This is a genomic window from Actinomyces sp. oral taxon 180 str. F0310 (genome assembly GCF_000185285.1).
Lineage (GTDB): Bacteria > Actinomycetota > Actinomycetes > Actinomycetales > Actinomycetaceae > Pauljensenia.
Genome location: NZ_GL622194.1, coordinates 1404119 through 1461789, shown reverse-complemented (window position 1 = coordinate 1461789; position 57671 = coordinate 1404119). Strand labels below are relative to the sequence as shown.

The following is a 57671-nucleotide window of genomic DNA, read 5'->3' as shown; positions in this document are numbered from 1 at the left end:
GTGAATTGCGCCCTCGTCCAAGCCCACCTGACCCTCGATCAGAAGGAGAAGGCGTATGAGTGCGCCCGACGAGCTATCGAAGCCTCGCCCAATCACGCGATGGCGCTGTACTGGCTGGCGCACCTAGAGCCGGATTCTCGTCGCGCGCTCGACCATGCAACACGCCTCGTCGAGAGCAGTCCAGAGGTGGGGACTAGCCATGCCACAAAGGCCAACGCTCTTGCGCGTAACCACCGGTGGGAGGAGGCGCTGCACGCGGCGCGTGAAGCCGAGAATCTCGACCCCGAAGACTCCTATGTGCTCAACACCCTCGGCAGGGTGCTCGCCAGGGATGACGAGAAAGCGGCGCTCGAAGTCTTCCAACGCGTCCTCGCGCTCGAGCCGGAGAATGTGGCTGCTCGAGAATCCATCGCTTCCCTCGAAGCGGACGACCACGCCGACGCCAGCAGCCGCCTGTACCGCGACCTCCTCGAGCAGAACCCCGCCGCCAACGTCTACGAAAATCAGCTGCACTGGCTGGTGTTCAAACCGCTGTTCTCCCTGTGCTTGGGCGTGTCCGTCTCCTACCTGCTCGGCTGGTCCATTGTCGGTTTCATCTACGCGCTCGGCAGTCGTCAGGTAGCCCTCATCGTTGGGCTGGCGTGGAGCGCACTGTTTCCCCTGCGCGCCATGGGCTCCGCAGTGCGCCAGCACATCTCGCGGGTCGCCGCCGGTCAGGGCAAGACGCGCCGCGACGTCGTGGGCCTAGCGTTCAAGCGTCGCCCCGTCGGCGCGATGACCGCGACGATCTCGATCGCGATCATTGCGCTCACCCCCACAGCATTCGGAGCCGTGAGGTACTTCGTTCCCGCCTCCTCCTGGTGGACGGCCCTGGGTGCGCCCATCCTCATCATGCTGTGCGGATGGATCGGCGCCTTCGTCGCCTGGATCACGGCGACGAAGCTCGGTCGTTAAGGGGGCGCGCGGCGTCGCGCGAACCTACCCTCGAGGCAGCCCGCACGCGCCCTGTGACCGCGACGCCAGCGTCGCCGCGTCCAAGACGGCCGCGAGTCCCCCGAGGGCCAGCCCCTGCCTCGTGTGGGCGAAACGCACCCCGCTCGCGCGGCGGCGTTCCCCGCGACGGAACAACCACCGCTCGAGCGCAAGCGTGACAAGCGCGGATCCCGCTACCGCGCCCCCGAGGACCGCCAGCTCGCAGGGTGCGGCCTCCGTCACCCCCTCAAGGGGATCCTCGTCGGCAGCCTCCGCGCCTTTCGAGCAGTCAACCTCGTCGTCGTAGGGTGCCAGTTCCGGCTCATCGGGCAGCATCGACACGAGCGACCAGCCGATCACCCCCAGGAGCCCGGTCTTGATGAGCCCGCGCAGCGGGCGCGAACGCACGTAATCGGGCAGTGCGTACCACGCGACGGTGGCGCCAACCCCCGCCGCCAAGCCGGCGATCCGGGTTGGGTCCGCGGCGCAGGGACAGGAGCAGGAGGAGAGGGGAGCCATGGAGCGTCCTTTCAATCGGGTGATCGGTCGGCCTCAGTCGGCCAGCAGGTCAAGCAGGTGGGACACGACCGAGCCGCCGGAGTAGGCGGAACCATCGTGCTGGTACTCGTTGGTGATGTAGTGGCGCGCGCCGATTAACTCGCCCGTTTCCAGGGATAGCTCGCGCGGCACGAACATGTCGTCGTAGTACACGGCTGCAGCCACGGGCACCGTGTTGGTGGCCAGGACTTCGGGCAGGTACACGGGAGGGGCCTGCCTCGTGGAGGCAAGGATATCGGCGACGCCCGCCAGGGGAGCCAGGGCCGGATCCTCCTCGAAGACGTGACGCATGAAGTGCTCGCCCGTGAGGTAGAACGGTTCCTTCGTATCGAGCGGATCCGCGCCCTTGGCGAAGCCGGGCACCTCCTCCGCCAGGCGGTCCGCCGCCCACCCCGTTGCCGTTCCCGCCAGCTCGGGGGTGGCGCACGCGTAGATGTATTCCTGGAACACCCCGTAGATCGGCGCGACGCTGACCTGCGCGGCGACGGCCTGAAGGAACTGCGAGGACAGGCGCCGCGCCCCGCCGACGCTGACCCACGGACCCTCCAGCAGGTAGTGCAGTTGGTCCGTGTTCGCCTGCCCGCCCAGCATCATGCCGATCATGCGCAGGCGAGTGGGGGAGAGGCGCTCGCCCGTCGGCAGCACCTCTTCCGTGTCCGCCAGGTGTGCGCACAGCTCCCGCACCGTCTTCTCGTCGCCCGGATGGCGGCGGAAATAGGCGCGGTTGCGGGCGGCCGTGCGCTCGTAGGTGAGCCGGTAGATGTCGTCCACATGGACGAGGCCGGGCAGGCCACCCGTGATCAGGCTGGCCTTGAGGCCCCGGGGCGCCAGGGACAGGTAGGAGGTCGTGATGAATCCGCCGAAGGACTGGCCCAGCGTCGTCCATGGCTCGTCCCCGCACAGCTCCTTGCGCAGCGCCTCGGCGTCGTAGACGATCTGGTCCTGGCGGAAGTGCCGCAGGTAGTCGGCCTTCTCCTCGTCCGTCGCCAGGTGGGAGAGTGCCTGGGCGTCCATGCGCGTGGACTGGCCCGTGCCTCGCTGGTCCAGCAGGACCACCCTGTAGTCCTGGAGAAGACGGTTCATCCAGCCGCCCCCGAAGGAGCCGAAGCGGGGACTTGGATAGCCCGGACCTCCCTGCAGGAACACCGCGTAGGGGGAATCCTCGTGCCCCTTGCGCACGACTTCGCGCGCAAACAGCTCAATCGTCGGGTTGTCATCCCCGCGGGGGCGCAGGTGGTCCAGCGGGACCTCCAGGCGGTGCTCGTAGACCGTGTGTCCGTGATGCAAGTACGACTCTGTGTGCATGGACACAATCCTATCGCGTTCGCGTCGCGGACGCGGCGGCCCGCCTCTCTGCCGTCTCTCCGCCACGATCCCCCGCTCTGTTTCCGATGCGTGACACCGTGTCGCCAGACTGCGACACATTTGCGACCGGATGGTCAAACATTGCGGTTAGACTTCTTACGTCGGCGCCCCTGGCGCTGGGATAAGTACGACGGAACACGACCGGAGGATGATTGACATGAAGGCACAACGGAGCGGGAAGACACGCAGGATCCTCGCTGTCATGACTGCGCTGCCCCTGGCGCTCGCCCTGAGCGGCTGCCACCTGAGCGTGTGGAAACGAGAGAGCGGAGGCGGATCGAACCCCACCCCGTCGGCCTCCCAATCCAGCGACGCGGCGGCCCCCCAGTCGAACTCCTCGTCGCAGGCAAACGGCAACCCCAGGGCGCGCTCCTCCCAGGTTCTGAGCACCTGGGAGGGAAAGACCGATATCGGGGAGAGCTTCCGGGTCGACATCAACTCGGTGGTCGTCAAGGAGGACGTGACGACGCTGACCATGACCTTCACGAATACGGGGTCGAAGATCGGGATATGGTGGATGCGTGCCTTCGGTGGTGACCAAGCGCTGTCCGATGGCGTGAAACTCATCGACTATTCCCGTCACCTCGTCTACTCGCCGGGGAAGGCCGAGGACGGAACCTGCATCTGCAGCGACTACCAGGGTTCCGGGCTCGATACCGGTGAAAGTCGCACGGTGTACACCACCTTCAAGGGCCTTCCTGCGGACCTGACCAAGGTCGATGTGGAGATCCAGGGCGTCGGCACGCCCTTCGAAAACGTGCCCGTGACGAGGGAGTGAGCGCCATGATCGCGGTCAAGAGAATCGGATCGGCTGGCGTCGCGGTCCTCGCGCTCGTCGTCGGTGTCGGCATGAGCCCCGCCTACGCGGAGAACCCGCCGGGAGTCGACTACTCCGGCCCCCAGAGCAATCCGCAGGTCGTCTACCCCGAGCCCGTTGAAGTCCTCTACTCCGTCGGAACCACCGACGGCGCAGTCTCGACGAAGCAGAAGAAGGACACGACGATCACCACGCTCTCGGGGGACGTGAACTTCGAGGTCGACTCCGACCAGCTCACGGCCAGGGCCAGGGAGATCCTCGATTCCCTGGCGTCGGAGTGGTCCAAGACCAAGCCCTCCAAGGTCTCGGTGACGGGACACACGGACTCGGTCGCCGACGACGCCCACAACCTCGACCTGTCCAAGCGTCGGGCGAAGGCCGTGGGCGACTACCTGGCGAGCAAGGTCCCCGGCCTCTCGATCACGACCGATGGGAAGGGTGAGGCCGAGCCCATCGCCGACAACGAGACGGACGAGGGCCGCGCTCAGAACCGGCGCGTCGAGATTCGCGCGCAGAAGTGACGCTGCCGCAGGCGGGCAGGCCCCCCGAGCGGCCCTGCCCGCCGCGGCTCAACGCCAACCCTGACGCCAAGCCCCCTGCCCCCACCAGCCCCGTCACTGGTGGGGGCAGGCGTTCATTTCGGCGGCTGGGGGATCCTCGGCGGAGCGGAAGAAGCCTCCTCGGGCAACGGAAGGGTGAGGACGACGCTGGTTCCCACTCCCTCACGCGAGGTGAGGCGCACGTGCCCGCCGTGCCGCTCAATGACCAGGCGCACAAGAGGCAGGCCCAGCCCCGACCCGGAGCGCCCGACCGCGTTCGACCCGCGTGCCAGCTCCGCCCACACGCTCTGGCGTTCGGCCTCGGGAACCCCGATCCCCGTGTCGGCTACCTCGATGCTCACCCCGTCCTCCGACTGGCTGCCACGCACCTCGATGCTGTCGCCCTCGCCGGAGTACTTCACCGCGTTGAACACGACGTTCTGGATCGCGGAATACAGAAGATCCGCGTCCCCAACAACGTGCGGCAGAGGCCACGGGGCGGTGGGGAAGACCAGGGTGAAGCTGCGCGCCTCGCCCACGCTGGAGCGCGCGGCCTCCACGGCGTCGCGCGCCGCCTCCTCCAGGTCCACCAGCTCGCGCTCCATGGGCGCCGACGACAGGTCGGCCAGTTTGCGCAGATCCGTCACGAGCACTCCCATGCGCCTGGCCTGGGCCGCCACGAGGACCGAGGCCTCGTCGTTGGCGGGCGCCGTGGCCGCGAGGATCGCCGTCAGGGGATTCTTCAACTCGTGGTCCAGGCGCGCCAGAAACTGCCGGTGCTCAAGATCCCGGCGCGCCTGCGCCTCCGCCGCACCGGCCAGGCGCTCCCGCGACAACGCGGACGAGAAAAGCTCGAGCGCCACGGCTGTAGCCGACACGAGAAACCCGGCCGCAACGAAGAGGACGGGCAGGGACACCGCGACGCGGAGTTCCAGATCCGGACCCGCCAGCCACCACGCCAGGGCGCAGACGCTCGCGACCGCAAGGGGTGCCAGGGAGAGCACCAATCGACGGCTCATCGCGTTACCTTCCCGATGAAGCGGTACCCCCCGGAGGGGACGGTCTCGATAAACACCGGGTCGGAGGGGTCCTCCCCCAGGGCCGCGCGGATCTCCCGGATGCGGTGGTCCACCGCGCGCGTGGAGGAGGCGAAGTCGATGCCCCACAGCACCGACAGGAGGCGCTCGCGGGTGTGAAGCTCACCCGGGTGCGTCATCAGGTAGTCGAGGAGCCCCATCGCCTTCGGGGTCAGCTCAAGCTCCCTGTCGGCCAGGAAGGCGCGGCGGGCGAGGCGATCAAGCACGAGGCTTCCGCTGGTGAGGCGCTCGGCGGCCGACAGGGGGCGCGCCGAGTGCATGGAGCGGCGCAGCACGGCGCGGATGCGCGAGACCAGCTCCTGAGGATCGAAGGGCTTGGACAGGTAGTCGTCGGCGCCCTCGTCCAGCGCGGCCGAACGCTCGAAGGAGGTGTCGATCTGCGTGAGCAGGATGACGGGGGTCCACGTGCCGCCCGCACGGATGCGGCGCACCATCTCGCGTCCGTCCATGTGGGGCATCATAATGTCGGAGACGACGATGTCGGGTTCGAGTCGGCCGTGGGCGGCCAACCCCTCCTCCCCGTCCCGGGCCGTGTGGACCGTGAAGCCGCAGCGGCGCAGGAAGGGCGCGAGGCCATCGATGATGGCCGCCTCGTCGTCGACCAGCAGAACGGATGCCGTGGTGCCCGTCGCGGGGCCGACTGGGAGCGGGTTCCCGCTGCTCGTCGTCACGTTCTTCTCCTCGGTGTCCGGCTCCGATGGGTGGGCGCCGGTGGGAACGGGCGCCGTTAGTCAGGGTAGGCGACGCGTCGGGTGCTTGTCCATGGCCTCCCCGGGTCCTAGCCCCCGCCGATGCCACCCGATCGCGCGCGAGCGGTGCCTCCCGTCCCCGAGTCTCACTGCCAGTTCAGCAGTGCCACGTAACACACCGTCCCGATGCCGACGCTCCACAGGAGCCTGCGGCCGCTCAGCAGGTGGACGGCCACCGTCACGCCCGCGGCCACGAGCGCGGCCCACGAGCGTTCCCCGGCCGCTTGGGCGTTGTCGACGAGCGTCGACACAACCAGGATGAGCATGATTCCCGGCGGCATCCACGCCGCCATGTCGGACACGAAACGCGAGTCGCGCAGGGGCTCCAGGATCTTGAAAGGAAGGGCCCGCAGCGTGAAGTCAATGACGAAGACGATCACCAGGATGGCCAGCAGGTAGGCCAGCGTCGGGGTCACCGGGCGATCCCCCGATCCGTCGCGGTTCCAAGGACGCGCGCGGCCCTCGGGCGAGGCAGGGGGAGGAGGCCGCGCCTGCGCAGGAGGTGGCGCCCCGACAGGAAGGCGACGAAGAGGAGGAGGGCAACGAGCAGGCGATGGGCCGGGGCGAGCGCCATCGCAACCGCAAACGCGATCCCGGCCAACGCCACTGACGGAAGCTCCCGTGCGGAGCGGGAAGCGTCCAGCGTCAGCGTGATAAACAGGGCGGTGAGCGCGAAGTCCAGGCCGTGAATCTGAGTGGGAATCAACGAGCCCGCGAACACTCCCACCAGGCCCGAGACGAGCCAGGTGACGTGAAACAGGGCTTGCATCGCCAACAGTCGAGGTTTTGTCCACCCGTTGGGGCGTGCGGCGGTGAGTGCGTAGGCCTCGTCAACGAGGGCGTACATCGACAAGAGGCGGGCCGCCCGGCCCTCGATGACGTGCAGCGGGAAGGAGAACGCAAAGAAGATCAGGCGGAAGTTCACCAGCAGCATCGTCACGGCGATCACCGCGAGCGGGGTGTTGTGCGAGGCCAGGGTCACGACCAGCAGCTCCGCCGATCCCGAATAGGCGGCCAGCGAGAGGGCGGGAGCCATCCACCACGGCATCCCGAGCTGGACGACCAGCAGGCCGTACGCGAGGCCCAGGGGAATGTAACCGGCGGCCACGGGCGCCGTGATGCGCAGCCCGGCGACTATCTCGGCGCGGGTAGGGCTCGCCGGCACGAAGACGTTGACGGTGCGCGGCAGCTGAGGCATGGGAGCAATTGTCATCGGTGACGCCGCGTCGTGCGAGCGGGCGGGGCATCTCGTGACGACTTCCACGTTTTCTAGGTCCTTCGTCCCAACGGCGAGAGGGTGCATCCCTCTGACGCTCGACTGTCACACAGTTTCAAAAACTGTCACACAGTTTCAAAACGAGAAGCACCCGTCGCGCGAGCACGCCCGAGATGGAACCATCGACGACATCGCCGAGGACGCGCGCCCCGGCGATATCCATTGACAACGCACGTTAGGAGCCATCATGAGCGCCACCCACGCACGCAAGAAGCCATTCCTCCGACTCGCCACGGCAGCCCTCGCCACGGTCGCAGCCCTCGGCATGGCAGCCTGCTCCGGTGGCGCAGGCTCCGACTCCGCGACCAGCGCGCAGGTCGGTGACCGCAGCCCCGAACAGATCAAGGAAGCTGGCGAAATCGTCATCGGCATCTTCTCCGACAAGGCCCCCTTCGGCTACATCGACGCCGACGGCAAGCCCGCCGGATACGACGTCGTCTACGGCGACCGCATCGCCGCCGACCTCGGAGTCACCGCCAAGTACGTCCCCGTCGACGCCGCCGCCCGCACCGAGGTCCTCGCCTCGAACAAGGTCGACATCACCCTCGCGAACTTCACCGTCACCCCCGAACGCGCCGAGAAGGTCGACTTCGCCAACCCCTACTTCAAGGTCTCCCTCGGCGTCGTCTCCCCTTCCTCGGCTGAGATCACCGACGTCGGCCAGCTGGCCGGCAAGACCCTCATCGTCACCAAGGGAACCACCGCCGAAGCCTACTTCGAGGCCAACCACCCCGAGGTGAAACTCCAGAAGTACGACCAGTACTCCGACGCCTACCAGGCCCTCGAGGACGGCCGCGGAGACGCCTTCTCCACCGACAACACCGAGGTCATCGCCTGGGCCATCGCGCACCCCGGCTTCAGCGTCGGTATCAAGAGCCTAGGCGAGACCAGCTACATTGCCGCCGCCGTCAAGAAGGGCAACGCACCCCTCCTCGACTGGCTGAACAACCAGCTGACCGAGCTCGGCGAGGAGAACTTCTTCCACAAGGACTACGAGCAGACCCTCGCCCCCGTCTACGGTGACGCCGCGACCCCCGACGACCTCGTCGTCGAAGGCGGCGTCGACACCGCGTCCTCCACCAACTAACCCGGCGCGAGGCCCGCCCCCGGAAACCCGACCGCCGCGCGCGATCGGCCCGGCGGGCCACCGCCTCGTCCCATTCCTCACCCATGAACCTCGACATCCTGGCGCGATACGCGCCCCTGTACGTCGACGCCGCCATCCTCACTCTGCGGATCGCGGCCATCGGCATCGTCGGCTCGCTCGCGGTCGGCCTCCTCGTGGCCGCGATCCGGCAGTACCGGATCCCGCTCGCCGCCCAGATCGGTGCCGCCTACGTCGAACTGTCGCGCAACACGCCCCTGCTCGTGCAGCTCTTCTTCATCTACTTCGGCCTGCCGCGCGTGGGCATCAAGTGGAGCGGCGAAACCTGCGCGATCGTCGGCCTCATCTTCCTGGGCGGCGCCTACATGGCCGAGGCCCTGCGCTCCGGCCTCGACTCGATCGCCACCATCCAGTGGGAGTCGGCGTCCGCGCTCGGCCTCACGCCCGCCCAGACGCTGCGCCACGTCGCCCTCCCGCAGGCCATCGCGACCTCCGTGCCGCCGCTCGCCGCCAACGTCATCTTCCTCATCAAGGAAACCTCCGTCGTCTCCGTCGTCGCGCTGCCCGATCTCGTGTACGTCGCGAAAGACCTGATCGGCATGTCCTACAACACCTCCGAAGCGCTGGCCCTCCTGATCATCGCCTACCTGGTGATCCTCCTGCCCGTGTCCATCGCGGCCCGACTCATCGAAAAGGCGGTGCGCCGTGGCGGATTTGGGAATTAACGTCATTGTCGAAGGCCGCAACCTCGTGCGTATTCTCGAGGGCCTGGGCGTCACCGTCGGCATCTCCGCGCTCTCCGTCGTCCTGTCGCTGATCCTGGGCGTCTTCGTCGGCCTCGGCATGCGCTCGCGCTGGCGCCCCCTGCGCTGGCTCATGCAGCTCTACCTCGAGTTCGTGCGCATCATGCCCCAGCTTGTGCTGCTCTTCGTCGCCTACTTCGGGCTCACGCGCGTCGCGGGAATCAACCTGGACGGTATTACCGCGTCCGTCCTCGTGTTCACCCTGTGGGGAGGCGCCGAAATGGGCGACCTCGTGCGAGGCGCGCTCATCGCGATCCCGCGCCACCAGTACGAATCCGCCTACGCTCTGGGACTCACCCCGAGGCAGACCATGCGCCGGGTCATCCTGCCGCAAACCCTGCGCAGGCTTGCACCCCCGGCCGTCAACCTCATCACCCGCATGATCAAGACGACCTCCCTCGTCGTCCTCATCGGCGTCGTTGAGGTCCTCAAAGTCGGACAGCAGATCATCGACTCTAACCGTTTCACCTACCCCACGGCCTCGCTGTGGATCTACGGCCTTATTTTTGTGCTGTACTTCCTCATCTGCTGGCCCATATCGCTCCTCTCACGCCACATGGAGAAAACATGGCAGAACTGACATCCGGCACCTCCGACCAGGGCGGCACGCCTCGCGAGGGCAGCGCGCACGATCCCGCCACGGCCTCATCCCCTCAGGGCGTTGACACAGCGCAGCTGCGCCTCGTCGACCTCGACAAGACGTACCCCGGCGGACACCACGCCCTGCGCGGCGTCTCCCTCGACGTTGCCGACGGTGAAGTCGTCGTCATCATCGGCCCCTCCGGGTGCGGCAAGTCGACGCTCCTGCGCACGATCAACGGCCTCGAGCCCATCAACTCCGGGAGGATCATCCTTGACGGGACCGACTTGGCCGCGCCCGGCGTCTCCTGGCCCGAGGTGCGTCGGCGCATCGGCATGGTCTTCCAGTCCTACGAGCTCTTCCCGCACCTGAGTGTCATGGGGAACCTGACGCTCGCCCCCGGCCTCGTCGCGGGAGAAACGCGCGGTGATGCGAGCGCGCGGGCGCTGAAACTGCTTGAGCGCGTCGGCCTGGCCGACCGCGCCGACGACTACCCGCGTCAGCTTTCCGGCGGCCAGCGCCAGCGTGTCGCCATCGTGCGCGCCCTCATGATGAACCCCGAGATCCTCCTCCTCGACGAAGTCACCGCCTCCCTCGACCCGGAGATGGTGCGCGAGGTCCTTGACGTCGTCCTGGAACTGGCGCGCACCGGCATGACCATGCTTATCGTCACCCACGAGATGGGCTTTGCCCGCGCGATTGCGGACCGCATCGTTTTCATGGACGAGGGGCGCATTGTCGAGGTCGACCCGCCGCGCAAGTTTTTTGCGGACCCGTCCTCGGACCGCGCGCGCAAGTTTCTCGACATCTTCAGCTTCGAGGGCGCCAAGCTGTAGGGTATTCCCCGTTTGTTGGCACCTGGGGGCGGCGGCCCGCCCGCGAGATCGTCGCACGCGTGTCTTCGGCTCGGAGTGATCGATCTCGAAGCCCGGCCAGGCCTTGCCACCGCCCCCAGGTACCGCAGCCTGGACCAGCGGTCCACGCGGTGCCCTCCAAGCAGCAGGGGCTTGGTGTGCTGCTGGGGTGTTCGGCTAGGTTCCGCTGCCGCTCACCGGCACCATGACCAGGCCGCGTGGCGGTCTTGTGGTGGGCGTGGTTGCGCGTTCTGGATAGGAAGTTGAGTTCCGGAAAGGAACGGCGCCTCCGGATAGCTTATTGTCCTATCCGGGACGCAATGACCTATCCAGTTTGTCGTTTCCTATCCAGATCGTGCGTGTCTGCTCCGAGGCCTCATGCGTCGAGGCTCAGACGAACCCTGCAGGTCGTCTTCCCGGAATGGTCCGGGTTCTGGCTTATTCCTAAGCGGTGTTACACCCATCTCCACTCGTGCGTGCGTCAGTCCGTCCAGGTTCTGGCTTGTTTCTAAGCGGTGTTACACCACTTAGCGGGGTATTACACCACTTCCCAGGGGGTGTAGCGCTCCCTACCTGGTGTAATGCTGCCTAAATGGTGCAGTGTCGCGTATGCGTCGTTGGGGCTCGCGGATAGGAAACGGCTTCGCGGATAGGCTATGAGCATGTGGATACCTTAATAGCCTATCCGCGTGCTGATAACCTATCCGCGTGCGCGCAAGCTATCCGCGCAGGGACCCAGGCCCGGGTGGGCCCTGTGTGAGCCGGCGCCTCACCCGCAGGGCTCGCAAGCTTCCGAATATCGGTCCGTTGTCACCCCACACCAGTGCAGTTCAGGCGATTAACGTTGGCTGGTGGTGCGCCATGACCAGGCGCGTCTCATCAGAAGTAGCTGGTGCCCACACGCTTGACTCCAGCGAAGCGCTGCCCTCCATGGAGGGGTTCTTGGCGCGGTGGTGGCGTCTGACGTGCCTGCAGTTTCCGCGTTTATACTTGTGTCTCTCGGTGCTACACCCGATCCGTAGGCATTACACCCCTTCTGAACGGGTGCGTTGCCCCCTAACGGGTGCGTTGCCCCCTAACGGGTGCGTTGCCCCGCAAGGGGTGCGTTGCCCCCCAACGGGTGTCGCGTGTTCCGCACCGTCATGGAGGCCTGTCCGAGTTCGGCTGACTTCTCGACTTTCCGTTTGAGATGTTGCACGCGGCTCAGAAGGCTCGGAGTGTTTGATCGCGAAGTCCGGCTGGGACGTGCCGCCACCCCGGGGCGCTGCAGATATGCGTGTTGCCACGCGAAGTTCGGCAGCATTCTCCCACCGGGCATCCGAGCCTGCCGATAGCCGTTGTCGCTGTGGCCCTCAATGTCGCATGCGGCTCCTCCTCTGTGTCCTGCTTGTTTGGCCGAGTTCCCCGTGCCGCATCACGCCTGTTGGGCAATGATATGCGGCTCTCGGTTGGGGTGGGGCGAGCGAGGGCTGCCGCTCACCGTCAGTGACCTCACCGCGGCCGACGCAGGTGAGCCCGTGTCGCGAGAGGACAGCCGTACCTCGGAGCAGCTGCCGTCGCAGAACGCGTCGGTGATCCAGTGTCGCGAGAGGGCAGTCGCAGACGCGTCGGATCGTGGTTGTGAGCGCCTCTCCGGCCGTTTTGCGATCGCGAACGGCGACCTGCTGCATTCATGCGCATCCGCGTGATGCTGCGTCGGTTGGGGAGGCATTGCGCTAGCTCCCAGGTGCTGCAATCCCGTCCCCACTAGTGCAGTGCGCCGCCGGGTCGTGCGCTCCTTGCTCTACGCTCCACCCGTTGTTGACATCCTCGCATCCCAGGCGCGCTTGATCCTGCCGCTCAGACGTTATCGATACGGATTTCGCTCAGGTCTCACGTCCCCGACCCCGGTTTCGGCGCCTCCCGGCACCCCGCGCGCCTCGGCTCCGCCTGACTGCTTTGCGGCCGCCGCGAGAACCGTGCGCTTGGGAGCCGCTTGTGCTAGCAGGGCGATCAGGCGATCAGCGTCGACTGGTGGTGCACCATGATCAGGCGCGCCTCGCCAGAAGTCGCCGACGCCCACACGCTGGATTCCAGCGAGGCACCGCCCTCCCAGCGCACCCGGTAGCGGGTCAGGAACGCGCCGCCCAGGTCGTGCGCGTCGATGCGGCCGATAGCCGGGGAAGCGGGCGAGGGCCCCGCCAGCGTCGTGGTCGCACCGCCGCCTGGCCAGATGCGCGTGGTGCGCTCGTCGGTCATCCCCGCCAGCGACTCCTCGTCGCCTCCGGTCCACGCCAGGATGAACTCGCGCTCGCGGGCGATCGCGTCTTCGGTGGTCATCGCGGGCTCACTCACGGACGAGGCCGGGGCTGCCTCCGCGGGTTCGTTCGCTTCGGTGGGCGTGGAGAAAACGCTGGGATGAGAACGGAATGTCGACGTGGCGGCCTTGTTGGTGGAGGCGTCGTGTGAAGCGGGAGCGCTCCCCAGGGCATCAGTAGTAGCGGGCACGTTGTGCGGCTCGACGGACGCAGCCACAGTGGTCGCGCCCTCATCCGGCTGATCCCCGGATGCCTGATCTGAGGACGCCTGATCCGCCGACGCAGCGCCGCGCGACGTGCCGCCCCCGAACCCTGGGCCCGGCTCGGGTGTGCGCCCCGCCTGGTAGGCCTCGGCGCAGGAGCGTGCCAGGTCGTCGGCGCGCTCGTTCATGCGGTGCCCAGCGTGGCCCTTGACCCACTCGAAGGTGACGCGGCGCCCTTCCATGGCCCGATCGATCTCCTGGATGAGCTCCAGGTTTTTGATGGGCTTCTTGTCTGCCTTCGTCCAGCCGCGCTTCTTCCAGCCGAGCCGCCACTTGGACACGACGTTGATCGCGTACTGCGAGTCGGCGAGGATGTGCAGCTCTTCGCCGGTCTCGGCCGTGGCCTCAAGCAGACGCAGAATAGCGGTCAGCTCACCCAGGTTGTTCGTTCCCTGCGGCCAGCCGCCCGCGTCCCACGTGTCCTCGTCTACGTACCAGGCCCACCCCGCGGGCCCGGGATTGCCGAGGGAAGAACCGTCTGCCGCCGCCGTAATCGTCATGACCTCATCCTATCGGCATCCCGAGGCTTGATCGGAGGGGGACGAGGCCGGGGCTCGGTGTCGCCGTCCCGCGCGGTATCTGGGGCCTGGGATGGGGTGGCCCTGGCGTTGTGCCCTAGACTCGGGGATAGGCGCGTGATGCGCCATTTAGCGCAGCGATAAGAACGGAGCAGGACGATGAAGCCGCATACTGACGAGCCGCTCAGCGATGGCACCCGCGCGAGGAACCGCAAGGGATCGCTCAGTCGCAAGGGCGTGCGTCGGTGCGGCGTCGTTGCGGCCGCACTGTCGATCGTCATGCTGATGTCGAGCTGTATGTCTCAGGGGGCTGTGACGGAGAAACGGGCTGATCAGCTGAGTCTGGGGGATGCGGTGATTGCTGTGCGGCTGAGCCAGGGAAAGTTCTCGGCGGGGCTTCCGGACCCGCCGAACGACAACTGGATCGTGCTGCTGGACGCGCAGGGTCGGGGGCAAGCGACCCGTATTGAAAACAAACGTGGCAGCGATGTGATGTGGACTGAACGCGGTCTCTCCTTTGGCGCGCCGGATAAGGAATACGTGACGACCGATCAGGGAACGCAGGAGATCGATGTTAAACACTCGTGGAGTTCTGAGTATCAACGCTTCTCGCTCCCGGACGGGAGAATTGCTGTCGTAGATTTGAGCGACGGGATCAGGGTCGACACGATCCACCCTAATGGGCGCATTGAGACGACGGAAATACCCGATACTAGTGCGCCGGTTGGGCAGTGCGGGCAGCACATCGTTGGGATCACCGATACTGAGGAATCTGAGAGCATCAGGTCGGCGGCGTTCGAGGCCTATGCAGCCCAGTCGGGCGGTGAGATGCCCGAGAATGTGGCTGCTGTGATTCAGATCGATGAACCCACTGGTGATGTTCCCCGACTCCTTGCGGTGGCACCTGCGATCGATGGCCTGGTGGAGGGTTGGATGAGTGTTCCGTGCGACGGGAACGTCATCACGGTTCTGAGTCTCCAGCAGGACGACCCAGCCGCTGTGCGTAGCGGTAAAAGGAACTCACTCGAAGGGGTTTTGGTCCTGCAGCGATGGGACCTGTCCACAGGGCAGCGCACGATCATTCCTGTGCTTGATGAAGCAGGACAGCCCATCGAAACGGATCAGGATAATAACCTCTACGGTGTTCGAGCGATCCGGGTGGGGGATGAGTACCGCTTCGTGACGAAGAAAGGGGATGCCTTCGCGGTTGACATGATGAGCGGCAACGCCCGGCACCTTTTCTCGATTCCATCGGAGAAAACTTTCATCCCAGCGGTATTCCAGGTGAGTGAGACCGGCGTGTATGCGCTCGAGCAAAATGATGATGAGGACGTCCTCACTCTTTCGTACCAGCCGTGGGATGGGGGCGGCAAGCGTGTGCTCTTGACGACGGGCACAATGTCGCGCTACCTCGTGGAGCGAAATCTGCTGATGGGGTACAGGCGCAGCGTCGAGTCCTTTGCCCTACGCCCCGGCTGGGACGGTGGCGCGCAGTAGCGCGTGCAGCCGGGTGGTGCGCTGACTCTGGGGGTTGGAGCACGAGGCCGGGGCTCGGTGTCGTTGTCCTGCGCGGTATCTGGGGCCTGGGATGGGGCGGCCCTGGCCTCGTGCCCTAGACTCGGGTGTGGGCGCATGATGCGCCCGTTAGCGCAGTGACGAGAATGGATCAGGACGATGGAGCCGCATACTGACGAGCCGCTCAATAATGGCACCCGCGCGAGGAACCGCAAGGGATCGCTCAGCCGCAAGGGCGTGCGCCGGTCCGGCGTCGGTGCGGCAGCACTGTCGATCGTCATGCTGCTGTCGGGCTGTCTTTCCCTTGCATCTCTCGACGAAAAACCTATCGACAAGCTGACGACGGGTGAGGCGGTCATCGCCCTGCGGCTGGGTGGTGCAGAGGCGTCTGCGGCCCTGCCGGGTGGAACGGGTGACAACTGGATTGTGCTCCTCGACTTCCAAGGGCGGGGGCAAGCCGGGCATGTCGAACGCGGGGAGCGTGGTGATATCGCATGGACTGAGCTCGGGGTGTCGTACGGCGTCCAGGCGGAGGATTTTTTGACGACGCAGGAGGGGACGCAGCGGATCCCCCGCGTGGGTGATCGTTCCGTTGAATATTTCCGTTTTGCGCTCCCCGATGGGCGAATCGAAGTCATCAGTGCTGCGAGAGGCTCTGGTATTCGTGCGGACATCATCGAGCGTGATGGAACGATGACGAGCGTGGAGACCGACGACAAGTCGGGCGGCTTTGGGCTGTGTGGGTCGCGGGTTTTAGCGATTATGAATACGGAGGTGTCCCAGAGCATGAAGTCCGCGGCGTTCGAGGTCTATGCCGCTCAGTCGGGTGGCGAGGGAAGTGAACCGGAAGATTTCTCGGTTGTCGTGCAGTTGGATGATCCTGCCGGAGCTACCCCGCGGATCCTCGCGGCAGCGCCGATGATTCCGGGCTTGAGGTCAGTGCAGCACTTGTACGCCTGCGAAGGGAATTTGCTGACAGCACCGAGCATCCAAGTGGATGATCCCATCGGCGCGAGAGGGAGCAGCGTCGTTGCGGCGAGAGGGACCCTCGTTCTCCAGCGCTGGGATCTGTCGACGGGGCAGCGCTCGGTGAGCCCCGTGCTCGATGAGGCAGGAAACGCTATCCACCTCAATGAGGATTTGGATATCTATGGTGACAAGGCGATCCTAGTGGGCGACGAATACAGGCTTATCAGTCGCCATGGTCATGCCTTCTCAATCAATCTGACGAGCGGACAGGGCCGTCACTTGTTTTCCATCCCCGAGCAGGTCGGACAAGGGGACATGGTGTTCCAGGTGACCGAGAGCGGCGTTTATTTCTTGACGGATAGCTCCCGCGAGCACGCAGTCACTCTTTCCTATCATCCGTGGGACGGTGACGATTCTCGCGTGGTTCTTTCGACGGGCAGCCTGGAGGGCTACCTGAGGGTGCGCAAGCTGTTCTCGGGTGGTCAGCGCGCCATCGAGTCCTTCGCCCTACGCCCCGGCTGGGATGGCGGCGCGCAGTAGCGCATGCAGACGAGGACGGAGACGACCATGAGTACACACAACGGTGAGAAGCGCGAGACGGGTGCCGACGAACAGGAGCAAGGCAGCTCGAAGAAACCGAAGCGTTCCCGGCGATGGGCGTTCCTGACGCTCGCTCTTCCGATTGCGCTGCTCGCGTGGAGTTGCGCTCCGAAGGCTCCCCTGCCAGTGACGCCGACCAGCAAACTGGCCATTGGGGATGCCGTCATTGCTGTGCAGCTGGGTGAAGCACAATCGCAGTCGGGCCTTGAAGCCCCAATTCAGGACAACTTGGTCGCACTTGTTGACGTGCACGGGGAGCAGGATATCGTGCGTATCGGCAACCAGTGGGAAGGTAGGATCCTGTGGTCTGATCGCGGTATTTCCTTCGGTGCCGAGCAATGGGAGTACCAGACGACAGAAAACGGAACGAGTAGTCAAGAAACTAAGGGCTGGCGGGCCTCGAACGTCCAGCGTTATGAGTTGTCGGATGGTCGATTCATCGTGGTTTCGTACGAGATGGACTTGGGTTACCGGGTCGATACGATCGAACTTGATGGAAGCGTGACGAGTGTGTCAACGCCCGGAACGCGCGGGGACATGGGACAGTGCGGGGATAGGATCCTGTCGATCGTTGATACGAAGCAGCTCTGGCGCAGGAAGCAAGAGGCCCTTGAAGCCTACGCCGCGCAGTCGGGCAATGATGGTGCGCAGCCGGAGGAGCTGTCTGTTGTTGTTCAGTTGAATGATCGCGATGGTGATACTCCCCGCCTCGTTGGCGTCGCGCCAATGATCGACGGCTTGGTGTCGGGACAGAGAGAGTTCGCCTGTGAGGGGGACGTGATCACGATGCCGAGCGTCCAAACGGGCGACTCTCGAGACGTTCGTGTGATGGCAGATGGTGGAGAGACGGGAACGATGGTTCTCGAGCGCTGGGATCTGTCGACGGGGCAGCGCACGATCATTCCTGTGATCGACGAGCAGGGGAATCCTATCGAAATAGATAGAGAGCACAGCATTTTCGGCTACCGGGGGATCCAGGTCGGTGATGAGTACCGGTTCATCAGTGAAGGCGGGGATGCGTTTGCAGTGGACCTGAGGAGCGGTCGAGGTCGCTTCCTGTTTAGTTATGACGGTACGCGAATCAACCAGCGAATGGTGTACCAGGTAAGTGAGACGGGCGTCTACGCGCTCGAGGGTCGCCGGGAGGATCACAATGTCACCCTCTCTTACCGGCCGTGGGATGGGGGAGCATACCGGGACGTCATCACAATGGACAAGCTGGCAGACTACGTCTGGTTGGAGGGCGATATTCTGTCGTCGGGCCACTGGCGAAGGATTCAGTCATTCTCTCTGCGCCCCGGGTGGGACGGCGGTGCCCAGTAAGGTTGTTCGGTTGTCCGAGCCTCGTGCCCGGTTGGGATAAGGCTTCGGCTGCTACGACGATGGGACGAGGCCGGGGCCGCCCGGGCGGAGTGCCCTAGACTCGGGTGCGGGCGTGGCCGCGCCCGCTGCCGCGACGAGAGGAACGACAAGAGTGACGACGCAGGCCGACGACTGGATGGCGCCGGGGGATGATGAGCTGGGATTTGGTGGCCTAGCAAAGTTGAAGCCCGTGTGGAAGTGGGCCCTCGTTATCGTTGCTTTTTCGTTTGCTGCGCTCGCGGTGAGTACTAGTTTTCATCAGGACGTGGTCCGCAGACCGGTCAGTTCTTTGCGGTCGAATGACGCGGTGATCGCTCTGAGGCTGGGACCCGCATATGCCTCGTCGCTGCAGGAGGCTACGAACACTGGCAGTTGGATTGTGCTCCTCAACGCCCAGGGACAGGGCACGGTGGCGTCCGTCGATTCGGTGGCTGGCGGGGACGTGTTGTGGAGTGATCGCGGTGTCTTCTACGGTTCGCGGAGCCGCAACTACGTGACGACGGATAGTGGAACGCAGGTGAGTAAGAGCGACAACGGGACCCGAGAGGAGATTCAACGATACGAGCTTTCCGATGGTCAGCTCGTCACTCTGGTGCCGAAGCATTGGGATTATAACGACGGCAATGTTGAAAGTGACGACAGCATCACGACTGTTGAAACCGCTGGCATTACCGGTGATTTTGGGCAGTGCGGGTCACGGATCCTGGCGATTACGGACACGAAGGAATCCCCGAGTATCGCGGATGCGGCATTCGAGGCCTATGCCGCCCAGGCGAACAACGAAGAACCAGTTCCAGAGGCCCTGACGGCTGTCGTGCAGCTCAATGCTCCTGATGGTGACGCGCCTCGAATTCTCGCCGTCACGCCGGCCAGTGACAACTTGGAATCGGGACAGCATATGTTCGCCTGCGAGGGGGACGTCATCACGCTGTTGAGCCGCCTGGAAGTAAAGCCTGGCACTCCAGACAACATGACGGCGCATGAACGATACCGATGGGTCCTTCACCAGTGGGACCTATCCACGGGAGAACGTGCGAATATCCCGTTGACCGATGACGACGGCGAGCCCTTCGAATCTACTTCCAAGTGGTTCCTCCAAGGCCACCATGGTGTTCAAGTGGGTAACGAATACAGGATGGTGACGCGGGATGGTGCTGCTTTCGGTGCCGACCTGATGAGCGGCCAGGTGCGGCGTCTGTTCTACACGCATCCGCGGATGACTGTGTCTGACCGCTATTGGATGACGTACCAGGTGGACAAGGATGGTGTCTACGCGCTCGGAGAAAGCTATGAAGGCCATGTCGTCTCACTGTTCTTCATACCGTGGGACGGCAAAGAGTGGCGTGAAATCTTCACCACGGACAAGCTCGCGGGGTATCTCAAGGAGGGGTGGTTCTCGGGTGAATTGAAGATTCAGTCCTTCGCGGTGCGCCCGGACTGGGACGGCGGCGCGCAGTAACTCAGTGCAGCCACGCCGCATCGTGCGCGGCACGATAGTGGGGGCGGTCTTCCAGCGAAGACCGCCCCCACCTGCGTTTGCCGTCAACGGGCACTGACCGCTCGTCGGCAGCCCCAGGTGTTACAGCGTGACGCCCACCTGGCCCAGCGCGAAGGCGAACTCCTCGCAGCGCGCCGCCCACCGGCCCTCGCGCCCGGAGGGGCCCGCGTGCCCGGCGACCATCTCGGTGCGCAGGATGATGGGGCGCTCCCACGGGTCGCGCGCGGGAGCCGAGCCCGCCTCCTGTGACGTGGAAGGCACCTGGCCGGTGGCCTCGCGCAGGCGCTGCACCCACTTGGTGGGCTCAACGAACTCCACCCGCGTGTCGTTGACCGAGGTCGTCGCCATGATCGCGGGAAGGAGCACGCCGTCCGGCACGTTCTCGTACGGCGTGTAGCGGCTCATCGCGTCGAACACGGAGCGCGAGGTGACGGGATTTCCCCACTCCTCCCACTCGCCGACGGTGAGCGGCAGGGAGGCATCCAGGATCGTCGTCAGCGCGTCCACGAAGGGGACGCCCGCCAGGACCGCGCGGAAGCGGTCGGGCGCCGCGTTGACGACAGCGCCCATGAGCAGGCCTCCGGCGCTGCGGCCCTCGGCGACCAGGCGCCCGGGCGCCACCCAGCCGGAGTCGACCAGCCAGTCGGCCACGTCGATGAAGTCCGTGAAGGTGTGCTCCTTGACGAGTTCCTTCCCGTCCTCGTACCAGGCGCGGCCCATCTCGCCTCCGCCGCGCACGTGTGCGATCGCGTAGACGGCGCGGCGCAGGATCGGCAGGCGCAGCGCCTCGAACTCGGGGTCGTAGCTGACCTCGTAGGAGCCGTACCCGATCTGCCAGCCCGCGTGCGTGCCGTCCGGTCGCGCGTCGCGATGGTGGATGAAGGTGACGGGGATGCGCGTCGCGCCGTCGCGCGCGAGCACCCACACGCGCTCCTCAACGTACTCGGCCGGGTCCCATCCGGGCGCCTCGCGGGCGCGCAGGGTCCGCACGCTCAGGGCCGCCTCCTCGCTCGTGTGCGCGAGGGACGAGGCCGGGGCGGCCGCGCTCGCGGGCACCGTCACCTCGGCGACCGTGGGGGGCACGGTCTGCGACTGGAACTCGACGCGCAGCGGATCCTCCCACGGGGTCGGCACGGTCGCGATCGTGCGCACCGGGGCATCCACCCGGACGCGCCGCCACGCGGGCGCGGGCTCGCGGCGATCCCACACGTCGACCTGCGTGAGCGAGTCAGAACGCAGGGAGAGGGCCACGTAGCCCGCGTGGGCTTCGACGTCGGTGATGCGCTCGCCGGGAGCGGGGGCGCGCAGCGGCTCCCACGACTCGAAGGGCGTGAGAGGCGCGGGCTCCTCCTCCGGCAGCGGAGTGCCCGGCGCGCGATCCGCCAGTGCCTCCCGGGAGAATGCGGACGAGGAGGCGACGCCGAGCCGTGCCAGTGCCTCGGGCGCGCCTCCCTCGGGCAGCATCGCCTGCGCGAGCGACCCCTCCTGCGTGAGCCCCGTGTGCACGATGAACAGGCGATCGCCCGCCGAGTCTGCCGACACCAGCGTGCGCGCCCTCACCGGCATCAGCGGCAGCGGGCGCACGGCCGGGTGGGCGGGCAGCCACAGCCACGCGCGCCCCGCCGTCGAGGACGAGGAGTGGATGACGACGTGCCCCGGGAAACCCGACGGCGCAAACCCCATCTCGAAGCCCTCGTCGGGCTCAACGAGCAGCAGCTCATCGGCCTCGCGAGGCGTGCCCACCCGGTGCAGCCACACCTCGCACGCGCGCCACGCGTCGTCCACGCCCATGTATATGAAGGAGCTGGAATCGTCCGCCCACGCAAACCCGTACCCGGCGTCGGTCACGACCTCGTCGACGACGCGGCCGGAGGCCTCCTGGATGACCCACGTGTAGCGCTCGTCGCCGCTCGTGTCCCGCGCCCACGCGATCAGGCGCCCGTCGGGCGAGGGGCTCAGGTCGGCGAGGCGAAAGAACTCCTCCCCGCGCGCCCACTCGTTCTCATCCACGAGGAGCTCCTCGCCGACGGTGGGAACCCCCGGGGCGGGGACGAGCGGAAGGGGGACGCCGGAATCGTCGCGCTCAACGGGTGCTCGGTGATGAGTCGCATAGGATTGTCCCTGCGTGAAACGCCGGAAGTACCAGTAGTCCCCGTCGCGGATCGGCACGCTCACGTCCGTCAGCGCGGTCGCAGCCTTCACCTCCTCCACGAGGCGCGCGGCCGCCTCACGCGTCGGCGCCGTGACCGCGTCCGCCCACGCGTTCTCCGCCTCCAAATGCTTGCGGACGCCGGGATCGTCGCCGTTACGCAGCCAATCCCAGGGGTCGTCGAATCGGTGCCCAAAGTGGTCTCGCACGCGGTAGCCGTAGCGCTTGGGGGCAACCGGGGGAGCCTGGATCGACGAGGCGGCGGCCGCCTCGCTCTGGTTCGTGTCCGTCATGGGCACCATCTTAGGGGCGGGCACCGGAGCGGGCGAGGGTCGAAAGCGCGGCTCGGGCGTGCCACACTAGGGGGGTGAGTGGAACACATCAGCACGGAAGTTGGCCGCCTGGCGCGCTCGCGGACGCGGCCCCCGATCGGCGGGACGCTGGCGGGAGGGGAGCCCCGGCCTCGTCGGTGAGCCTCGCCGGGCGCCTCCTGGCGTGGGTGCGCGAGTTCATCCAATTCGGGCTGGTCGGCGCCACCGCCTACGTCGTTGACGCCGGACTGTTCAACCTCCTCCAGTACGGACCCCTCGCCGTCCTCGCCGGGCACCCCAACACCGCCCAGTTCGTCGCGGCCACGATCGCCACCGGCTACTCGTGGGTGGCCAACCGAGTGTGGACCTACAGGGGGCGCACCCGCGACAACGCCACTCGCGAAGCCGTCCTCTTCTTTTTCGCCAACGCGTGCGGCATCGGCATCTCCCAGTTCTGCCTGCTCTTCACTCACCACATCCTGGGACTGGCCTCCGCGCTCGCCGACAACGTCGCCGTCTACGTCGTCGGCTTCGCCCTCGGAACGGCGTTCCGCTTCTTCTTCTACCACTACGTGGTCTTCACGGGAGGTACGCGAGCGTAGGTCGGTTGCCGAGCGGTAGGGTCGAAGCGTGAAGGAAACACCAGAGCGCTATCCGACACCCGAGCAGTCCATCGACACGATGGTCACTATCGACGACACCGCCCTCGTCTTTGAGGGCGGGGGGATGCGTAACGCCTACACGGCCGCGCTCGTCGCCAGGCTGATTGCCGAGGGCATCAACTTTCCGCACGTCTCGGGGGTTTCCGCGGGATCCAGCCACCTGTGTAACTTCACCTCCCGCGACGCCCGTCGCTCGCACGCGACCTTCGTCGACCTGGTTGACGACCCGGAATTCGGTGGCCTCAAGCACTTCCGAAAGGGGCACGGCTACTTCAACGCCGAGTACATCTACGAGCGGATCTGCTACCCCGACGGTGCCTACCCCTTCAACATGGACGCGTTTCTTGCCAATCCGGCGCGCACTCGCGTCGCCGCCTTCAACGCGTCGCGCGGCGAGGTGCGCTGGTTCTCCAAGGAAGACATGAGCACACTGGACACGCTCGGCCCCATCATCCGCGCCTCCTCCACGCTGCCCGTCCTCATGCCGCCCGTCGAGATCGAGGGCGACACCTACGTCGATGGCGCACTGGGACCCAACGGTGGCCTGCCCTTCGATCAGCCCCTGCGCGAGGGCTACCGCAAGATGCTGGTCGTCCTCACCCGCCCGCGCGACTACGTCAAGGGGCCGATGTCGGCCAGCGTTGGGGCCCTCCTGCGAGCCACCTATCACTCCTACCCGTCCGTCTACGAGGGAGTCGCGCGTCGGCCCGACCGGTACAACGCCGGGCGACGCTTCCTGTTCGACCTGGAGGAGCGCGGGCGGGCCTACGTCTTTGCGCCCGACAACCTCTGGATCAACAACACCGAATCTCGGCGCGAGCGCCTGGAAGCTACCTACCGCGCCGGGCTGGTTCAGGCGGTGCGTGAGATGCCCGCGATCAGGGCGTTCCTCGGGCTGTAGGGGCGGCGGCCTCCGGCTGCCCACCCAGGGGCTTCACCTGCGGCTGGCGTGCGGCCTTCGCCCCGCCGCCGGTCATTGTCGTTCGACGTGGGGCTGGTTTCTGTCGGCGGGGGTTTCTGCCGGCGGGGTTGGTTCCGCATGCTGTTCTGGTGCAGGTGGGCCCGGTTGCGCGCAGGTTAACCCACTTGATGGCGGAGTGGGCCCGCTTGTGCGCAGGTTAACCCACTTGGTGGCGGGGTGGGCCCGGTTGTGCGCAGGTTAACCCACTTGGTGGCGGGGTGGGCGGGGCGGCCCAGGCTCCACTTACTGGGTTAACGTGCGCGGTAGGTGGGTTGAGGATGCCAGTAGGTGGGTTTGTTTGCCGCCGGGCGGGTTGCGCCTGATTGGTTGGGTCGCGCTGGCTGGTGTGGGCGTGGGGCTGGTGGGACGCATCACCGGTGTGGACGTGGGGCTGGTGGGACGCATCACCGGCGTGGGCGTGGGGCTGGTGGGGCGTTAGCACCGGTGCGGGCGTGTTGGTGAGGCCTGTGGCTGGGGGCGGTGCACGCGTCGCAGCGCCCGTGACACCGCGGCCGCCCCTGCTTGGTACGAGGGTGGGTCAATATGACACCGAGGCCGCCCCTGCGCACAGTTGACGCGGCGAAACGGGCGGACTTGCCTGTGCCAGGGTGGTGGCGGTTTCATGTCGTTCGACATTGCAGCACGCGGGGGTGGTCGTGGTTTCGCGTGACGACCTGAGGTGCCGTGCCAGGGTGGTGGCGGTTTCCCGCGCGGCTCCGAGGTTCGCCCCGGGGGCGGCTGAACGCGGGGTGATACGAATGTCGTGCGGGCCGATCCTACCTGCCAGCGCCACCGGGCTGGACCCGGCCAGGCCCGTAACTGTCCGGGCTCTGAGCCCTCCACTCGCCTCGAGGGCTCGGCGAAGGGCCGGGACGGATGCGGGCGGGTGGGCAGGAGGGCATCATCGAAAGCGCCGCCCCTAGATGTAGGGGCGGTTAGTCGCCAACAGCCCCTACATATGCGGGTGCGACACGCCCAAGACGTCGCGTCGCGGTGTGACGCTTAACATTATTTTGATGCCTGCTGGATGGTTATGCACAGGTTGGTGATGGAGGCGTCCACAGCCGCATCTGAGGTTGTGTCAAGCGCGCGTCCTCGGGGCATCGCTCGGGTTGGTGGACCTTCAATCCCTGCATTTGTGCCTGTTTGGACGATCCCTATCCGCAGGGGTGACAAGGAATGATAGCTGGTTGTTGGGGCTGACCGGATGCTCCGTCCACAGAGGCCTCGCCCCTCGTCCACAGTGACGCACGATCGGAGCGTTCGACACAACATCTAGGGGTCGCTTGCGCCTTGGGCCACGAGGTGTAGTGTTGTGGTGTTCGCGGCGAACGAGCCGCACGAGAATGTACAAACGAAGCAAACGTCCGGCCCCTGGCCGCAAGGAGACACGAACATGTCGATCACTGTCTACTCCAAGCCCCGCTGCCCCCAGTGCGACGCAACCTACCGCGCCCTCGACAAGCAGGGCGTCTCCTACGAGAGGATCGACGTCACCCAGGACCCGGAGTCCCTGGCATTCATCAAGGGCCTCGGCTACCAGCAGGCCCCCGTCGTCGTCGCCGGCGAGGACCACTGGTCCGGTTTCCGCCCCGACCGCATCAAGGCCGTGGCTGCGGCTGGCGCCCCCTTGGCCCTTCAGGCCTGAGTCTCGCCGTCGGCCCCGGCCTGAAGGTCGGGGTCGACGTGTATCCGCTCCGCCGACTGCCCCTCGCTCCCCTTTCCCCCAGGTGCGGGAAGGTCATCGATCCGTCGCCCATCGACGCTCGTTCTGCCGCCGCGTCGACCATCCCACACGGGACACGCCTCGCCGAGGCGGACGCTGGGGCCTCGCGGGTGAGACACTAGAGGTCCACCGACCCGACAAGCTGGAAGGATCATCATGGGCAGCGTCGTCTACTTCTCGTCTGCAACGGGCAACACCCGTCGTTTTGTCGAGAAACTCGGCGTGCCGGCGGCGCGCATTCCGCTGCTGCCCAAGGATGACCCCCTGCGCGTGAGCGACGAATATGTCCTCATCGTGCCCACCTACGGTGGCGGGAATGTCAGGGGAGCGGTACCCAAGCAAGTCATCAGGTTCCTGAATGACCCCGACAATCGAGCCCTATGCAGGGGCGTTATCTCGTCGGGAAACACCAACTTCGGCAAGGCCTACTGCATCGCGGGCGACATCATCGCGGCCAAGCTGGGGGTTCCCCACATGTACAAGTTCGAGCTCCTCGGAACGCCCGAGGATGTCTCCAGAGTTCGCGAAGGACTGGAACAGTTTTGGCACAAAACTACACCGACACGGGCGTAGAGGAAGCTCCCTCACCGGAGCTGGACTACCACGCGCTGAACGCGCAGCTCAACCTGTACGACGCGGACGGGCGCATCCAGTTCGACGCCGATCGTGCGGCTGCACGCCAGTACTTCCTCCAGCACGTCAACCAGAATACGGTGTTCTTCCACGACCTGGAGGAGAAGCTGAAGTACCTGGTCGACGAGGGCTACTACGAGAAGCACGTGCTGGATCAGTACGACTTCGCTGACATCAAGGAGCTGTACAAGCAGGCCTACGCCCACAAGTTCCGCTTCCCCACGTTCCTGGGTGCCTTCAAGTACTACACGTCGTACACCCTCAAAACCTTTGACGGCAAGCGCTACCTGGAGCGCTTCGAAGACCGCGTGGCGATGGTCTCCCTCTACCTGGCGCGCGGCGACATCGAGCTGGCTCGCCAGTTCGTGGATGAGATCATGACCGGCCGCTTCCAGCCCGCGACCCCGACCTTCCTGAACGCGGGAAAGGCGGCGCGCGGCGAGCTGGTCTCCTGCTTCCTGCTGCGCATCGAAGACAACATGGAGTCGATCGCGCGAGGCATCAACTCGGCGCTGCAGCTGTCCAAGCGCGGCGGCGGCGTCGCGCTGCAGCTGACGAATCTGCGCGAGTCGGGCGCGCCCATCAAGAAGATTCAGAACCAGTCCAGCGGCGTCGTTCCGGTCATGAAGCTCCTCGAGGACTCGTTCTCCTACGCGAATCAGCTGGGGGCACGCCAGGGCGCGGGCGCCGTGTACCTGCACGCCCACCATCCCGACATCATGGCGTTCCTGGACACGAAGCGCGAAAATGCGGACGAGAAGATCCGTATCAAGACGCTGTCCCTGGGCGTTGTCATCCCGGACATCACGTTCGAGCTGGCCCGCAAGAACGAGGACATGTACCTCTTTAGCCCCTACGACGTGGAGCGCGTCTACGGCGTTCCCTTCTCCGAGATCTCGGTGACGGAGAAATACCACGAGATGGTGGACGACGGACGCATCCACAAGAGGAAGATCAACGCGCGTCGCTTCTTCCAGACGATCGCGGAGATCCAGTTCGAGTCGGGCTACCCCTACATCGTCTTCGAAGACACGGTGAATGCGGCGAACCCCATCAAGGGGCGCATCACCATGTCGAACCTGTGCTCGGAGATCCTGCAGGTCTCGGAGGCCTCGACGTACAACGACGACCTGTCGTATGCGCACGTCGGCAAGGACATCTCCTGCAACCTCGGGTCGCTGAACATTGCCAAGACCATGGACTCCCCGGACTTTTCCAAGACGATCGAGACCGCCATCCGGGGGCTGACGGCCGTGTCGGACCTGTCCGACATCGGTGCGGTTCCCTCGATCGCGCGAGGCAACGCGATGAGCCACGCCATCGGCCTGGGGCAGATGAACCTGCACGGCTACCTGGCCCGCGAGCACGTGTACTACGGCAGCGAGGAGGCACTGGACTTCACGAACATCTACTTCATGACCGTCCTCTACGAGGCGATCAAGGCCTCGTGCACGATCGCGCGCGAGCGGGGGGAGCGTTTCGAGGGTTTCGAGGATTCGACGTACGCATCGGGTGAGTTCTTCCGCAAGTACATTGACGAGGCATGGGAGCCGACCACGGACAAGTGCCGCGAGCTTCTGGCCGCCTCGTCGATCCACGTTCCAACCCAGCAGGACTGGGAGGCGTTGGCCGCCGACGTGGCGCGCTACGGCATGTACAACCAGAATCTCCAGGCGGTCCCCCCGACGGGCTCGATCTCCTACATCAACAACTCGACGTCGTCGATTCACCCGATCGTGTCGCGGGTCGAGATCCGCAAGGAAGGCAAGATCGGCCGCGTCTACTACCCCGCGCCCTACATGTCGAACGAGAACCTCCAGTACTACCAGGACGCGTACGAGATCGGTCCGGAGAAGATCATCGACATCTACGCGGTCGCTACCCAGCACGTCGATCAGGGTCTGTCGCTCACCCTGTTCTACCCGGACACGGTGACGACGCGCGACCTGAACAAGTCCTACATCTACGCGTGGAGGAAGGGAATCAAGACCCTGTACTACATGCGTCTTCGTCAGATGGCCCTGGAGGGTACCGAGGTCGAGGGCTGCGTGTCCTGCATGCTGTGAGGGCGCACTCTTGTTTTTCGCCGGAGGCTCGTATGATGTGGGAGGAAAACACCCCACGTTGGACCGGAGAGAGCAATGAGTGATCCGATGAATCCCTACGGCGCGCCCGGCGGGTACGGGCAGTCGCCCTACGATCAGCAGGGGTCCTACGGTGCCCAGCCGCCCTACGGCTCGGGGCAGGCGGGATACGCTGGGGGCCGGCCCGGTGTCCAGTCGCCCTATGGGCAGCCGCAGGGAGCCTATGGCCAGCCCGCGTACGGCCAGCCCGTCTACGGTCATCCCGCTTACCGGCTCGATCCCGCGGTTGAGCGGATTCGTTCGAATGCATCGATGGTGCGCATCATGGCGTTCGTGAGTTTCGTGACCCTCGGGCCGATACTCTCGGGTGGCGCCTGGATCTGGGGTGGCAGCCTGATGAATGAGGCTCAGACGGTGGGCGCCCCGGCCGACGTGGTCAGAGAACTCCGGGGCGCGCGCACGACGGCGATCGTGTGTGCGCTCATCCAGGTGGCTGGCATCGTCCTCCTCATCGGGATTCCCCTCTTGTTCGCCCTCCTCGACCCCTCCTACGTCTGAGGGGTGAGCGGTGTGAGTGGAGCAACGAATCCGAGCATGTGGGCCCCCTATCGCGGGCAGCAACAGCCATCTTCGACGCCGCCTGCGGGGTACGGGGCTCAGCCGGTCGCGCCTCCTGCGGGGTACGGGGCTCAGCCGGTCGCGCCTCCTGCGGGATATGGGGCTCAGCCGGTCGCGCCTCCTGCGGGATATGGGGCTCAGTCGGTCGCGCCTCCTGCGGGGTACGGGGCTCAGCCGGTCGCGCCGCCGCGGGGTACGGGGCTCAGCCGGTCGCGCCGCCTGCGGGGTACGGGGCTCAGCCGGTCGCGCCGCCCGCGGGGTACGGGGCTCAGCCGGTCGCGCCGCCCGCGGGGTACGGGGCTCAGCCGGCGCCTCCCTACGGCCTCCAGCCGGTGGGGTATGAGCAGCTTCCGCCCCCGCAGCAGATGCCCTCCCTGCAGCAGTTGGCCATCTCCCAGGCCAAGTCAGAGGCAACCTTCGTCATCGTTTTCGCCGTCATTGGTTTCTTCACCACGCCGCTGCTGTTCTTGGCCGCCGCGTGGGCACGCGGCCAGCGCCTGTGTCGGCGAGTGCGCGAGATCGGGGCGCCTGCCGACGTCGTCACCAAGGCGCACATCGCGCGAGGCATCGCGGTGGGCGGCTTTGCGCTTCAGGTCGTTCTCATCGCAGCCCTCATCATCTCCGAGAACCTCTGATGTCCGAAAACCTCTGACGAGTGGCGCGCCGCCTCGGCCCTCGTGGGACCGGGCGGGGTCGGCGCGAGGATGCCACGGGTCGTTACGCTTGCGACAAGAATGCGGCAGAAGTTGGCTGCATCACTCGTTTTTCTTTGGGATGGAGCATAGGTTACGATGAACCCCGTATCCGATGATCGCGTCCAGTTGGAGTTTTCTATGAGTGATCCCACGAACCCGTACCCCTCGTCTCCGTCTCCGGAGCAGCCCGCCTACGGCCAGCAGGCCCCGCAGGGACAGCCCGCCTACGGACAGCAGGCATACGGCCAGCAGGCATACGGCCAGCCGATGTACGCGCTCAACCCCGCGGTTGAGAAGATTCGTTCGAACGCGTCAACCGCCCGCATGCTCTCGTTCCTGAGCTTCCTGTTCGGCGGCATGTTCCTGTCCGGCGGCATGTGGTTCTGGGCGAACAAGCTGATGGAAGAGGCCCAGGCCTACGGTGCGCCGATGGACGTCGTGACCGACGTTCAGGGCGCGCGTTCGGCCGCCAAGATCTGCACGATCATTCACGGCGTCATCATTGCCGTGTTCCTCGTTTTCGTCATCATCATTCCGATCATTATCGCCCTCACCGAAGCGGGTTCCGGCGCGTTCTCCTGAGCAGACCGCGAGTGTGAGGCCCGGGGAGCATCACGCTCCCCGGGCCTCGCTTCCATTGGTGCGCACAATCCGCAGCTTCTTGTACCCCGACTCGGTCGCGGCGTCTGGGTTCGCCTCCCGGGGTCGCGGGACCCGTGCGTTACGATGGGCGGGAAGGTTGGCACACGGATGAGGAGCGACCGATGAGTGATTCCACGGAATACCAGGCATCGGAGGACGAGGCCTTCGGCCGCCGAGCGGGTGAGTTCGCGGGCGCGGGCCAGGGAGCGCAGGGGACGTATGCGCGCCAGGCCCCCTTCTCCCAGCCGATGTACGCCCAGCCGATGTACGCGCTCAACCCCGTGATCGAGAAGATTCGTTCGAACGCGTCGACGGCCCGCATGTTCTCCTACCTGAGTTTTCTCTTCGGCGGCATGTTCCTCTCCGGCGGCATGTGGTTCTGGGCCGACAAGCTGATGGAAGAGGTGCGGCTGTACGGCGCCCCGATGGACGTCGCGGCCGAGGTCGAGCGCGCTCGTTCGGCCGCCAAGGCGTGCACGATTGCTCACGGGGTGATTACCGGGGTGATCCTCGTGTCCACCTTCCTCGTTCTCATTGGCTCCGCGCTCATCATGGCGCTGTTTGCCACCTGGGTGCAGGCGTATTCCTGAGCGACCGGCGGCGAGGAGGCACGCGTCGGCTAGGATGATCCGAGACCTTGGTAGCGATGCAGTGAGGAGCAACCCGTGACCGATCCCTCGAACCCCTACGCCTCCCTGCCTCCCGGCGGCCAGGCCCCGACCTGGCAGGCACCTCAGTACGGTCACTCCCAGCCCGGATACGACCAGGCCCCGTACGGCTACGGACAGGGGGCCTACGGCCAGGCCCAATACGGATATGGGCAGGCCCCGTACGGCTACGGGCAGCCGGTGTATGGCCAGCCGGGATACGTGGCTCCGTACGACTCCAGGTACGACGGCATGCGAACGCAGGCGATCGTCGCCATCGTCCTGTCGGTCGTCAGCTGGTTCCTCTTCCACATCTTCATGTCGGTCCCGGCGATGATCTGGGCGATCATCCTCGCGGGAAAGGCGCGCGGCGAGGAGGTTCCCTCCGGCGTGCGGAGCCTGGTGAATGCGGCTCGCCTGGTGACCATCATCATGGTTGTTCTCCAGCTCCTCATCGTGATCGGGATCGTCGCACTCTTCATGCTCTATCCGTATTAGGAACTGGTCGAGTGACCGACGCGAGGCGGGTGCCCGTGCCCTCCTCACCCGCGTGCCCATTGTCGACGCAGCGGCGAAGGCTACACTGAGGGGAGTATCACCAGCGACATGATGGAGTTGCCCATGAACGATCCCGCGACGCCGGGCGCTTCGAGCCTCGCGGCCCGGCCAGCCGATGGCGAATCGCCGCGCGGCGGCCCCGCTGATCAGCCCGCCTTCGCGGCCGCTCGCTTCGAGGGCTTGCGAGTCTACTCGATCACGGTCATCGTCCTGTCCCTCCTCAGCTGGTTCACGCTGTTCCTCCTCGTGTCGGTGTCGTCGATGATCTGGGCGATCGTCCTGGCGGCAAGGGCGCGCTCTGCCGATGCGCCCTCGGATGTGCGAACCATGACCAGGGTCGCCCTCGGCGTCTCGGCGGTCATGGTTGTCCTCCAGCTTCTTGGCGTCGCCTACGTCGTGTGGTACCTCATTCAAGCGGCCCAGAACGTCGCGTGAGCCCCGCGCGGGCGCCGACGCCTCGGCCCGGACGCAGGCCACTGCCTCGCAGCCGGGAGGTCCACCTGTATTCTTGAGGGCATGACCCCCCGATACGAGGCCCCCTCCCGCTCAGTCGCCGGAACCGACGCGGACCTGCTGGATCAGCTGCGCCATGCCGACGGACGCCCCTACGGCTTCTACAAGAAAGTCGCCGGAGCCTGGGACTACGGCGACTTCACCCTCGCGATCGATCACGTCCAGGCCGACCCCTTTGCTCCGCCCACGGCGCTGCGAGCCTACGCGACCCCCCAGGCGATGGGACTTCCGGAGGAGGCCCTGGCCTCGCCGGATGCGCGCCTGGCGGCCGCCGACTTCCTGGCCCGTGCCTTCGACGAGGCCATCCGCGCTCGGGGAGCGCGCGACGTGTCGATCGCCCGCGCGGGTGCCCTCATCCTGCAGCGCTCCTACGCCAGCGTGCTTCCCGACCGCGTTGAGGTCCGCTTCCAGGCCAAGCTCCCGGCCCGCGGGCGCACGATCCTCGGCAAAAGCGCGGCACGACTCTTCGACGTGGACGTTCCCAACGTCGTCATGGACTGCTTCGACTTCGTGTCGCACGACCCGGATACGACGCGCAAGCGCTCGCGTTTGCTGGCCCACATTGCCTCCTACGAGGACCACCGGGCGCTGCAGGAACAGCTGGAAGCCAACGGGTGGGTGACCTTCGTCGCCGACGACTCCCTCCTGGCGCGCCGCTCGGGGGTTTCCGAGGCGCCCCTGACCGGCGACGGGGTCGTCGCCTTCCGCTCCCCCGACTCGCTTCGCGCATCCGTGAGCCTGCCGCATGCGGGCGACGTGTCGGGCATGGCGATCCCGCGGGGGCTGACGCTGATCGTGGGCGGAGGCTACCACGGAAAGTCGACCCTGCTGGAGGCGATCGCCCGCGGCGTCTACGCCCACGTGCCGGGCGATGGCCGCGAGCTGGTCGCAACCGACCCGAGCGCCACGAAGGTGCGTGCCGCCGACGGGCGAGCCGTGACGGGCGTCGACATCTCTGCCTTCATCAGCCACCTGCCCGGCAGCATCGACACCACCAACTTCTCGACGGAGAATGCCTCGGGTTCCACGTCGCAGGCCGCCTCGATCATCGAGTCCCTGCAGCTGGGCGCGCGCAGCCTTCTCATCGACGAGGACACCTCAGCGACGAATCTCCTCATTCGGGACACCCGCATGCGTGACCTGGTCGCCGTCGACAAGGAACCGATCACCCCGCTCGTGGACCGAGTGTCCTCCCTGACCGGGGCCGGGACCTCGCTCATCATGGTGGTCGGCGGCTCGGGTGCCTTCCTGGACGCCGCTGACCGCGTCCTCATGATGGACAACTACCGCTGCCTCGACGTCACCGAACGCGCCAAACAGATTGCCGCCGATCTTCCGCGTCCCCGCACCGATGCCCCCGCCTCCTGGGACAGCGCGCCCCGGGTCCCTCTCGCCAAGGCGCGAGTGGACCGTCCTCGCACGAAGGCAACCGGGACGCACGCCCTGACCGTGGATCGGCAGGTCGTCGATATCTCTGACGTCGAGGCGGTCCTCGACCCGGGCCAGGCCGAAGCCATCGCATGGTGCGTGCGCGGGGTCCTCGAGGAGATGGCGGGGAAGCAGGACCTGGTCGAGCTGATGGCGAAGCTGGGCAGGCGGCTGGCGTCGGAAGGGCTCGACGCCGTCTGCAAGTTCGGTGCCCGCCCCTATCCGGCGTTCCTCGCGCGCCCGCGCCTCATCGACGTGGGTGCGGCGATCAACCGCTACCGGGGACTGATCCTGCGTGGCGACGAGGAGTGGGAGCCGGGCGAGTCCTAACGCTTCCCCGGGGGGGGATTCAGGGGGTAATCAGGGTAGTTACCCCTAGCGCTGAGGCGCGTGGAGAAGCAGGATGGGGACATGAGCACAAACTTCGTTCCCGTCCCGCCCCAAGCCGCACCCCAGGGGGGCCCGGCCTACCCGGCGCCCCAGGGAGCCCCGGCCTATCCGGCTCCCCAGGGGGCCCCGGCCTACCCGGCGCCCCAGGGAGCCCCGGCCTATCCGGCTCCCCAGGGGGCCCCGGCCTACGCTGCCCCCCAGGGGGCCCCGGCCTACGCTGCCCCCCAGAACGGGCAGGCCATGCCTATCGTTCAGCTTCAGTCCGTCTCCAAGCTCTACGGGCAGGGAGACGCCCAGGTGCGCGCCCTCGTCGACGTGACCGTCGGCTTCGGCGCCGGTGAGTTCACCGCAATCATGGGTCCCTCCGGATCCGGCAAGTCGACGATGATGCACATTCTCGCCGGCCTCGACGCCCCCACCTCAGGGCGCGTCTACGTCGAGGGGACCGACATCACGGCCCTGAATGACACCGCGCTGACGAAGCTGCGACGCGACCGCATTGGTTTCGTGTTCCAGTCCTTCAACCTGGTTCCCACCCTGGACGCCCGCGCCAACATCCTTCTCCCGATGCGCCTGGCGGGTGCCACTCCCGACCCGGCCTGGTTCGACATGATCGTTGCCTCCCTGGGCATCGGAGACCGCCTGGGCCACCGCCCCTCCGAGATGTCGGGCGGCCAGCAGCAGCGCGTCGCCGTCGCCCGCGCCCTCATGAGCCGCCCGGCCGTCATCGTCGCGGACGAACCCACCGGCAACCTCGACTCCCGCTCGACGGGAGAGGTCATGGAGCTCCTGCGACGGGCGGTCGATGAACTGGGGCAAAGCGTCATCATGGTCACTCACGACACGAGGACGGCAGCCTACGCGGACCGCGTCCTCGTCTGCCGCGACGGTCAGGTCGTCTCCGACCTGCGTGACGTCACCGCCGACTCGCTGGCCGCGTCGCTTCGCTGAGCGCCCCACACGAACCAGAGGCTTCACCCATGTCTGCAACAAGCACACTCCTGAGCGCCAACCTGCGCACCCACGGCCGCCGCTACGTCTCCACGGGCCTGGCTGTGGCCATCTCCACCGCCTTCATCGCGATCACCCTGATCGTCATGACCACCCTGGCAGCCAGCCTCAGCGCGGGCGTCTACTCTCGGTATCGGGGAGGAACCATCGTCGTCGAGCGGGGCAAGGGCGGGACAGAAGAGTCGATGTCGCGCGCCACCGAAGCTCTGAAGGCGCTGCCCGGCGTATCCGGCATCAAGGAAATGGGGCAGTGGCCTGGCGAAGCCCAGAGCGATTACAGCCGCGGCAAGCTCTACGTCTCGATCCTCCCGTCCGATCCTTTCGAACAGCCCCGATTAACACAGGGAAAACTCCCCGAATCGGAGACCGAGATTGTCATCCCGGAATCAACCGCCTCGACCTTGAAGCTGTCGGTCGGCGATACGCTGGGCATGCGCCCCGGATACTCCTCGAAAGAGTACCGCTCCGTGAGCATCGTCGGGCTCACCCCCTCGCGTACCTCCGGTGCCGACCTGCCCGCCTCCTACCTAACCGATAAGGGTTTTGCCGCCGTTTATGGCACGTCCACCACGGGAGCGATACTCGTGGCCACCTCCTCTCCCGATGCGGACCAGAACGCAAACCCTCCCGTGGCCACCCAGGAGACCTGGGTGGCATCCGCAAACTCGGCGCTCGCAGGGATCCCCGACATAACGGTGAGCACCGTCAAGGACAAGATCAAGGAAGACCTGGATCAAGCGCAAATTGGAAGCGCAGCCACGATGGCAATCATGCTGGTCTTCCCGGCGATTGCAGCGCTCGTTGCCTCTATCGTCGTCTCCTCGACCTTCCGCGTCGTGCTCGCTCAACGCACCAGAGAGCTGGCGCTGCTGCGCACCCTCGGGGCAACGAGAGGGCAGGTGCGCTCGCTGGTCGTCCGAGAGGCGTTCGCGATCGGAGCGATCTCATCCGCGATTGGCGTCGCAGCCGGTGCGCTGATCGGTACGCTCGCGGCGTGGGGTACTGGCCTGGCCGATAGCTTCCCCGCCGCAATCGGGGCGCTGTCGCCCGTGCAGCTCATCGGCACGTGGCTGGGAGCAACCCTCTTTACGACCCTCGTCGGGGTCTTCCCCGCACGCGCCGCCTCGCGAGTTGCCCCCATCGCCGCGCTCGCCCCCGTCAACGAGGTGGGAGCCGCCGCCCGCAAGAAGCACACGGTGCGCTTCATCATCGGCCTGCTCATGACCGTGGGATCCTGCGCGCTCGTGGCCCTCGCCCTGAGCGCGAAGGACAACTCGGCAAAGTTCCTGGGCGCCTTCGGCGGATCGATCCTTGCCCTCATCGGCCTTATTCTTGTGGTCTCAGTGCTCCTGCCGTCGATCACCCGTGGATTTGGTCTCTTGTTCCCCGGGATGCTGTCGGCCATGGCTCGCGAGAACACGACCCGCAACCCCGGACGCACCTCCGCCACGGGCACCGCGATCATCATCGGCGTCACCCTGGTGGTCACCATCATGGTGGGTGCTGCCTCCATGCGCACCACCTTGGTTGACGCGGTCAACTCCGCAAGGCCCTTCGACCTCATTGCGGTGAGCAGGACCGGTGTCCTGACCGATGAGCAGAAGTCAGGCATCGTCTCGACGGAGGGGGTGGCGGCCACGGTCGACCAGTACGGTGCCCCTGGCGAGCTGACCAAGACATCGGGAGCGCCCGCCTACAAACCGCTTGGGAACAGCGACCTGGATGCTGAGGTTGCAGCATCGGTCTCGGTGTCCGGCGAGCCGGATTACACGTCGGTGGTTCATTCTCCCGTGACGCAGCTCGGCGACGATCAGGTTCGCGTCGGCGAGAAGTCCGTGGAAGGTCAGAAGCTGAAGCTGTGCGTCGACTCCTGCGTTGAGCTGACGGCCGTCTACTCAAACTCCCTTTCCTTTGGCCAGGCTGCCGTCTCCGAGGCGACTCTGCGCCGCATCTCCGAGCCCGAGCGTCAAGCCGTCATTATCAAGATGGTTGACGGGGCCGATCCAGAGACCGTCCAGTCGGCTTTGCTCAAGGACGCTTCCCTTGACGTGTCCGGAAGTGCCCTCGAACGCAAGATATACATGACGATGATCGACCGGCTGATGCTCGTCCTGGTTGGTCTCCTGGGTGTGTCCGTCCTGGTGTCTCTTGTGGGCGTGGCCAACACGCTATCGCTGTCGGTGGCCGAACGCACCCGCGAGAACGGGCTCCTGCGGGCACTCGGCCTGACGAAGCGCCAGATGAAGGGGCTCATGGCCGTCGAGGCGCTCATCCTGTCGCTCACGGGCGCGCTCATCGGCCTTGTCCTGGGTGCCTGCTTCGGGTGGATCGGTGTCCTGGCCCTTCCTCTTGAGGACGCGACCCCGGTGCTGAGCATTCCGTGGGGCCAGCTGGCCATCGTCTTCGTGATCGCGGTCGTCTGCGCCCTCGTGGCCTCCTGGTTGCCGGGACGCCGCGCCGCTCGCGTCAGCCCCTCCGAGGCATTGGCTACGGAGTAGCGGTTAGAGGTCGCCGCGTCGGGCCGCAATCGAGGGGAAACCCAGCTATCGGTTGAACCGGCGGCCATGAAACCGAGACCACCCCTGCCTGTGGCCCTGTGGGACCCGGGGAAACCGAGACCACCCCTGCTTGTGGCCCTGTGGGACCCGGGGAAACCAAGACCACCCCTGCTTGTGGCCCTGTGGGACCCGGGGAAACCGAGACCACCCCTGCCTCCAAACAATCGGCCGTATTGGGCACTTGTGGCGAGGCGGGGGTGGTCTGGGTTGCATGAGGGGGAGCGAAGGGCGGTCTGGGTTTCAGGCGGGGCGGAGGTGGGAGTCCCCTCTGAGTCCGAGGCCGCGTGGCGAGTGTGCATCCACGCATAGGGGGCCGCGTGGTGGTGTCCGCGGTCGGTGGCCCGCCGGAACCGCGGCCCGCGCCGCGAGCGTCGCTCGGCGCGTCGGCTCAAAGCCCGACCAGGGCATGTCGCCGTCCGTCGGAACCGCGGCCCGCGCCGCGAGCGTCGCTCGTTCGGGCTCAGCACTCGACGACGTTGACCGCCAGCCCTCCCTCGGAGGTTTCCTTGTACTTGGAAAGCATGTCGTTGCCCGTCTGGCGCATCGTTTCGATGACGACGTCCAGGCTCACGGTGTGACGACCGTCCCCCCACAGGGCCATGCGCGCGGCGTTGATCGCCTTGACCGCTGCGATGGCGTTGCGCTCGATGCACGGTACCTGGACGAGTCCGGCCACGGGATCGCAGGTGAGCCCCAGGGAGTGCTCCATCGCGATTTCCGCGGCGTTCTCGACCTGCTGAGGGCTCCCGCCCAGTGCCTGAGCCAGGCCCGCCGCCGCCATCGCCGACGCGGAGCCGACCTCGCCCTGGCAGCCGACCTCGGCCCCCGCGATGGAGGCGTTCGTCTTGATGAGCGCGCCGATCGCGGTGGCCGCGAGCAGGAAGTCATGCACGAGGCTGCGGCGGCGCTCCCGAGATGAAGCCCCGCCCGCGAGCTCGGAGGCCTCGCGTGAGAAACACGCGTGGCTCTCGGTCAGCCGAATGTGGCGGAGCGGGGCGACCGATCCGTCGCGCGTATCCGGACCCGCCGCGACGCCCGGGGTCGATCCGGTCTCGGGGCAGTGGGTGACGAGATAGCCCAGCACGGCCGGAATCACGCCCGCCGCGCCGTTTGTTGGCGCGGTCACGACCCTGTGCCCCGCGGCGTTCTCCTCGTTCACGGCGAGGGCGAATAGGTTGACCCAGTCCATCGCGCGCATCGGATCGACGGCGGTCGATACCCACGCGTGCGCGCCGCCCGGCGCGCCTTCCTCGCCGCCGGAGCGGGAGGAGGCCGAGGGGCCAACAAGGCGCTGCGCGAGCTTGCCGGCGAGTGCTCGCGCGCGGCGGGGAACGTCGAGCCCTCCCGGCAGGATCCCCGTCGCCGACGTTCCCGCGTCCACGCAGTCGAACATCGTGTCGGCGATGCGGTCGAGGTAGGCATCCAGGGTCTCGCGGGGGCGCACCGCCTCCTCGTTGGCGCGCACCAGCTCCGCGATGCTCATGCCCGCCGCATCGCACTGGGCCAGCAGCTGGCTACCCGAGGCGAAGGGATACGGGGCGGGGACGTCAATGCCGACGCCTGCCTGGCCGGAGGCCAGCGACGAGACCTCGGGATGGTCGGTGTCATCGTTCGTTTGGGACATTACGAAGCCTCCTCCCACCGAGTAGTAGGTGCGGCGCAGGATGACGCCCGCGTCCGCCCCGGTGGCGGTGATGGTCAGGGCGTTGACGTGATAGGGCAGCACCGTGCGCGCCACGAAGCGGACGTCGCGTGCGACGTCGAGAGGGACCTGGGTTCCGCTGGGCAGCGTGAGCGTCCCGGTGCTGGCCAGGGTCGGCAGGATGGCCTCGACGGTGGCGATATCGACGGTTTCAGGATCGTAGCCCGCCAGGCCGAGGAGCACGGCGCGGTCCGTGGAGTGACCGCGTCCCGTGGCTCCGAGGGAGCCGAAAAGGTCGATCGTGATGTGGGAGGGAGGCGGCAGCGTCGTCAGCTCCGTCGTGAAGGCGAGTCCCGCGCGCATCGGGCCGACCGTGTGGGAGGAGGAGGGGCCGATCCCAATGCGGAACATGTCGAAGACCGACAGGGGGTGAGGCGCGTCGTGGGCGGCGATCTGACCGGACACGATCGCGGCCGGGGTCGGGCGCGAGGGGGCGTAGGTGGTGACGGGCGTGCCGAGGGCGACGGGGCGTAGGTCCATGGCCTCTATTGTGCAGCAGCCTCGGCCGCGACCTCGACCGAGGGGGCTCTCGGGCCGCGCACGCCAAGGGGGGGTATATCCGAGGAATCGCAACGGGATGTCAAGTGCGCTTGTCTGTCAGTTACTCCTGTTCTATCCTTATTAACTGTCAGCTATCTAGGTGGCTTTTTCCGATCTCATGGGATCTGCTGGTTTGACTGATAATCAACAATAATACCGTGATAATTCGCAAGAGCGCGGAGGGTTGTGGCGGGCGTAAGAGTGGAACTTGTGAAACGAGTAGTACGAAGTTGCGTTTTCTGGTAACTGTGTTGTATGGTTTGGTATGTCAAAGGTATCGAGTGATTGCCCGGGCTTCCCAGCGGGCTCCGCAATCGCAACATACGAGCCAATCGAGGGGACTTTCTCGATGGCGTTCGGGTGGCGCCGAGGTCGCGAGTCGCTTGAATGATCGCGTCTCGTCGGCGAACGCCCGATCGTTGTGGATGAACCCTCGTCGCGGCCGTGCCGACCCGCGGCGATGGCGTGACCGGCGAGCTGTCAAGAGCCGGCGATGCCGACGTGCTCGCGGGACGACGCTTCCGCTCGCGCTCGGGGGCGTCAGCCTCCCGTTGAAGACTTACGTCTCACACATCACACACAGGAGAATAAGGAAACCAATGAGCACCACGAAGACCCGCCGCAGCCTGAGCCTGCTCGCGGCCTTTGCCGTCGCCGTCGGCGCGCTGGCCCTGCCCGCCGCCGCGTCGCAGGCGACCCCCACCTTCGGCCTGGCCGCCACGACCGAGCGTGCGCCCTCCCTGGTCGACCTCGACGCCGCCAAGACCGGCTCGATCACCATCCACAAGCTGGTCAAGCAGGACGACAACGGCACCAAGGAAGGTAACGGCCTCGTCGATCCGAGCGCTACCGGTGCGCCGCTGGCCGGCGCGACCTTCACCGTCGAGAAGCTCACCTCCGTCGACCTGACCAAGCAGGAGGGCTGGGAGAAGCTCGCCAACTACCGTAAGGGCAAGGGCGACGAGAAGATCTCGGCGAACGCCGCCGCCATCGAGGCAGCCCGCGCCGACGGCGTCGGAGCCGCCGTCTCCCAGACCACGGGTGCTGACGGCCTCGCCACCTTCAACGGCCTCGCGCTCGGCGCCTACATCGTCACCGAGACCCAGACCCCCGCCGGATACACCGGCTCGCGCCCCTTCATCATCACGGTGCCGATGACGCACCCCACCGAGCTGAACAAGTGGGTCTACGACGTTCACGCCTACCCGAAGAACGCCAAGGTCAACGTCGAGAAGGAGGTTGACGACGCCCAGACGCCCGCCGTCGGCTCCCCGATCTCCTACACGATCACCGCCGACGTGCCCGACGCCCCGGTCGTGGACTACTACAACGTCGTCGACCAGTACGACAAGCGCGTGGACCTGCCCGAGAATCAGATCACGCTGCGCATGGTCGAAGCCAAGGACGGCGAGGTCGACCTGGTCAAGGGCGACGACTACACCCTGATCCCCGCCGTGGGCAAGGACGGCAAGACCAAGTTCTGGACCGCCGAGTTCACCGAGGCCGGCCGCAAGAAGATGATCGCCCAGCGCAAGAGCAACGACACCAAGATCGTCATGTCGCTGGAGGGCACCCTCAAGGAGAAGATCGGCGACGAGGGCCTGGTCGAGAACAAGGCCATCCTCTTGCCCGGCGCTCCCGCCAACAACTGGAAGCCCGGCAGCGGCGAGGTTCCCCCGCCGGACTACCCGAACGCCAAGGTCGTCTCCAAGTTCGGCAAGGTGACGATCACCAAGACCTCCTCCGTTGACGACACCAAGAAGCTCCAGGGCGCCGAGTTCCAGGTCTACAAGTGCAAGCCTGCCACCAAGCCCGCCAACAACTTCGAGTCGGTGGATGCCTCCCTCGACACCAAGCTGACCGTGGACGGCAAGGACACCTTCGTGACCGACGACCAGGGCAAGGTCACGATCGACGGCCTGCGCAACAACGACTGGGAGGACAACGAGGAAGTGGCCGACCCCGGCTACTACTGCCTGGTCGAGACCAAGGCTCCCGACGGCTTCGAGCTGCAGTCCCGCCCGATCGCCTTCCAGATCCTGGCGTCCAACTCCACCGAGGCTAACAAGTACACCCTCGAGACCACCGTCAAGGACGTGCCGAAGAACGGCGGATTCAACCTGCCGCTGACCGGTGCCGCCGGTGTCGGCGTGCTCATCGGCACGGGTGCCCTCCTCGTGGCGGGCTCCGGCGCGATCGTGCTGGCCAACAAGCGCCGCAAGGAGCAGGCCGAGGCCTGATCCGCGATAGCACACGGGGGTGCGGTCCGCAGGCCGCACCCCCGTGCATGCGACGACCATCCGCCTCCTTCGAGGCGAGGACCCAATGACACTGCTGGGGTGCCAGCACGAATGGAGAACGCGTGAGCAACCAAGCGTCCGATCAGTCGAAGACCCCGCTCAAGGTGCGTCTTCTCGCCATCGCGCCCCCCGTTCTCCTGCTTGCCGGCATCCTCGTCCTGCTCTACCCCGTCCTGGCCACCCAGTACAACAACCACCGCCAGGCCCAGATCGCCGAGCAGTTCAGCGCGGTCGCCGAGGAGCTTGGCCCCGACGCTGTCGCCGACAACCTTCGGCGCGCCGACGAATACAACCGTGAGGCGGCGGAGGCGCCCATCCTGGACCCCTGGCTGGATGCGCAGCGCCCCGACACCGCCCAGTACCAGGAGTATCTCTCCCAGCTCGACCTGAACGACGTCATGGCGACCGTCAAGATCCCGTCCATCAACGTCAATCTTCCGATCTATCACGGCACCGACACGGCGACCCTCGACAAGGGGGTCGGCCATCTCTTCGGTACGGCGCTGCCCGTGGGCGGGGAGTCGACCCACACCGTCCTCACCGGTCACACGGGCCTGGGGACGGCCACCATCTTCGACGAGCTCACGAGCGTGCAGATGGGCGAGTACTTCTACATCGAGACCGCCGGACGCCACCTGAAGTACCAGGTCACGGACATTCGCGTGGTGCTGCCCAACGAGACCGAATCCCTGAACAAGGTGGAGGGTAAGGACCTGGCCACCCTCATCACGTGCACGCCCTACGGGGTGAACACGCACCGCCTCCTCGTGACGGGCGAAAGGGTCCCCATGGACGACGCGAGCGCACAGGCGGAGGCCGCGCAGGTTCACCCCCGCGTCCTGCAGCCCTGGATGATCGCCGTCCTCGCCTCCGTCGTGGTGATCCTGTGCGTCGCCGGATGGATCTGGCTGCGCTCCCGCAAGCGGTCCCAGGAAACGCTGGAAGCGACGCAGACGCCGGAAGCGCTGGAGGTTGCCGATGGCGCGGAAGCGCCCGAAGTGTCAATTGGCGAGTAAGCTCACTAGCGCGCTTGTTGTCCGAACAAATATAATTACCTTAGAACCGTAGAAGACACTTGGAGAACTGATGCAGTATCGCCCCAACGCCCGCATTGTGCGACATGCGAGGGCCGCGATCACGCCTCGTCGATACGGCGTGCGGGTCCTGATTATCGCCGCGCTTGCCGCACTCGCCGCGCTACCCGGCCTGCTGGCCCCCCCGGCCCAGGCCGGCCCGACTCTCGAAAGCGCCGGATCAGACGAGGTCGTCTTCGATCGCACCGAGGGACGCATCGGTCCCGCCATTCTCAACGACTCTCCGACCGACCGCACGACCGCCGTCGCCGACCACGCATTCTTCGGCGTCGTGCGCGGCATGAGCGTCTACGACTCCAGGGACCGCAACCAGTACTCGCAGGCTCACCAGCCGGGCGTGGCCCAGCGCTGGCTGAAGGCCGACGTCGCCAAGCGTGGCGACTACTGGTCCTACATCACCCGAGGCGTCGCGTGGGACTACCACATCAATCCCTACGGCTACCAGGGGGAGTACAGGGACAACGTCATCTCTGCCTCGACCACGAGCGCCCTGGGCTACAAGCCCAACAACCCCGGCAAGTCCGCGCTCAACAGCACCTTCCTGATCGGCACCGTCCGACACAACAACTTCCCGATCTGGTCGGCGATTCACTACGTGCACGCCTCCTTCGACATTCGCATCGGAGACCTCGAAGAATCCTTCCCCTTCGACCAGCACGAGACCACCAACGATAACGACACGACCGCCGTGGCGCATCAGGGCGGAGCCTACAGGTACTACTCGCAGGCGTACTCCGCCCGCTCGTGCCCCGCGGAGGCACCCTACTACGCCCTCATCCGCGGATACGGGGAGAACACCTGGTTCTGCTTCCAGCACGTGGGCCCGGGCTACGGCAACTACGACATCTACACCGACCAGCCGAACTACTACCCCAACTACGTGGATGTTCCGGGGCACACGCCCGAATCTGACGACGTGCTCACCGTGAATAAGACCACCTCGGACCGCACCCTCGTCGTTGACGGCATCCCCTACCGCCTCTTCCTGTGGGGCTTCGTGCCCAGCGCCGACGGCAATTGCCCCGCCCAGCCCCCGGCGGACTCGGCTCCCGTCAACACCTTCACCACGAAGGAGAATCAGACCTCGTTTGGCTGCCTCTACGGAGAGTTCCGTCAGGAGCGATTCCTGCGCATCGCGAAGAACGTCACCGAGGACTCCGGAGCCCCCGGCGAGGAGATCCCCTCCTTCAACTTCACGACCCTGCCCGCTGGCGACTGGAAGGCTCCCGAGGGAGCGCCCCTGCCCAACGAGGCCCAGGCTGACACCTACATTAGCCCCGGATCATTCTCCGACTTCTCCCTCAAGCCCACCGCCTACGGTAACGGCGGCACGGTTCTGAGCGGATACCAGTCATTCATCCCCGGAAAGTCCCAGTTCATCGTCGCTGAGACCGGCCCCACGATCCCCGGCAAGAACCCGATCGCACCCGGCCAGCCCGGCTACTACGGCCCCTGGCCAGTCAGCGATGATCCCAACGCCGCGCAGTGGAAGCTCTCGGAGGTCACCTGCGTCAACGGAGTTGGCGACCGAGTGAACGTCACGCGCGACCCGGCCACCGGCGGCATCGACTTCTCCGCCGTGCCCCCCGCCTCCTCGGCCAAGGCTCTGCCGGTGACCTGCACCTTCACCAACCAGAAGCAGGCCCCCAAGATCCGCATCGAGAAGAGCATCGAAAGCGTCAAGGATGCTTTCGCTCCCAACATCACCGTCACCTATCGCATCACCGCCACCAACGACGGGACCCTGAAAGGAACCACCGGACGACTGGCCGACTCCCCCTCCTTCGCTCCGGGACTGAAGGAACGCTCCGTCAGGATCGCCACGACCCTGGAAGGCCTCGACAGCGCCACCCCAACGCGCTACGGCCCCTACACCCTCACCGAGGGCACGGACCTCGAACCGGGTGCCCAGGCCACCTGGTACATCCGTATGAATGTGGCGCGCAACAAAAGGACCCCGGGTTACAGTGAGCCCGCACTGGAGTGCGCCTCCGCCAATGGGCACCTGACGCCCAGACGCGGCCTCTATAACTCGGTGAGTGGCCCCTACGATTACGACGGAAGCGCCAACAACGAGGCGTGCGCTCCCGTGCGTCCTCGCTACATCCGCATCGAGAAGGCCGGGACCCAACCCGTTGGCACGCCCAACGACGATGGAACCTACCCGCTTAAGGGCGCCGCCTTCGCGATCTACGACAACGCTGAACTCAAGGGAACGCCCGTCAGCGTCGTCGACGGTGGCCCCACCTTCCTGAGCGCCCCCCTGGCCCCTGACACCGACTACTGGCTCGTCGAGACACGCGCGCCAGCCGGACACGCGCTTCTCCCCAGGCCCGTCCCGTTCCGCATCAGCGTCGGAAACGACGCGGACGCGACCACCGTCCTCACGGCGCAGTTCGGTCCCGATGAGGGCTTTTCCTCCGTGCGCGTCCTGCCGGCGCAGCCCGGCGCGAGCGGTGAGGCGGGGGCCCCCGGCATCCGTATCGTCGATACCCAGGTGGGCACGCTGCCCGTCGCAGGCGGATACGGCGTCTACCCCCACGTCGCGGCAGGCATCGGCCTGATCGCCCTTGCGGGCGGGTGCGCGTGGGCGCGCAAGCGCCAGCGCGTCGGCAAGGCCTGAGACGCCGATAGAAACGCGAGGCCCCCGGATCAATCCTCCGGGGGCCTCGCTGCGTGCGGGGCGACCGCGCCCGGGGCAGCGCGGTCGCCTAACATGGGGGCATGAATCTGCGCATGCCCGAACGCGTCCGCGTCGACGCCGTCATCCAGGCCGCCATGGACATGGAGGCCGCACCCTTCCTGCACGAGCTTGCCCCCCTCGGCGAGGAGGAGACACCCGAGGCGGTGCTGGGCGGCTCGCGCATGACCCAGCGATTTGCCCTCGGAGAACTGGAAGGAAAGGCCGTCCTGGTCGTCACCTCGGGCATCGGGCTGGCGAACGCGGCCTGCGCGACCGCCCGCGCCCTCGCCCTCGTCGAAGCTCCCGTGGTCATCGCAGCGGGGACGACCGGCGGCCTCGCGCGCGACATCAACGTCGGGGACATCGCCGCCGGAACGACCGCCATCTACGGGCAGGCCGACGCAACCGCCTTCGGATACGCGCCGGGGCAGATCCCTCAGATGCCCGTCGACTACGCCTCGTCCGAGGCCGCGGCCGCGCGACTGGACGACCTCACCGAGGTGATCCCCCACCGGGTGAGAGTCGGCCGGATCCTCTCCTCCGACTCCTTCTGCACGCAGGAGCACGCCGAACCCATGCGCCGTCGCTTTCCCGACGCCATCGGCACCGACATGGAGACCTGCGCGATGGCCCAAGTGTGCTGGTCGGCAGGCGTCGACTGGATCTCCCTGCGAGCCGTCTCCGACCTGTGCGAACCCGGCGCCGACCAGGCGTTCCACATGGACGGTGCGCGCGCCGCCTCCCACAGCGCCGACGCGGTTGCCGCCTACCTGAGGATGCTATGAACACCGACGCCCGCCCCACCCGGATCCTCATGGTGTGCACCGGCAACATCTGCCGCTCCACCATGGCCCACGCCATCGCCGAACAGAGCGCAGCGAGAGCCGGGATCCCCATCCTCGTCGACAGTGCGGGAGTCTCCGACGAGGAACGCGGCAACCCCATCGATCCTCGCGCCGCACGCGTCCTGCGCGACGCCGGATACGACGTGCCCGACCACCGCGCGCGCCAGGTCAGCGCCTCCGAGCTCGGCCAGTGGGACCTCGTCCTGGCGATGACGGGCCGACACCTTCGCGCGCTGCAGCGCCTGGCCGACCGCGCCGGAACTCCGTACCGCGGGAGCCTTACCCCCGCCGACAAAGGCCAGGAGCCGACTCGGGGACCACTCATCTGCATGTACCGCGATTGTGACCCAGAGGGCAGCGGCGACGTGCCCGACCCGTGGTACGGAGGCCACCAGGACTTTCTCGACACCCTTAAGGTCATCGAGCGCGTCACGCCCCGTCTGCTCTCCATCGTGTCCCAGGGCGGGCTCCGCTCCTAGTCCGGAAGAGTCGCCCCGGCCTCGGTCAGCAGCGCCCGCACCTGCTCCTCAAGGCCCGAGGTGCCCCTGCCCACCGAGCGCAGCTGCCCGTCAGGCCCGGCCAGGTAGTGCGTCGGCCACGCGGTTGCACCGTATGCCTGGAAGGCCTCCAGGTCCGGGTCCAGCGCCACCGGGTAGGTGATGCCCAGGCGGGACGCGGCGCCGCTCACCACGGACGCGTCACGCTCGTGGGCCTGCTGCGGAGAGTGCACGCCGATCACGACGAGGCCAGCATCCTTGTACTTCTCGTAGATGCGCTCGATCTCGGGAATCTCACGCGCGCAGTTCACGCACGAACTCGACCAAAAGTCGACGAGGGTCACGGTGCCGTGAGGCTCTCCCAGGGCGTTGAGCCATTCCGAGGCGCCGATGGCCGGCAGATGCCCGCAATCCTTGCCGGATCCGCGAGCACACTGGGCGAAGTCCGTGCGCGCCTCCACCTGCGTCTCGGGCTCGCAGGAGCCGTCCTCGCACGCTTGCCCGTCCTCGCCCTGCAGGGCCGCCGTGTAGTCCGGAATCATCCGCTGCAAGGCGGCGGGGGCGTCGGTTGCGATCCCCAGGGCGAGCGCGATCATGGCGATGCCGGCGGCGATGCGCAGGGGGCGCTGGCGAGCCGACAGGAAGCGGGCGGCGACGCCGGAGCCGGCGAGCGCGACAATCAGCAGGGGAGCGGACACGCCGATCGCGAAGGAGATGGCCAGGCCGACGATGCGCCATGTGATCTGGCCGGTGTTCGAGGCCACGATGATCGAGGTGAGGACGGGGCCCGCGCAGGGCACGAACGCCGCCCCGAGCACCATGCCGAGGCCAAATCCGGCCGTGTCGGAGGCCACCCGTGGTGCCACGCGCGCGAAGGGCCGCTCCAACACCTCCATCACCTGGGGAATGATCATGCCGATGCCGACCGCCGCGAGGAGGACGATGCCGGTCCAACGGATCAGGGTCTGGGGAAGGTGAAGCAGGGAGAGCAGCGCCGAGCCGGCCACCGTGATGAGCATGAAGGACGTGACGAGGCCCGCGACGATCAGCAGGGGACGGCGGGGCGCGCGCTCGGCGGTCGAGGAGCCGATTCGCCTCACGCTCGTTCCACCCGGGCCACCCAGGCTCACGCCCGGAGCGACTCGGAAGAGCGCGGGATCCACGCCCCCGGCGCCGGAGGATCGGCTACCGGCCTTGGCCTCGGAACGCGTTGAATCCCCGCCGCCCGCGGCCCCGAGGAAGAGCGCGGGCAGGACGGGCAGGATGCACGGGGAGATGCCCGTGATGAGGCCACCGAGAAGGCCGATCAAGAGGAACATAGGTGTACCTTACCCAACGGGGCGCGCGAGCGCGCGGTGCGAGCGCAGATGGGGAGGGCGGCGCGGGCGGGGCACGTCACGCGGGGGCGAGGACCAGGTCCGCGCGTTCCTTCGTGCGGGCCACGAGCGACATGTTCGCCGCGTCCACCGTGCGTACCCAGTGCGCGGCATCGGAGCGTTCCCGGCCACAGCTGACGTGGCGCTCGATCAGGCGGGCGGCGAGCGTCTCGATGGGCGTGTCGATGTAGACGAGGAAGTCGATGAGCCCGCGCACGTCCGCCCACCCCGGTAGCTCCAAGCCGAGGTAGTTGCCCTCCGTGATGACGACGCCCCGGCGCTCGATGGGCAGCGAGGCGGCCACGGGCTCGTGTAGGTCGCGGCGATAGTCGGGGGCGAGCACGAGCGAGTCGGCGCGGCGCACGCGCCCCAGGAGGGCGACGTAGCCGCCGACGTCGAAGGTGTCGGGTGCGCCCTTGTGGTCCGCCAGGCCTCGGGCGGCCAGCAGGGCGTTCGACATGTGGAAGCCATCCATGGGGGCCAGGCCCGCGACGGGTACGCCGACTCGGGGCAGGATGCACCCAAGCTCCGCGGCGATCGTGGTCTTGCCTGTGCCGGGCGGGCCCGTCAGCCCCAGGACGCGCACCTGCTCACCCGAGTCCAGGCGGCGGGCCAGCTCCTCGGCGATGCGCGCGGCGATCTGGGAGGCCGGGGTGCTCCCGGCCCCCGACTCCCGCCCGCCCGGGTCGACCGCCCGCCCGTTCATGGCCGGATGACGGGCAGCGTCGACCAGGGGAAGTTGATCCAACTGGAGGTGTGTGCCCACACGTAGTCGGGATCGATGATGGACACGGGCTTCTTGTAGATCACCGCGCTGCGTGCCTCCACGCGCACGGCGGAAGAGCCGTCGAGGGAGAGGCCGTGCTCGTCGATGAGGTCCATGACCATCTTCAGCGTCTTGCCCGAGTCGGCGACATCGTCAACGACCAGAACCTTCTTGCCGTCCATCGCCGAGACGTCCATGAGCGGGGGCAGGAGGACGGGTTCCGACAGGGTCTCGCCGATGCCGGAGTAGAACTCCACGTTCATGGTGCCGATCGCCTTGACATCCAACGCGTAGGCGATGGCTCCGGCGGGGATGAGGCCACCGCGTGCGATGGCGACGATCAGGTCCGGGACCCACCCGGAGTCAACGATCTGCTGGGTGAGTTCCCGAGAAGCGTCGCCAAAGCCCTGCCAGGTGAGGACTTCGCGGTCGGCGGCGGTGCTGGCGTCGGGGCTGGCGGTGGTTCCCATGTCTTCCTTCTCTCGAGGGGTGATGTCCTTAAGGGTATCGCCCGCGAGTGGGTCCGTGCTCGCCGCGCGCCGGAGTCCGCGGCTGCTCGGCCTGCCCCTTACCGCCGCGCGCGAAGCGATGCGAGCTCGCGCTCGTAGGCGCCGCCGGGCGAGGCGGCAACCCCGTGCCTGCGCCAGGTGAGTATCCGAGATGCGTCAAAGCTGCGCGAGCAGACCCCGCAGGAGGATACTCGGCGAGGGGCGCGGTACAGGCGCCGCGTCGCGCCGCAGCGCGGGCAGGTTCCCACCCAGGGGGCGTCGGGGGCGGGCAGGGAGGAGGGCAGGCGCGCCGAGTCGGGAGCCCCGAGGGAGCGTGCCGCGCGCCGCCACGCGGCGTCGTGTCCGTGGGTGGGACCGACGAGGGCGTGGGCAATCTCGTGGAGAATGACCGCCCGAACCGTGTCCGCATCGTAGAGGTCGGTGAGCGGACCCGACAGGCTGATCGTGCGCGTTGCGTGCGTGCACACCCCGGCCCGTCGCCTGGCGTGATCGAAGCGGAAACGCCAGTCGAACAGGCCCGACGCGTCCATGAGGGAGCGCGCGAGGTCGCGCGCCTCCTGCCGCCTCATCGCGCGCCCGCCAGGACACCGAGAAGACGCTTCATGGAGACCTTGTTCGGGGTGCCCAGCGTCTGGGCGAACATCGACACCCGCAGCTCCTCGGCCATCCACCTCGCCTCGGTGAGCGCCCGGGCGGTCGCGGCGTCGTAGGGCCTGCGCTCCGCCTCCGCGCGGGCATTCTCGATCTCCTCCTCGGCCCCGAGGATGCGCTCCATGTCCTCCAGGTCACGGCCCAGCGCCCCCGGGGAGGAGGCGGCCCGCTCGATGCGGACCGCGCCGGCGCGCAGGTACCTGGCCAGGTGCGGCAGGGCGAAGGCCGGTGTGGCGGAGACGAAGCCCTCGAAAAGGAGGGAGCGCCCGTGGCGCGCCACGTCGCTCACGGTCCTGGCCAGCGACGCCTGCGGGTGGGAGCGCACGGCGGCGTCCGCCTCGGCGCTGGCCTCCAGGGCGCGCACGACGTGGGAGAGGATCTGGTAGACGCGGTCCTCGTGCGTCTCGCGCGCGGCCGCCACGAGGGCCTCGAAGGCCTCGGGGTCGCGCACGTCGGAGGGCGCGCTCAGCTCGTCCACGAGAGAGCGGGCCGAGGCCAGCTGCGCGTCGGCGACGAGGGCGGACGTGTCCGGGTAGGGGGAGGCCGCCAGCATGAGGGCCTCGCGGCCCGTCCAGCGAGTGGTCACGCGGGTGGTCGCCAGGGCGATGCGGGAGAGCAGCAGGTGAGCGAGGCCGACGCGGTGCTCGCGGGCGGCCTCGGCGGCGCTGGCCATGACGCGCACGCCGACACCCGGCGAGGCCGCGCTTCCCTGCGGCACCAGGGCGGGGAAGGCCCGCAGGGTCATCGTGCCCGAGGCCTGCGTGATCGAGCGCGGCAGCGTCGGCATCTCGGTGATGCCGTCGGCGTGGAAGGCCGGATCCGGCGCGGGGGCCGAGGCCCGGGCATCCCCGGATGGGCGCGCCCGCGTCCCAGCCGAGTCCTTCGCGCCGCCCGGGGTGGGGGATGTTTCCCCACCGCGCGCGGCGTCCGCCTCGCCGCGTCGGCGCTTGTTTCTGCCGCGTGCCTGCTTCTCGCCGGCCTCCTCGAGGGCCGCGCGCACGGCCGTGCGCACCGCCTTGTTGGCGGCGCCCGCGAGGGATCGCTGCAGGTAGGCAAGGTCCTTGCCGGCCCCCAGCTCCTTCCCGGAGGCGTCGGTGACGACGAAGGTCATGCGCAGGTGGTCGGGCAGGTGGGCGCGCGCGTGTGCCAGGTCCGCCTCGCCGAGGTCCACGCCGCGCAGGACGCGCACCGCGTGGGCGAGGGCATCCAGGATGGGCCCCTCGGTGAGGGGGCGGGGCGTGGGCGCCGCGGGGGCGGCCGTCTGCGCACCCTGCCGGGCGGGCACCCGCTCCCCCGAGTCCTTGCGCGCGGCCTTCCCGGGTGACTTCGCAGGGGAGTTGCGGGTCGAGAGGCGGCCCGACGTCGCGCCCCACGCGGCCAGGCGCCCCATCGCCGCATCCAGGCTCAAGGGGTCGGGTTCGTCGCTCGCCGTATCCTTCTCGCCTCGCGCGGACGTGTCCGCCGAGGCGGGCGCTGCCTCGACCGGCTCGTCGCCCGCCTCCTCGATCCACCGCGCCACCGACGCTGCCACGTCCGGCGCGGGTGCCAGCAGGCGACGCACGCCCTTGGGCAGGGCGCGGATCGCCTCGGTCAGCAGCTCCTCGCGCATGCCCGGCACCAGCCAATCCGTGCCCTTATCGCTCACGCGCTCAAGCACCTCGATCGGGATGCGCATCGACACGCCGTCGCGCGGGCTGCCCGGCGCAAACTCGTAGCTCAAGGCCAGGGACAGCTCGCCGCACTGCCAGCGATCCGGGAACCCCTCGCCGGAGGTCGCCTCGCGCGCCATCAGCAGGGAGGGCGGGTAGATCAGCAGATCCGGGCGCTCCCGGCGCTCGTCCTTCCACCAGCGGTTGAACGCCGCCGCGCTCGTGACGTGCTCGGGGATCAGGTCGTCGAAGAAACGGAAGCGCGCCTGCTCGTCCGCCACGAGGCCGTGGGTGCGGCTGCGGCGCTCAACCTCGCGCGCCTGCTCCACCAGGGCCTCGTTTCGGCGCTGAAAACCGTGACGCTCCCTCCACTGGCCATCCACCAGGGCGTTGCGGATGAACATCTCGCGGGCCAGCTCCCGCGCGGTTCGCCCCTCGCGCACCGCCGCCAGCTCCTCGAAGTGACGCGGCTCAAACGAACCCGACGAGAGGGCATCCTTCGACGCCGACACCAAGCCCGCCGCCAACGCCTCCAGCGACCCCGCTCGCGGAGCGTGAGAGCGGGAGGCGGCCACCGCCTCGTCGATGATCGTCTCACCTAGGCGCCCCAGCAGAACCTCGCGGTCCGCCGCGAGCGTGAGCCCGTAGAGGGTCACCCGCTCGCGGACCATCGCCGCTCCCTTCGCGACCGACCAGAACGGTTCCGAATACGAGCGCTTGACAAGCCCGCGCGCCGCCGGCTCCACCCACTCCGGGCGGATGCGGGCCACGGTGCGGGCGAAGAGGCGAGAGGTCTCCACCAGCTCCGCTGTCATCACCCAGTGAGGGTGACCCGCCACGCCCGAACCCGGCCATATCGTGAAGTGGGTGCCGCGCGCGCCCTCGTAGTCGCGCTTCGTCTCGTCCCACGACCCCAGGTAGGACAGCAGACCCACCAGGAGGGAGCGGTGCACCTGGTCCGCGTCCACGGATGCCGGGCCCTGCCCGTACGCCAGGACCGCGCGCACGGCCGCGTCCTGGGTGCCGCCGAAGCGGGCCGCCTCCACAACGTCCGCCGCCGAAGGCTCTCCCACCGGACCCGCACTCATCCCCAGGGCCCTGGCCATCTGCCGCAGCTGACCCGCCACGTCCCGCCACTCCCGCCACCGCAGGTAGTGGAAGAACTCCGCCCGACACAGGCGACGGAATGCCGACCCCGACAGGTCGCGCGCCTGCACCGCCAGGTAGCGCCACAGGTTCAGGTAGGTGATGAAGTCCGAGTGTGGATCCGCCAGGCGCGCGTGCGAGGCGTCCGCCGCACCCTGGTGATCCACCGGGCGCTCGCGCACATCCTGGATCGACAGGGCCGCGACGATGACCAGCACCTCCGACGCGCACCCCAGACGCTGGGCCTCCAGCAGCATGCGCCCCAGACGAGGGTCGATCGGCAGACGCGCCAAGTCCCTCCCCACCGAGGTCAACCGGTAGTGCGACGTGGAGCGGTCCGCGAGTGCGTCCCTCCGCCCCTCGGGCGCCCCGCGGCCACGAGGGTTGCCACGCTCCTGCGCCGAGAGCGCCCCGATCTCCACGAGCAGGGCGATGCCGTCGCGCACCGACCGCGGATCGGGCGCGTCCAGGAAAGGGAAGTCCTCCACGGCTCCCAGCCCCAGGGACGCCATCTGCAAGATGACGCTGGCCAGGGAGGTGCGCAGGATCTCCGGCTCGGTGAAGCGCGGGCGGGACAGGTAGTCCGCCTGCGAATACAGGCGGATGGCCACGCCCTCGGCGACGCGCCCGCAGCGGCCCGCGCGCTGGTTCGCGCTCGCCCGGCTGACCGGCTCGATGGGGAGGCGCTGGACCTTCGTCTTGTTCGAATACCTCGAGATGCGCGCCAACCCCGGGTCGATCACGTAGCGGATGCCCGGGACCGTCAGCGACGTTTCCGCAACGTTCGTGGCCAGCACGACCCGCCGCAGCCGGTGAGGCTCGAACACGCGGTGCTGCTCGGCGGCCGTCAGCCGCGCGTACAGCGGCAGGATCTCGATGTCCCCTGGGCGGGCGCCCTTATCGTCGCCCGCGCGCCGGCCCCGCCCCTTCAGGTGGTCGGCGAGCGCGGCCTCCGTCTCGCGGATGTCGCGCTCGCCGGGCAGGAAGACCAGGATGTCCCCGTCGCCCTCCGCGCTCAGCTCATCCACCGCGTGACAGATCGCGGTCTCCACGTCGATGTCCTCGCCCATGCCGTAGCCCAGGGTCGCCAGCTCGTCGTCCGCGTCCTCCAGAACCAGCTGGAGGGGGTCTGCCTCGGCCCCGGCGCGGGCGCCCGGATCTGCCTGCGGGGCCCCGTCCGCCGCGGGCGGGCAGGCCTCGGACGTGAAGGAGGAGGGCGCCTGGGGGCCCAGCGGCCGGTAGCGCACCTCCACCGGATAGGTGCGGCCCGAGACCTCGATGACCGGCGCCGGTTCGACCGGGCGGCCCCGGCCGACCTCCCCCTCCCACGTGCCGAAATGTCGGGCGAAACGATCCGAATCGATCGTGGCGGAGGTGATGATGACCTTGAGGTCCGGGCGCGCGGGCAGCAGGCGAGCCACGTACCCCAGGATGAAGTCGATATTGAGGCTACGCTCGTGGGCCTCGTCGATGATGAGAGTGTCGTATCGGCGCAGCATCGGATCCGACTGAATCTCCGCCAGGAGGATGCCGTCCGTCATGAGCTTCACGAGGGTCGTGGGACCCACCTCGTCCGTGAAACGCACCTGATAGCCCACGACCTGCCCCGGGTCGCGGCCCACCGACTGGCCGAGCTCGTGCGCGATGCGGTCCGCCACGGAGCGCGCAGCCAAACGACGCGGCTGCGTGTGCCCGATCATCCCGGCGACCCCGCGCCCCAGCTGCATGCAGATCTTGGGCAGTTGCGTCGTCTTACCCGACCCGGTCTCACCCGACACGATGATCACCTGGTGGTCGCGGATGGCGCTCGCGATCTCGTCGCGGCGAGCGCTCACCGGAAGGTCCGGGAAGGAAATCAGGGGAATCGCCGCGGCCCGCTGCGCCAGCTGCTCCGGAGAAAAGGGAGTGAATGGGCGAGCGGCGGTCCTCGCGGGGCGCCTGCGGCGTGCCCCGGCGCTGTCTGCGGCGCGACGTGCGCCCGGCGTGCGAGAAGGCGGCGTTCGGGGACGAGAGTCAGGCATGATGCGGCCAGTGTAGTCGCTCGGAACCGGGTGGGGCCGACCGGCACTCATGTCGGCGAGGAGAATGGCCCGGCGGGAAGGTCCTCATCGAAGCGTGTGCGCGGCTCGCCGAGGTCCAGCCCGATCAGGTCCCGCGCCAGCGCGTCGATCTGATCGCCGTCGTGGATCAGATCACGCCACGATGGTCGAATCGCCTCAACCCCGAAGAAAGCCCCACCCAGCTGCCCGTAGATCGCGGCGTTCGTGTCCGCGTCCCCGCCCAGGTTCGCCAGAGCCAGGACGGCCTCGTCGAAGGAGGAGAAATCGAGGAGGCCGTGGACCGCCAGGCGCAGCCCGTCGATGACGTACCCGCTGGTCGAGGCCTCCCACGAGGCGCGGGTTGCCGGGTCTGCGCTGATGACTCGAGCGGCGACGTCGTCGAAGGCGGATCCGGTCGACGCCCACGCGACATCAACGATTCGGTCGGCTTCCCACCCCAGGAGAGCACCCACGAGCAGGGCGGCGAACACCTCGGTGGCGGCCTCGGCCTCAACCGAGTAGTGGGTCTCCCGCGCGCTCAGGCCAGCGGTGGCCACGATCTCACGCGAATCGCGCGAGGGGAAGCCCGCGATCACCACGGGAGCCAGACGCATGATCGAGCCATTCCCGGCGCTGGCGGAGCGCGGGGCTCCCCTGGGCACGCGGCCCTCGCGGTCAAAGGCGTCGAGCGCGTGGCTCACCTGGTTCCCGATGTCGAAGCACCGCCCCGTCGACGAGCGGTAGCCCTCGCGGCGCCACCGCTCGTAGCGCTCCATCACGTCGATGGAGTCGTAGCGCCCCTGTGCCAGCAGCGAATCCGCCAGGCACAGCGCCATCGACGTGTCGTCGGTCCACTGGCCGGGTTCGAGGCCGAAGACGCCTCCCCCAACCATGTCCGTGATCGGGCAGAGGGTATCGGCCGACTGAAACTCGTTCGTGGTGCCCAGCGCGTCGCCGACCGCCAGGCCGACCATCGCGCCGCGCGCGCGAGACAGAAGAGAGATCATGCCCACAGTGTGACACGCCCGCGCCTCGAATGGGCGCAGGCGCCGCGCGCGCGGCGAGGTCGGTGCTTCAGGCGGCTAGGCGAGCGTCGTGCCGAAGAGGAACCCGAGCAGGTAGGTGACCCCCGCCGCGCCGTAGCCGACCAGAAGCTGACGCAGGGCGCGCGGCGCCGGCGACTGCCCGGAGAGCACGCCGACAACGCCGCCCGTGAACAGCAGGGCCAGGCCGACGATCACGGCCGCGGCGATGATCGCCGCGGCACCCGTGGCGCCCACCAGGTAGGGGATGAGGGGAAAGAACGCTCCGACGGCGAAGAACGCGAAGGACGAGAGCGCCGCCCGCATCGGCGTGCCAACCTGCTCGCCCGCGCCCTCGGATTCGGCGGCTGACCCCAGTGCGGCGCGCACCGCGATCGCCCCGGACTCGCCCGTGGCGGGCTTGGCCAGCTTGGCGAAGACCTGCGCGGCATGGGCCTCGGCCTCGGCTTCGGTCTCGCCGCGCGCGCGGAAGACGAGGGCGAGCTCGTTGGCGTTGACATCCAGGTCGGGCACCGCCTGGTGGGCGTCGGGGTCGGGAATCGAGGCGTCCAGCAGCTCCCGCTGGCTGCGCACGCTGACCCACTCTCCGGCGGCCATCGACAGCGCCCCCGCCAGCAGGCCGGACACGCCGGTGAGTAGAACGGCGTGAGCCTCCATGCCGGAAGCCGCCACGCCGAGCACGAGGGCGAGGTTGGACACGAGCCCGTCGTTGGCGCCGAAGACTGCGGCGCGGAAGGTGCCCGCCAGGGTCTCGCGCGACTTGGCGGCCAGGGAGCGGATCACCTCGGCGTGGATGTGCTCGTCGGCCTGCATGTGAGCGGGCACGTCGTCATCAACGTCGCGGGAGGAACGCTGCTCCGCCCGCTGGGCCATCGCCAGGATGAAGATCGTGCCGAAAAGATGGGCTAGGACGGCGGCTGCCCGCGTGCGCGGGGGAGGCTTGGGCGCGGGCAGGGCGTGCTCGCCCAGGCGCGCGAGCCAGTACTCCTCGTGGCGGCGTTCGGCATCCTCGAGCTGGCGGAGCACGGCCCGCTCCTCGCCCGTACGGCGCTCGGAAAGGTCGCGGTAGGTGCGCGCCTCCATGCGTTCCTCGGCCAGGTGCTTACGCCAGCGCTTGATCTGCGCGCGCGTCGGCTCATGCTCGGCGGACATTCCCTCACCCGGCGACGAGGCCCGGGGGTTCATCGCGCTCAACGGTGCGCGCGGTCAGAACCGAGCTGCGCGGGCTCTTCGCTCGCGGTCGCGTCGACGACGGGCGATGCGGGCGTGGCCGGGGCGCCGAAGAGGCGCTCCTTGACGGCGTCGGCGACCTTGTCGGTGACCTGTTCCCCGCCCGCGCGCACGATGTCGGACATCTTCTGTCCCGCGGCGTCAAGGGGACGGGCGACGACGGGGAAGCGGCGGAGCTTTGCGACGCCGACGCGGATCTGCTCGTAGCGCTCGCGCCCGGCTCGGGTCCCCAGGACGTATCCGATGCAGATGCCGACGAGGATCCCGGTCTTGGTTCC

General features: G+C 67.4%; 48 protein-coding genes (2 of these 48 running past the window's edge). 31 read left to right on the top strand and 17 right to left on the bottom strand.

The genetic code is table 11. The features are described 5' to 3' along the window. A protein-coding gene (locus tag HMPREF9006_RS06195; RefSeq protein ID WP_009212717.1) for a tetratricopeptide repeat protein crosses the window boundary here: on the top strand, window positions 1–954 show its 3' portion. Its footprint begins 126 nt before the window's first position; 954 of the gene's 1080 nt are visible here — the last part of the coding sequence; its start codon lies off the left edge, out of view; the stop codon is at window positions 952–954. A 24-nt stretch (window positions 955–978) separates the two neighbouring features. Here HMPREF9006_RS06195 and HMPREF9006_RS06190 read toward each other — a convergent pair whose 3' ends face one another. Both HMPREF9006_RS06190 and HMPREF9006_RS06185 read right to left on the bottom strand, forming a co-directional pair. Continuing rightward, window positions 979–1491 (bottom strand): hypothetical protein, encoded by a 513-nt coding sequence (locus HMPREF9006_RS06190; protein ID WP_009212716.1) that lies wholly within the window; start codon window positions 1489–1491, stop codon window positions 979–981. A 33-nt stretch (window positions 1492–1524) separates the two neighbouring features. Next, on the bottom strand, window positions 1525–2835 hold the full coding sequence (locus HMPREF9006_RS06185) for an alpha/beta fold hydrolase (protein ID WP_034231285.1): 1311 nt from the start codon (window positions 2833–2835) through the stop codon (window positions 1525–1527). Between the two features lie 262 nt (window positions 2836–3097). Here HMPREF9006_RS06185 and HMPREF9006_RS06180 point away from each other — a divergent pair, with 262 nt between their 5' ends. Further along, window positions 3098–3673, top strand: a complete 576-nt coding sequence (locus tag HMPREF9006_RS06180; RefSeq protein ID WP_232209840.1) for a hypothetical protein — start codon at window positions 3098–3100, stop codon at window positions 3671–3673. Window positions 3674–3678: 5 nt separating this feature from the next. Next, complete coding sequence (locus tag HMPREF9006_RS06175; protein WP_009212713.1) at window positions 3679–4233, top strand: OmpA family protein; 555 nt, start codon at window positions 3679–3681, stop codon at window positions 4231–4233. Window positions 4234–4346: 113 nt separating this feature from the next. Here HMPREF9006_RS06175 and HMPREF9006_RS06170 read toward each other — a convergent pair whose 3' ends face one another. The 4 genes from HMPREF9006_RS06170 to HMPREF9006_RS06155 form a co-directional block, all read right to left on the bottom strand. Next, the gene (locus tag HMPREF9006_RS06170; RefSeq protein ID WP_009212712.1) at window positions 4347–5270 is read right to left on the bottom strand and encodes a sensor histidine kinase; all 924 of its coding nucleotides are present in this window, start codon (window positions 5268–5270) and stop codon (window positions 4347–4349) included. Continuing rightward, window positions 5267–6019, bottom strand: coding sequence for a response regulator transcription factor (locus HMPREF9006_RS06165; protein ID WP_009212711.1), 753 nt, complete (start codon window positions 6017–6019; stop codon window positions 5267–5269). Before HMPREF9006_RS06165 ends, HMPREF9006_RS06170 begins: the two co-directional genes overlap by 4 nt. Before the next feature lie 164 nt (window positions 6020–6183). Further along, entirely contained in the window at window positions 6184–6513 is a 330-nt protein-coding gene (locus HMPREF9006_RS06160; protein ID WP_009212710.1) for a branched-chain amino acid transporter permease, read from the bottom strand. Then, window positions 6510–7295 (bottom strand): AzlC family ABC transporter permease, encoded by a 786-nt coding sequence (locus tag HMPREF9006_RS06155; RefSeq protein WP_232209839.1) that lies wholly within the window; start codon window positions 7293–7295, stop codon window positions 6510–6512. Before HMPREF9006_RS06155 ends, HMPREF9006_RS06160 begins: the two co-directional genes overlap by 4 nt. 265 nt (window positions 7296–7560) lie before the next feature. Here HMPREF9006_RS06155 and HMPREF9006_RS06150 point away from each other — a divergent pair, with 265 nt between their 5' ends. From HMPREF9006_RS06150 to HMPREF9006_RS06135, 4 genes are all read left to right on the top strand, one after another. Further along, window positions 7561–8460, top strand: coding sequence for a cysteine ABC transporter substrate-binding protein (locus HMPREF9006_RS06150; protein ID WP_009212708.1), 900 nt, complete (start codon window positions 7561–7563; stop codon window positions 8458–8460). 83 nt (window positions 8461–8543) lie between these two features. Continuing rightward, window positions 8544–9203, top strand: coding sequence for an amino acid ABC transporter permease (locus tag HMPREF9006_RS06145; protein WP_009212707.1), 660 nt, complete (start codon window positions 8544–8546; stop codon window positions 9201–9203). Next, window positions 9184–9861 (top strand): amino acid ABC transporter permease, encoded by a 678-nt coding sequence (locus HMPREF9006_RS06140; protein ID WP_009212706.1) that lies wholly within the window; start codon window positions 9184–9186, stop codon window positions 9859–9861. The genes HMPREF9006_RS06145 and HMPREF9006_RS06140 overlap by 20 nt, the downstream gene beginning before the upstream one ends. Further along, the gene (locus HMPREF9006_RS06135) at window positions 9849–10697 is read left to right on the top strand and encodes an amino acid ABC transporter ATP-binding protein (RefSeq protein WP_009212705.1); all 849 of its coding nucleotides are present in this window, start codon (window positions 9849–9851) and stop codon (window positions 10695–10697) included. The genes HMPREF9006_RS06140 and HMPREF9006_RS06135 overlap by 13 nt, the downstream gene beginning before the upstream one ends. Window positions 10698–12707: 2010 nt before the next feature. Here HMPREF9006_RS06135 and HMPREF9006_RS06125 read toward each other — a convergent pair. Continuing rightward, window positions 12708–13775: a ribonuclease H family protein gene (locus HMPREF9006_RS06125; protein ID WP_009212703.1), complete on the bottom strand. Its 1068-nt coding sequence runs from the start codon at window positions 13773–13775 to the stop codon at window positions 12708–12710. A 177-nt stretch (window positions 13776–13952) separates the two neighbouring features. Between HMPREF9006_RS06125 and HMPREF9006_RS06120 the strand changes: the two genes are divergently transcribed. The 4 genes from HMPREF9006_RS06120 (at window position 13953) to HMPREF9006_RS06105 (ending at window position 19698) form a co-directional block, all read left to right on the top strand. Continuing rightward, the gene (locus tag HMPREF9006_RS06120) at window positions 13953–15290 is read left to right on the top strand and encodes a hypothetical protein (protein ID WP_009212702.1); all 1338 of its coding nucleotides are present in this window, start codon (window positions 13953–13955) and stop codon (window positions 15288–15290) included. 177 nt (window positions 15291–15467) lie between these two features. Further along, window positions 15468–16817, top strand: coding sequence for a hypothetical protein (locus HMPREF9006_RS06115; RefSeq protein WP_003796917.1), 1350 nt, complete (start codon window positions 15468–15470; stop codon window positions 16815–16817). A gap of 27 nt (window positions 16818–16844) precedes the next feature. Continuing rightward, window positions 16845–18200, top strand: coding sequence for a hypothetical protein (locus HMPREF9006_RS06110; protein WP_232209838.1), 1356 nt, complete (start codon window positions 16845–16847; stop codon window positions 18198–18200). 151 nt (window positions 18201–18351) lie between these two features. Further along, on the top strand, window positions 18352–19698 hold the full coding sequence (locus HMPREF9006_RS06105) for a hypothetical protein (RefSeq protein ID WP_009212700.1): 1347 nt from the start codon (window positions 18352–18354) through the stop codon (window positions 19696–19698). A gap of 120 nt (window positions 19699–19818) precedes the next feature. Here the strand turns inward: HMPREF9006_RS06105 and HMPREF9006_RS06100 are convergent, their stop codons facing one another. After that, on the bottom strand, window positions 19819–22188 hold the full coding sequence (locus tag HMPREF9006_RS06100; RefSeq protein WP_009212699.1) for a S9 family peptidase: 2370 nt from the start codon (window positions 22186–22188) through the stop codon (window positions 19819–19821). 167 nt (window positions 22189–22355) lie between these two features. On the opposite strand from HMPREF9006_RS06100, the gene HMPREF9006_RS06095 reads away from it, so the two are divergent. From HMPREF9006_RS06095 to HMPREF9006_RS06030, 15 genes are all read left to right on the top strand, one after another. Then, window positions 22356–22799, top strand: coding sequence for a GtrA family protein (locus HMPREF9006_RS06095; protein WP_009212698.1), 444 nt, complete (start codon window positions 22356–22358; stop codon window positions 22797–22799). 28 nt (window positions 22800–22827) lie between these two features. Then, a complete protein-coding gene (locus HMPREF9006_RS06090; RefSeq protein ID WP_009212697.1) occupies window positions 22828–23760 on the top strand; it encodes a patatin-like phospholipase family protein in 933 nt (310 codons plus the stop codon). 373 nt (window positions 23761–24133) lie between these two features. Beyond that, window positions 24134–24259 (top strand): hypothetical protein, encoded by a 126-nt coding sequence (locus HMPREF9006_RS10995; RefSeq protein WP_269490360.1) that lies wholly within the window; start codon window positions 24134–24136, stop codon window positions 24257–24259. Between the two features lie 957 nt (window positions 24260–25216). Continuing rightward, window positions 25217–25468: a glutaredoxin-like protein NrdH gene (nrdH, locus tag HMPREF9006_RS06085; protein ID WP_034231276.1), complete on the top strand. Its 252-nt coding sequence runs from the start codon at window positions 25217–25219 to the stop codon at window positions 25466–25468. Window positions 25469–25702: 234 nt separating this feature from the next. Beyond that, window positions 25703–26119 carry a class Ib ribonucleoside-diphosphate reductase assembly flavoprotein NrdI gene (gene nrdI / locus HMPREF9006_RS06080; protein ID WP_009212695.1) on the top strand — a complete coding sequence of 139 codons (417 nt, stop codon included), beginning with the start codon at window positions 25703–25705 and terminating at the stop codon, window positions 26117–26119. After that, the gene (nrdE, locus tag HMPREF9006_RS06075; protein ID WP_009212694.1) at window positions 26089–28245 is read left to right on the top strand and encodes a class 1b ribonucleoside-diphosphate reductase subunit alpha; all 2157 of its coding nucleotides are present in this window, start codon (window positions 26089–26091) and stop codon (window positions 28243–28245) included. Before nrdI ends, nrdE begins: the two co-directional genes overlap by 31 nt. A gap of 75 nt (window positions 28246–28320) precedes the next feature. Then, complete coding sequence (locus HMPREF9006_RS06070; RefSeq protein WP_009212693.1) at window positions 28321–28821, top strand: hypothetical protein; 501 nt, start codon at window positions 28321–28323, stop codon at window positions 28819–28821. A gap of 392 nt (window positions 28822–29213) precedes the next feature. After that, a complete protein-coding gene (locus HMPREF9006_RS10600) occupies window positions 29214–29516 on the top strand; it encodes a hypothetical protein (protein WP_009212692.1) in 303 nt (100 codons plus the stop codon). A gap of 198 nt (window positions 29517–29714) precedes the next feature. Further along, a complete protein-coding gene (locus HMPREF9006_RS06060) occupies window positions 29715–30158 on the top strand; it encodes a hypothetical protein (protein WP_034231270.1) in 444 nt (147 codons plus the stop codon). A 182-nt stretch (window positions 30159–30340) separates the two neighbouring features. Continuing rightward, window positions 30341–30808 (top strand): hypothetical protein, encoded by a 468-nt coding sequence (locus HMPREF9006_RS06055; RefSeq protein WP_009212690.1) that lies wholly within the window; start codon window positions 30341–30343, stop codon window positions 30806–30808. Window positions 30809–30883: 75 nt separating this feature from the next. Beyond that, entirely contained in the window at window positions 30884–31363 is a 480-nt protein-coding gene (locus tag HMPREF9006_RS10990; RefSeq protein WP_009212689.1) for a hypothetical protein, read from the top strand. 123 nt (window positions 31364–31486) lie between these two features. Next, window positions 31487–31858, top strand: a complete 372-nt coding sequence (locus tag HMPREF9006_RS06045) for a hypothetical protein (protein WP_034231267.1) — start codon at window positions 31487–31489, stop codon at window positions 31856–31858. 81 nt (window positions 31859–31939) lie between these two features. Next, complete coding sequence (locus tag HMPREF9006_RS06040) at window positions 31940–33694, top strand: ABC-ATPase domain-containing protein (protein WP_009212687.1); 1755 nt, start codon at window positions 31940–31942, stop codon at window positions 33692–33694. A gap of 300 nt (window positions 33695–33994) precedes the next feature. After that, complete coding sequence (locus HMPREF9006_RS06035) at window positions 33995–34705, top strand: ABC transporter ATP-binding protein (protein ID WP_034232185.1); 711 nt, start codon at window positions 33995–33997, stop codon at window positions 34703–34705. A gap of 29 nt (window positions 34706–34734) precedes the next feature. Then, on the top strand, window positions 34735–37263 hold the full coding sequence (locus tag HMPREF9006_RS06030) for an ABC transporter permease (protein WP_009212685.1): 2529 nt from the start codon (window positions 34735–34737) through the stop codon (window positions 37261–37263). Window positions 37264–37783: 520 nt separating this feature from the next. Here HMPREF9006_RS06030 and HMPREF9006_RS06025 read toward each other — a convergent pair. Further along, window positions 37784–39505, bottom strand: coding sequence for an L-serine ammonia-lyase, iron-sulfur-dependent, subunit alpha (locus HMPREF9006_RS06025; protein ID WP_009212684.1), 1722 nt, complete (start codon window positions 39503–39505; stop codon window positions 37784–37786). Between the two features lie 659 nt (window positions 39506–40164). Here HMPREF9006_RS06025 and HMPREF9006_RS06020 point away from each other — a divergent pair. The 5 genes from HMPREF9006_RS06020 to HMPREF9006_RS06000 all read left to right on the top strand — a co-directional run bounded on the left by HMPREF9006_RS06020 (window position 40165) and on the right by HMPREF9006_RS06000 (window position 46966). Then, on the top strand, window positions 40165–41805 hold the full coding sequence (locus HMPREF9006_RS06020; RefSeq protein WP_009212683.1) for a SpaH/EbpB family LPXTG-anchored major pilin: 1641 nt from the start codon (window positions 40165–40167) through the stop codon (window positions 41803–41805). A 122-nt stretch (window positions 41806–41927) separates the two neighbouring features. Beyond that, a complete protein-coding gene (locus HMPREF9006_RS06015) occupies window positions 41928–42881 on the top strand; it encodes a class C sortase (protein WP_009212682.1) in 954 nt (317 codons plus the stop codon). 70 nt (window positions 42882–42951) lie between these two features. Then, window positions 42952–45582: a SpaA isopeptide-forming pilin-related protein gene (locus HMPREF9006_RS06010; RefSeq protein WP_009212681.1), complete on the top strand. Its 2631-nt coding sequence runs from the start codon at window positions 42952–42954 to the stop codon at window positions 45580–45582. 101 nt (window positions 45583–45683) lie between these two features. After that, window positions 45684–46427, top strand: coding sequence for a 5'-methylthioadenosine/S-adenosylhomocysteine nucleosidase (mtnN, locus tag HMPREF9006_RS06005; RefSeq protein WP_009212680.1), 744 nt, complete (start codon window positions 45684–45686; stop codon window positions 46425–46427). Beyond that, window positions 46424–46966 carry a low molecular weight protein-tyrosine-phosphatase gene (locus tag HMPREF9006_RS06000; RefSeq protein ID WP_009212679.1) on the top strand — a complete coding sequence of 181 codons (543 nt, stop codon included), beginning with the start codon at window positions 46424–46426 and terminating at the stop codon, window positions 46964–46966. The genes mtnN and HMPREF9006_RS06000 overlap by 4 nt, the downstream gene beginning before the upstream one ends. Here HMPREF9006_RS06000 and HMPREF9006_RS05995 read toward each other — a convergent pair. The 8 genes from HMPREF9006_RS05995 to HMPREF9006_RS05960 form a co-directional block, all read right to left on the bottom strand. Further along, complete coding sequence (locus HMPREF9006_RS05995) at window positions 46963–48303, bottom strand: redoxin domain-containing protein (protein ID WP_009212678.1); 1341 nt, start codon at window positions 48301–48303, stop codon at window positions 46963–46965. The genes HMPREF9006_RS06000 and HMPREF9006_RS05995 overlap by 4 nt on opposite strands. A gap of 76 nt (window positions 48304–48379) precedes the next feature. Continuing rightward, window positions 48380–49066 (bottom strand): phosphoribulokinase, encoded by a 687-nt coding sequence (locus HMPREF9006_RS05990; protein WP_034231263.1) that lies wholly within the window; start codon window positions 49064–49066, stop codon window positions 48380–48382. Beyond that, window positions 49063–49596, bottom strand: a complete 534-nt coding sequence (locus HMPREF9006_RS05985; RefSeq protein WP_009212676.1) for a phosphoribosyltransferase — start codon at window positions 49594–49596, stop codon at window positions 49063–49065. Before HMPREF9006_RS05985 ends, HMPREF9006_RS05990 begins: the two co-directional genes overlap by 4 nt. A 98-nt stretch (window positions 49597–49694) precedes the next feature. Beyond that, window positions 49695–50204: a SprT-like domain-containing protein gene (locus tag HMPREF9006_RS05980; RefSeq protein WP_009212675.1), complete on the bottom strand. Its 510-nt coding sequence runs from the start codon at window positions 50202–50204 to the stop codon at window positions 49695–49697. Next, a complete protein-coding gene (locus tag HMPREF9006_RS05975) occupies window positions 50201–55102 on the bottom strand; it encodes a DUF3418 domain-containing protein (protein ID WP_083806972.1) in 4902 nt (1633 codons plus the stop codon). The genes HMPREF9006_RS05980 and HMPREF9006_RS05975 overlap by 4 nt, the downstream gene beginning before the upstream one ends. 47 nt (window positions 55103–55149) lie before the next feature. Continuing rightward, window positions 55150–56127, bottom strand: a complete 978-nt coding sequence (locus HMPREF9006_RS05970; protein WP_034231260.1) for an ADP-ribosylglycohydrolase family protein — start codon at window positions 56125–56127, stop codon at window positions 55150–55152. A 75-nt stretch (window positions 56128–56202) separates the two neighbouring features. Next, window positions 56203–57315 (bottom strand): VIT1/CCC1 transporter family protein, encoded by a 1113-nt coding sequence (locus tag HMPREF9006_RS05965; RefSeq protein ID WP_156794397.1) that lies wholly within the window; start codon window positions 57313–57315, stop codon window positions 56203–56205. 38 nt (window positions 57316–57353) lie between these two features. Next, window positions 57354–57671 carry the 3' portion of a hypothetical protein gene (locus HMPREF9006_RS05960; protein WP_009212671.1) on the bottom strand. 3 nt of this gene lie beyond the right edge of the window, so only the last 318 of its 321 coding nucleotides appear in the window; the start codon falls outside the window, past its right edge; the stop codon is at window positions 57354–57356.

Excerpts from the sequence above, each read along its gene's own strand:
- HMPREF9006_RS06190 (WP_009212716.1), bottom strand. The coding sequence starts at position 1,491 with ATGGCTCCCCTCTCCTCCTGCTCCTGTCCCTGCGCCGCGGACCCAACC.
- HMPREF9006_RS06185 (WP_034231285.1), bottom strand. The coding sequence starts at position 2,835 with ATGCACACAGAGTCGTACTTGCATCACGGACACACGGTCTACGAGCAC.
- HMPREF9006_RS06180 (WP_232209840.1), top strand. The coding sequence starts at position 3,098 with ATGACTGCGCTGCCCCTGGCGCTCGCCCTGAGCGGCTGCCACCTGAGC.
- HMPREF9006_RS06175 (WP_009212713.1), top strand. The coding sequence starts at position 3,679 with ATGATCGCGGTCAAGAGAATCGGATCGGCTGGCGTCGCGGTCCTCGCG.
- HMPREF9006_RS06170 (WP_009212712.1), bottom strand. The coding sequence starts at position 5,270 with ATGAGCCGTCGATTGGTGCTCTCCCTGGCACCCCTTGCGGTCGCGAGC.
- HMPREF9006_RS06155 (WP_232209839.1), bottom strand. The coding sequence starts at position 7,295 with ATGCCTCAGCTGCCGCGCACCGTCAACGTCTTCGTGCCGGCGAGCCCT.
- HMPREF9006_RS06150 (WP_009212708.1), top strand. The coding sequence starts at position 7,561 with ATGAGCGCCACCCACGCACGCAAGAAGCCATTCCTCCGACTCGCCACG.
- HMPREF9006_RS06145 (WP_009212707.1), top strand. The coding sequence starts at position 8,544 with ATGAACCTCGACATCCTGGCGCGATACGCGCCCCTGTACGTCGACGCC.
- HMPREF9006_RS06135 (WP_009212705.1), top strand. The coding sequence starts at position 9,849 with ATGGCAGAACTGACATCCGGCACCTCCGACCAGGGCGGCACGCCTCGC.
- HMPREF9006_RS06125 (WP_009212703.1), bottom strand. The coding sequence starts at position 13,775 with ATGACGATTACGGCGGCGGCAGACGGTTCTTCCCTCGGCAATCCCGGG.
- HMPREF9006_RS06120 (WP_009212702.1), top strand. The coding sequence starts at position 13,953 with ATGAAGCCGCATACTGACGAGCCGCTCAGCGATGGCACCCGCGCGAGG.
- HMPREF9006_RS06115 (WP_003796917.1), top strand. The coding sequence starts at position 15,468 with ATGGAGCCGCATACTGACGAGCCGCTCAATAATGGCACCCGCGCGAGG.
- HMPREF9006_RS06110 (WP_232209838.1), top strand. The coding sequence starts at position 16,845 with ATGAGTACACACAACGGTGAGAAGCGCGAGACGGGTGCCGACGAACAG.
- HMPREF9006_RS06100 (WP_009212699.1), bottom strand. The coding sequence starts at position 22,188 with ATGGTGCCCATGACGGACACGAACCAGAGCGAGGCGGCCGCCGCCTCG.
- nrdH (WP_034231276.1), top strand. The coding sequence starts at position 25,217 with ATGTCGATCACTGTCTACTCCAAGCCCCGCTGCCCCCAGTGCGACGCA.
- nrdI (WP_009212695.1), top strand. The coding sequence starts at position 25,703 with ATGGGCAGCGTCGTCTACTTCTCGTCTGCAACGGGCAACACCCGTCGT.
- HMPREF9006_RS06070 (WP_009212693.1), top strand. The coding sequence starts at position 28,321 with ATGAGTGATCCGATGAATCCCTACGGCGCGCCCGGCGGGTACGGGCAG.
- HMPREF9006_RS06060 (WP_034231270.1), top strand. The coding sequence starts at position 29,715 with ATGAGTGATCCCACGAACCCGTACCCCTCGTCTCCGTCTCCGGAGCAG.
- HMPREF9006_RS06055 (WP_009212690.1), top strand. The coding sequence starts at position 30,341 with ATGAGTGATTCCACGGAATACCAGGCATCGGAGGACGAGGCCTTCGGC.
- HMPREF9006_RS06045 (WP_034231267.1), top strand. The coding sequence starts at position 31,487 with ATGAACGATCCCGCGACGCCGGGCGCTTCGAGCCTCGCGGCCCGGCCA.
- HMPREF9006_RS06040 (WP_009212687.1), top strand. The coding sequence starts at position 31,940 with ATGACCCCCCGATACGAGGCCCCCTCCCGCTCAGTCGCCGGAACCGAC.
- HMPREF9006_RS06035 (WP_034232185.1), top strand. The coding sequence starts at position 33,995 with ATGCCTATCGTTCAGCTTCAGTCCGTCTCCAAGCTCTACGGGCAGGGA.
- HMPREF9006_RS06030 (WP_009212685.1), top strand. The coding sequence starts at position 34,735 with ATGTCTGCAACAAGCACACTCCTGAGCGCCAACCTGCGCACCCACGGC.
- HMPREF9006_RS06025 (WP_009212684.1), bottom strand. The coding sequence starts at position 39,505 with ATGGACCTACGCCCCGTCGCCCTCGGCACGCCCGTCACCACCTACGCC.
- HMPREF9006_RS06020 (WP_009212683.1), top strand. The coding sequence starts at position 40,165 with ATGAGCACCACGAAGACCCGCCGCAGCCTGAGCCTGCTCGCGGCCTTT.
- HMPREF9006_RS06010 (WP_009212681.1), top strand. The coding sequence starts at position 42,952 with ATGCAGTATCGCCCCAACGCCCGCATTGTGCGACATGCGAGGGCCGCG.
- mtnN (WP_009212680.1), top strand. The coding sequence starts at position 45,684 with ATGAATCTGCGCATGCCCGAACGCGTCCGCGTCGACGCCGTCATCCAG.
- HMPREF9006_RS06000 (WP_009212679.1), top strand. The coding sequence starts at position 46,424 with ATGAACACCGACGCCCGCCCCACCCGGATCCTCATGGTGTGCACCGGC.
- HMPREF9006_RS05995 (WP_009212678.1), bottom strand. The coding sequence starts at position 48,303 with ATGTTCCTCTTGATCGGCCTTCTCGGTGGCCTCATCACGGGCATCTCC.
- HMPREF9006_RS05990 (WP_034231263.1), bottom strand. The coding sequence starts at position 49,066 with ATGAACGGGCGGGCGGTCGACCCGGGCGGGCGGGAGTCGGGGGCCGGG.
- HMPREF9006_RS05985 (WP_009212676.1), bottom strand. The coding sequence starts at position 49,596 with ATGGGAACCACCGCCAGCCCCGACGCCAGCACCGCCGCCGACCGCGAA.
- HMPREF9006_RS05980 (WP_009212675.1), bottom strand. The coding sequence starts at position 50,204 with ATGAGGCGGCAGGAGGCGCGCGACCTCGCGCGCTCCCTCATGGACGCG.
- HMPREF9006_RS05975 (WP_083806972.1), bottom strand. The coding sequence starts at position 55,102 with ATGCCTGACTCTCGTCCCCGAACGCCGCCTTCTCGCACGCCGGGCGCA.
- HMPREF9006_RS05970 (WP_034231260.1), bottom strand. The coding sequence starts at position 56,127 with ATGATCTCTCTTCTGTCTCGCGCGCGCGGCGCGATGGTCGGCCTGGCG.
- HMPREF9006_RS05965 (WP_156794397.1), bottom strand. The coding sequence starts at position 57,315 with ATGTCCGCCGAGCATGAGCCGACGCGCGCGCAGATCAAGCGCTGGCGT.